This is a genomic window from Paenibacillus sp. XY044, assembly GCF_002257645.1.
Taxonomy (GTDB): Bacteria; Bacillota; Bacilli; order Paenibacillales; family Paenibacillaceae; genus Paenibacillus_AQ.
Genome location: NZ_NQMO01000010.1, coordinates 1 through 57,671, shown reverse-complemented (window position 1 = coordinate 57,671; position 57,671 = coordinate 1). Strand labels below are relative to the sequence as shown.

Sequence of the window (57,671 nt, the reverse complement as noted above, 5' to 3'; positions counted from 1 at the left end):
TCCATAAAATTCAGCGGCTTTCCCGTCGTGTTCGAAATCGGCAAGGTGAGCAGTATGGCTCCGATCAGAATAATGGCGGCAAATCCTAGGGAAAAGACTTGAGGAGGCGCCAACCGGAACCACTTCCATTGACCAATCAATACATTCACCTCTTTAAAAAAGTCAAAAGAAAAAAAGCATCGGAAATCCAATGCCTTTCGGTTTGGCTCCTGCATGCACGACGCCTACGAGGTTAGCTGACGGATTCGGGCATGCACAGGTTGCCCTATTCGCGGTGCGGTGCTACGTCGCTCGCGAAATTCACCCCAAAAAAATGGTTCCCCCGTTTTCTAATGAGAAATTCGGCGTTCTTATTCATTTGCATCAAAATTATAATCTTTATTGTGGGACATCACAAAGGCCTTTTTCTCATGAATTGGATGGAAAACAGCCTGATTCGCAATGCACGTGGACATGGCCTGCGGTTATCTTCTCTTTTCGGTGGCTTTCCTTGATTTTCATCGTTTTTTCACTACTATTTTCAGGGTATACTGGTTTTGAGCGAATCTTCTATGTTATGTTTACCGTACTGTATTGGGGGATATCTTATCTTTATCACTATTCAAGGGGGGATTTCATGGACCGGTTAAACCAGCCGCTGGAAATCAGGGCCAATTATAAATGGCTGGGCATTCTGGGGGTCATCGGCCTTGTTTTATTCTTTATCGTACAAGTGTTTCCCCAGACGAGCTCGGAAACGCTTGAAGGACAAACGACCAAGGTCATCAGCAAATCGAAAGCGGAAGCTGCCGCCACAGCGTTTGCATCGGACCGGTTGAATATCCAAACAGGCATTGCGGACAAACCGCTTGTCACGTATCAATCGGAATCGGACCTGTACGGTTATTTATCCAAAGAGAAGCTTCTCGACGATTATAACAAGAAATACGAGCAGAAATATCCTTACGACGTGTTCCGGGTTCGCCTTCCCGAGTCGGACGGCCAGGGATATGTCAACATAGACGTACATATGAACACAGGCAACGTAGTGGGTTTTTCCATCACACCACCGTATTCCAAGTATGCGGCCGCCATGGCCGAATCGAGCGAGACCCTGCGCAAGCAGAAGCTGCGGATCGTTGAAGGCAACATGACGGTCGATGACAAAGAAGAAATAGCGCAATCCTGGCTGCAGAAGCTCGGTTACAACACCAGCCAATTAAAAGTAGCAAGCGGCAAGGATGAGCCCGGCTTGATTTATACCGACCCGTCCTCACACATCGGGGAGTCGCAGCTGGAGTTCAGGTTCGCCTTTGAGGATGGCCAGCTTCATTCCTTCCTGCCGGGATTTTCGGTTCCTTCCTCCCATACGGCTTATGTGGAAAAGCAGACGAGCAGCGCCACCATGCTGACGATGCTGGGCTATGGACTGTTTACGATCGTGCTCGGCATACTCGCCATCATTTACAGCGCGCTGACGCGGCGGTACACTTCCTTTGCCCGCGGGCTGTTTCTGTCCTTGTTTTATTTTATCGTTTCAATGCTGACGACGTATAACATGCTGCCGGTGCTGGAAGCGGAAGGCTTCTCGCAATTTGGGCTGGTCGTAGCCATGGTCGTGCAGGTCATTCTCAGCATTGCGATGACGGTGCTCCTGTACTTCTCCCTGGTCGGCGGTGACGGGCTGTGGCGCAAAGCCGGTTACAACGCCTGGGCCCGCGCCAAAGAGCCCGGATACGGGCGCTACGTGCTCCACAGCATGTTCACCGGGTATTTGTGGGCGTTTATTCTGATGGGGGTTCAGTCGGTGATCTATCTCGTGCTGGACCGGACGATCCACAGCTGGTCCACGACGGACGCCTCGCAGTCTCCGTATAACATGCTGTACCCGTGGATGCTGCCGATCATGGCCTGGATGGCTGGCATTTCCGAAGAAGCGGTGTACCGGCTGTTCGGCATTTCGATGCTGAAGAAAATCGTTAGAAACACGTTTGTCGCCTGCGTCATTCCGACGCTGATTTGGGCCTTCGGCCATACACTGTACCCGATTTACCCGATTTACACCCGGCCGATCGAGCTCCTGTTCATCGGTCTCCTGTTCAGCTTGATCTTCCTGCGTCACGGCTATATCGCGGTCATGTTCGCTCACGTCGTGTTCGACAGCATTCTGATGAGTTTCAGCTTGTTCAGCATGGGGGATTTGACGAACATCCTGGCCGGGGTGATCACCTGCATCATGCCGTTTATCGTCGCCTGGGTCATTTACCTGTTTTACGGCAAAAAGAAGGAGAAGCCGTATGCTACGACTCCTCCTCCTGAAGGGCTGCTATAATTTGGCCGGCGAGCTTGTCGCCGATCGAGAGAGGCCGGAAGTCTTCAATCCGGGCCTCTTTTATTTTTTTGAGCGAGCCAAAATGCTTCAGCAGCAGCTTGCGCCGCTTCTCGCCGATGCCCGGGATGGCATCGAGCTTGGACGCCACCATCGACTTGCCGCGCTGCTCGCGGTGGAAGGTGATGGCGAACCGGTGCACCTCATCCTGGATGCGCTGGAGCAGGTAGAACTCCTGGCTGTCACGCGGCAGCGAAATCGGTTCGGGCGGATCGCCCACCATCAGCTGCGCAGTCCGGTGCTTGACGTCCTTGACCAGTCCGCAGACCGGAATGAACAGGCCCAGCTCGTTCTGCAGCACGTCGATCGCGGCGGAAATTTGCCCTTTGCCGCCGTCCACGACGATCAGGTCGGGCAGCTCCAGATTTTCCTTTAGCGCCCGCTCATAACGTCTGCGAACGACCTCCCGCATCGTATCGTAATCGTCTGGTCCCTGAACCGAACGGATCTTGTATTTCCGGTATTCCTTCTTGTCGGGTTTACCATCGATAAAGACGACCATCGCCGATACCGGATTCGTGCCCTGGATGTTGGAGTTGTCGAACGCCTCGATCCGGTGCAGCGATTCAATGCCGATATATTGGCCGAGGTTGGCGGCGGCCTTAGACGTCCGCTCCTCATCCCGTTCGATCAGGCGGAACTTCTCGTCCAGCGAGACCTTGGCGTTCTCTTCCGCCATAGCCACAAGCTGGCGCTTCGTCCCACGCTGGGGCACCAGCACCTTGATGCCGAGCCATTCCTGCAGGGAAGAGGCACCTCCACCGGCATCGCCGGACTCTCCCGCATCAGCAGCCTGACCGTCCTCCGGCTCTTCCCCTTTCGGCATGTCAGGCAGCAAAATCTCCTTCGGCAGCGCCGGATTGTCGCTGTAATACTGCGTCACGAAGGACATAAAATCGTTGTACGCCTCGCCATAGAATGGAAACACTGACGCGTGGCGCTGAATCATTTTCCCCTGCCGCATATACAAAATCTGCACGCACATCCAGCCTTTATCCACGGCAAAGCCCAATACGTCGCGGTCCTTCGTGTCCGTCGTCGTAATCTTCTGCTTCTCCATGATCGCTTCAATGTTGAGGATCTGATCGCGCAGCTCCTTGGCCCGTTCAAAATACAAATCCTCCGCCGCTTCCTGCATCTTGCGCTGGAGCTCCTTCTTAATCTCCTCATGTCCGCCGCTCAGAAAAGAAGTAATTTCCTGGGTAATACGGTCATACTCCTCCTGGGGAACTTCCTTCTCGCACGGTGCCAGGCATTGGCCCATGTGGTAGTACAGGCACACTTCTTTCGGCATGACCCCGCATTTGCGCAGCGGGTACATCCGATCCAGCAGCTTTTTCGTTTGCTGGGCGGCGTAAGCATTCGGATAAGGGCCGAAATATTTGGCCTTGTCCTTGAGCACGCGTCTGGTCACCTCAAGGCGGGGATGCGGCTCATTGGTAATTTTAATATAAGGAAACGTCTTATCGTCCTTCAGCAGGACGTTATATCGCGGCTGATGCGTTTTAATCAAATTACATTCAAGAATGAGTGCTTCAATGTTGCTTCCGGTCACGATATATTCAAAATCCCGGATATCCGCCACCAGACGCTGCGTCTTGCCGTCATGACTGCCGGTAAAATAGGAACGGACCCGGTTCTTCAACACCTTGGCTTTCCCCACGTAAATGATCTTGCCATCGGCATTCTTCATTAAGTAACAACCGGGCAGATCGGGCAGCAAAGCCAGCTTGTTGCGGATCTTCTCCAATGCTTTTTCCTGTTCCTGTAATTGCTTTGCAAAATCGTCCATGCCTTATCGGCTCACCTCCCGGTACTTATATTATAGGAGAAGACGGCGGAATTCAGCAATATCACCCGGCAAAGTCGGGTTGCTCCGACGCCTGCTTTAGATACTTTGCGGTGATCCCTGTATACTGTATATATTTCATATAAGAAAAACGTCTAACGACGTACCCTCTAAAAGAAGCCAGACCGCATTTAGCGGTAGTTTTTCTTGCGGCATAAGGAAAGGAAGCCCAGTCACCGAAGCTTATACTTCCTTATATCTAATGAAAAAATCCCCGCGGTGGGGATCCCTGCCTTGTTCAAGAATAAAGGCGCCCCCGGAATCATCCGGAGGCGCCCGTCATCTGCCACGCACCGATTATTGGTGTTTAGCGATGATGTTTTTCAGGTTTTCTTTGGAGTTCAGGCCGACCACTTTATCAACAGGTTGACCGTCCTTGAAGAAAATCAGAGTCGGGATGCTCATTACGCCGAAACGGGAAGCCGTTTCCGGATTGTCATCCACGTTCAATTTGGCAATTTTCACGGAGTCTCCGAGCTCGTTAGCCAGGTCTTCCAGAATTGGAGCGATCATTTTGCAAGGGCCGCACCATGGTGCCCAAAAATCTACCAGAACCGTACCTTGACCTTCGATTTCAGCGTTAAAGGATTGGTCGGATACATTCACAATTGCCATAATAGGTTTCCTCCTTATAAGAAAAAAATTCGGTTTATTCTGCTTCACAGAAGACAGACCATGTTTAGCGGCTGTACGCAGGAGACAAAAAAACGGCCGTGCCGCCTGGAATCCCCTGTTATCGCAAGAGCGCAAATGGACGTCTAAACTGATATGTCTTTGTGGACAGTTTAAGTATAACACATTCCGTCAAGAAATGTGAAACCCTTAATTACAGATTAAACGAAATTCAGGCCCGTTAACCGCTCGGCCGCGTTTCCTGCCCCTATAAGTATTCACCATATATTCTTTACAAATTCTTTGAAGTTTGGGTATACTAATGTTAACTCGGGTTTCTCTGTTCTGAGAAGGCTCATTGACATCAGGCTGAAACCATGATGAGGAGGCATTTGTTCAAATGGATGCAAACGTGCACGCTAACGATCCGCGGAAACACGTGAACGAAGAGCCGCGCAATGATTTAATGGATCTGATGAATGGCTTTGGTGGAATGGCGCTGTTTATGACCGTTCTGTTCGCAGTCATGGTGATCATTAAATTTGTTATTTCCGGCTAATTGGCCCGCAGGGCTTACAAGAAAACCTGGCTCAGCCTGTCTTTTGGACAGGTTGGCCAGGTTTTTTTGGTTTCACGTATGATGAATGTTCGTATGCAAAATGCCGTTTGGCAACTGGCCCGTTGGCAGGGTGATTTTCTATTCCTGTTTACGGCGCTGGTTCTCACCGTGCAGATGCACGACATCGACGAACGGCGCGATCCGGTCCATCAGCCGCTGCCCCTTATGCCCCTCTTCGCCGTCTTTATTCGTGAAGCTCAGATGCTTCTCGAGGCCGTCCAAGGCATAATTCGACGTATAGAAGGTCGGCTTGCGGTTCATCCGGTAATTCAAGATGGAGCCCAGCACGTGGTCGCGCACCCAGGGACTCAAGTTTTCCGCGCCGATATCGTCAAATATGAGCAGATCACATTCCTTCATCAGCTCCACGGTTTCCTTCAGCTTCACGTTATCGGTCAGCATCCCTTTCAGGTCCTCCACAAAATCAGGCATGAACACGATAACCCCCGTATGACCGGTAATCGCCAGCTCATGGAGCAGATAGCTCATCAGAAACGTTTTGCCGGTGCCGAAAGAGCCGTAAAGATACAGCCCCTTGTTCGGCAGACCATTCTCGCGTACGTCCCGGATATACCGGAACACCTGGTTCACCGCTGGAGCCCGGCTGCGGTCCTTGCCCATAATCTCGACTTCGTTATATCCCTCGCTCAATGCACGCTCGTCCACGTAAAAGCTGCGGATCCGCTTCTTGATCTGGTCCTCTTGCTGCTTGGCCGTATGCAGGGAGCAGGGAACCTTGCGTTCCACCAGCTCCGTGACCCCATTGACGACCTCCACCCCCAGCTTGCTGTAATGGCCCGAAAAATCGTTCGGGCACCGCTCCAGCCCCGGGCAGCGTTCACAGTGCCGCCGGTCGGCGGCATACTGGTACAGCCGGGTCACATTTAACCGCAGCAGCGACTCGTCCAGCTCCGGATGCTCCTGCCGGAGCTCCCGCACCGCCGGATCCCTCAACAATTCGTCCGCGATCTCCTGCGACCGCTGTATAAAGGAAGGCCCTCTCATCTGCTTAAGCAGCTGCCCCAAAGAATCCATGCCGATGTCCTCCTCTCCCTTCAGGCGGTTCTATATGCCGCCCTTTTTCTTGCTCGCCTGCATTTCAGCCGCCATGCGCAGCATTTCCTCGAACTCTTCCTCGCTGACATCGCCGCCCTGCCCGTCTTCCTGGGCCACCGGGATATCCGGCTTGATCTTCACCGTTTTGCCGCCGTATGTACGGGTTCTCGTGCCGCCGGCCGCTGCGGCCTGCTTTCCTTTGACCTTGGACTGGTCGCGGATGTACTCCACGGCTTTCTCATAGGAATTAACCTGCTTCAACAGCATGTTGGAGGCGATGGCCTCGACAAAATTGCGGTTGATCCGCTGGTCGTTTCCGCCTTCGGTCAACAGGGACATCAAGTAGTGGATCAACACATTGATGACTTCACCCGGCAGCTTATAGCTGAGGTCGATCTTCTCGAATATATCGATAAAATTATCCGGCACCGAGCCCGGAAAATACGTTCTGAGCAGCTTCGTATACGGCTCATTCCGAAGCATCATATTATACTGGTGAATGTCGCATTTGGATTGGAACTGGACCGGAACGTCGACGTAATACTCCATCTGGACGGCGTGCTCCAGCGGAGCCTGCTCTTCTTCACTTTCCGCCTGACGGAAGGAAATAACCTTTCCCGCATATACTTCCCGCTGTTCCTGACGCCGCTTGTCCTGGCGGAATTGCAGGCTGGCCTTATGTTGCAGCTCATCGAGCAGAATGTCGCCGTCGGATCCGAAGATACCGTCCTCATCCAGCAGGCGGCAAATGTCCTGAACGCTGAGATCGTATTTGCGCCCGACAAAATTGATCACGCCCATCTGCTCGTGGTTGAAGCGCAGCCCCTCCACATGCCGGCGGTTAGCGGAATCCCGCGGGAAGCGCAGGATGATATCCGAATAATTCAGCGCCCCCTCCTCCTCCAGCACCCGAAGGCCAGGCTGCCTTGACGTGGATACCTCGGACAACGCCTGCTCCAGCTCGTAATCGATCACATGGGTGTTTAGTTCAAAAATATCGTAAAAAGCCAGTGAAATATTTTCTTTATGAACCGAGGATGTTCCGGCATACTCTTCCGGTTCCTTCGACCACAGCTCCTCGCGCAGCGACAGGACGGCAAATTTGCCGATCTTGTCACGCAGGAGCAGTGTCAGATGCTGCGTATTAAAAAACTCCGATGGCGAAAGCGGGGCCTGGAGCTCGTATTCATACATGTAATCTTCCTGCTCGGGTACGTAAATCCGGCAGGTTTGCAGCAGTCCCACCGCTTCCAGACGGGAAGCCTGCTCAATCAGATATTTGCGCCCCTTCTCGCTGGGCTCGAGCCCGAGCGACAGAAAAATGCGCCGCTGCTGTTCGGCCCGGGAGTAGCCCAGCTTCTCTGCCGGGATATGCTGAAACAGCAAGTGGTATAAGCTGACGGCAAATGCCCCGACCATGGGCTGGTATACGGAGCTGAGCATTCGGTTGTCCAGGCTGCTTAGACCAAAATCGCGGTACACGCAGTACCGGTGGTTCTCGGTAAAATGCAGCAGACTCTTCATATGCATAATCTATGCTCCCTCCCATCGATTCGTAGACTTTCTCTATTCTATCACAAAAGGGTCCGCTTCTTCTCCGTTTTTCGACAAGTCTTTCATCCCCAAATGAATCCAGTTTGCCACATCGGTGATGACCTCCCCGGGCACATTGCCGGGCAGCTTGTACTCATCGCCGGTCGAGTTCTTACTATAATATATATACATGTGATTAAGTCCCGGATATGACTTAAAGGCCACATCTTTTCGTGCGCTCAGCGCGCTTCTCCACACCTTCAGGCTGGACGGGGGGACCTGCACGTCATTGTCCCCCTGGAGTATGTACATCGGGACGTTCTGATCTCTGGCGAGCATCGGCCCGCTGTAGTTTCTGAAATCGAACCACCAATACGCATTCGGCAGCGGAAAGCTGTCCGGCAAATGCTCCTTCGAATAACCGGGGTCCTTGAGCAGCGCGGCTGCCTTCTCCCATGTGTCTACCTGTTTCTGCAGACGGGTCAGCTTCTCCGGCGAGGCCCCTTCTTCTTCAGCCCGCTTCAAAATGCCCCGGTACTGCATGAGCATCAGATCTTCCAGCGCTCCGGAAGGAGCGGACATCAGGACCGCACCCGCGAAATGCTTGCCCGTATCCGAAGCGATGATGCGTGGAACGAGCATTCCGCCTTGGCTGTGGCCGAGCACATAAATCTGCCGCGGATCGATCCTCGGATCGGCGGCCAGCAGGGCAGCGGCGCTAACGGCATCGTCAACCGTCTCCTCCTGAACGGTAAAGAACGGGGAAGCGGAACGAAGCGGGTATTCCCGCGTCCGCTTCTCATAGCGAAGCACTGCAATCCCTTCGCCGGCCAGTCCTACCGCCAAGTCCCTGAACAGCTTGCCTCCGCCTGAAGACTCGTCCCGGTCGTTTGGACCGGAACCGTGAACGAGTACGATCGCAGGAACCTTCCCCTGAACGCCCAGGGGGAGCGTCAGCGTCCCCGGAAGAAGCAGAGGGCTCTGACCGACCTGCACGTCTTCCTCCGTGTAATTTTCCGGATGATCATAGGCGGGCGCCCGATAGCTGCTTGCCACATTTTCAATCCAGGCGACATCATCCAGCAGCCCATCCGCGCTGAACCGGAGCTCCATGCCGAACGTCTCTCCTTTTGGCGTCTGATAGATCAGGCGGGCGTTGCTGCGGACGGAATCCGTATAGGCTTCAGCATGCAGCAGGCTCCAGTCGAGGCCGTACAGCTTTTCCAGCCGTTCTTCATACTTTTGAAGCGACGAAGGCGGAAACGCCGCCGAAAGGGACGCATCCATCATCATCCCCACCTCTTCCCATTTCCCCTGGCGAAGCAGGGTCATCCAGTAGATCGCCCGCCCTTTCCAGTCGCCCGAATCGAGGGACCAGCGATTCTCCGCCCATGATCCCCGGATGCCCAGCGCCCCGGTAAAAGATTGGAGCGGTACGAGCAGCGTCCCTCCGCTATCCGTCACCGCGGTACGCGCAAGCTCATACGGCGCTTGGTCCAATAAGGACTGCTTGCTGCCGGGAGTGATCTTCCAGCGGGTTTTGCCGAGCGAGACCTGGACCCGCTTGTCCGTTCCGTCCCACAGCACTTTGGCGCCTAGCGCCTCGGCCGCTGTCCGGAGCGGGATCATGGCCTGCTCTCCCGCAGACCCTGCCGCCATGACCGGCGTAGAACCGCCCGCAATCATCCCGGCGGCAAGCACCAGGCCCAACGCTTTTTTCCACATCCATCCGTCCCCCCTTCAACCCTTAAGCGCCGGGATAGCGCAAAACAGCCCCCCGGGTGGAGAGCTGTTTCGTAGTCGGCCGAAAACCGGCCTAGAACATTTTAAATCCGCTTTTGCGAAGCTTCTGGATGGACCAGCCGCTGATGACCGCTCCTGCCAGTCCGGCTACCCCCGTTAAATAGTCGACAACGCGAAAAGACTCCAAGTGACTGAGCAGCGACATTTGGCTGCGGTCCCATAAAGAGTATACGACCACTGGTAAAATAACGATGACAAACAAATAGCAGGGGAACCAGGTCGTTTTCATTAACATATTCAAAATAAAGCCGATGCCGAACATCATGACAAAAAATAACACCATCAGCACGAGAACGGGTATAAATTGCATCTCAGCCAAGTCACCTCTTCTTTTCTTTCGCCCCGCTAAAACGGATACAAACAGGCCGTTCACAGTCTTGCCACGTTTTATGGACTAGTAGTTAGTTTACTAAAAAAACGGTCACGAATCAACGAACAATCGGTGAATAGATTGTGTCTTCGTTTGCTCTTGCGCTTGCGGTTGAGCTACAATGAAGAAAAAGGTCAACGACCCTGATACCCGGGTCCAATAAGTAACCTTCGGATCCGCTTACAGGCAACTACTTATAGGAGTGATATATACATGAATGAAGCAGCATCAACCCTGGAGGGCTGGTACGCCCTTCACGATTTCCGTTCCATGAACTGGACGGCATGGAAGTCCGCCGACGACGAGGACCGCGCCATGGCGCTGGACGAGCTTCAGGCGTTCCTTAACGAATGGTCCGACGTGGAGTCCAGCAAGCAGGGCAGCACGGCGGTGTACAGCATTATCGGGCAGAAGGCCGATTTTGTGTTCATGCACCTGCGCGAAACGCTTGAAGACCTGAACGCCATCGAGACTGCGTTTAACAAAACGCTGTTTGCGCAATATACGACCAAGTCCTACTCCTACGTCAGCGTCGTCGAGCTCAGCAACTATCTCGCCGGTTCCGGCGAAGGCGACCCGATGGAGAATCCGCATGTCGTTGCCCGTCTGAAGCCGACTCTGCCGAAGACGAAATATATCTGCTTCTATCCGATGAACAAAAAGCGCGATCAGGCCGACAACTGGTACATGCTCGACATGGACGATCGCCGCAACATGATGCGCAGCCACGGGCTGATCGGCCGCAGCTATGCAGGCAAAGTGAAGCAGATCATTACCGGTTCCATCGGATTCGACGATTGGGAATGGGGGGTTACCCTGTTCGCCGAGGACGCGCTTCAATTCAAGAAGCTGGTCTATGAAATGCGCTTTGATGAAGTCAGCGCCCGTTATGCCGAATTCGGCGGTTTCTTCGTCGGAGCGATTCTGACGCCGGAGTCGTTTGAGGACATGCTGAAAATTTAACGGATGGACCGGCGTTTTGCGGAAGTTTTCCTTGCGATAAATGGAAGCCGGGTCTCCGAGGCTTATATTCTTCTTATCAAAAAAAGGTTTGCCCCGAATTATCGGGGCAAACCTTTTTATCATTCCGTTAATCCTCTTCCCGTTCTTCTTCCTGCTGCGCTTTTATCGACTCTAAAAATTCGGCGGTCGCCCGGTCGCGGTCCCTGCCCTTTTCCTTCAGCCTTTCAATCGCCGGCAGGATGAGAATGTCCACTTCCCTTTGGACCGTGTACGACAGATCGTACCGGTTCTGGTCCTCGAGGAAGGATCCCACTTCCATCAAGGCGTTATAGCGGTCCAGTTCGTCCCGGGTCAACAATGCGCGGACTTGAACACTGCAGTGCCTCATTACAGGAATTTTCCTTTCTTCAATACCAGCGGAATGCCGCCGATAATAAATAGGTAGCGCATATCCACGATCTTCTTCAATTGGGCTGCTCTCCAGCCCTTCATATGCTTGTCGCCTACCACGGCGATGCCTTCGCCCTTACCCAGGGAAGCGACCGTTCCTTTGTTGCTGAACTCGAACTTCTTCGGCTGCTGGCCGCGGATCGCCGTGACGATGTTATGGGCGCAGCACACGCCCTGCTGCATCGCGATCTGCGCCGTAGGCGGATAAGGCCGCCCTTCCGGATTCATCATCAAGGCGTTGTCCCCGATGACATAAATATGGTCGCTTCCCGGCGCCCGCAAATACTCGTCAACCTTCACCCGGCCCCTTGCCGTTTCAAAGCCGGCCGCCTCAATCATATGGTTGCCGCGGATGCCTCCGGTCCACACCACGGTGGCCGCCTTGATCTCTTCACCGGTCGCAAGCACTACGCCGTCAGGCTTGCACTCTTTGATGGCCACGCCGATTTTGAAGGTGACACCCTTCTTGCGGAGCACATCCATGGCATATTCCACAAGCTCCGGAGCAAAACCTGGAAGCGCCGTCGGAGCCGCCTCCACATTGTAGACATTCACAAGATTCGGATCGACATCATATTCCTTGCACAGCGCCGGAATGCGGTCAGCCAGCTCCGCTACAAACTCAATGCCGCTGAAGCCCGCTCCGCCTACGACGAAATTGATTTTATCCTGCGGACTCCGTTCATTTTTATATAATGCAAACTGATATTCGATATGCTTGCGGATCAACCGCACCGAGTTGATGCTGCGGATCGTCATCGCGTACTCGGCCATTCCCGGAATGCCGAAAGTTTCGGACTCCCCGCCGAGGGCAATGACCAGGTAATCATAGGAGAGCGTCCCGTCCTCCAGGATGACCTTCTTCTCATGCGGCCGAATTTCCTGAACGGAGGACTTGACGAGATCGATTTTGAACTCGTCGATCAGTTTCGAAATCGGTACCCGTGTATTCTCAACGCTGTCCGTGCCGGCAGCGGGCATATGCAAATGGGTCGTAATATAGTGATAATCGTGACGGTTAACGAGTGTCACGTCCGCTTCATTATAATTCAATTCCTTTTGAAGGCGCTGTGCAGTCAGGATGCCGCCGTAACCCGCACCAAGGATTACTATCTTGGGAATGTTGCTCATCATCTTGCTCCTTCCAAAATGTCGGTCTCTATATATATTTGTGAACCATTACAAATGTTATTGTGAAATATTACACATTAGTTTGAACTTCAACGAGCCCTTTTATCACAGACCCTGTCGTGTAAGAAAAAAAACAGCGGGAATGTTCACAAAACCTGCCCGCACATAACTAAAATGATAGCCACTTTCCCATAAAAGATCAAGTATTATTTGGCATTCCGAGAGGCCGGCCAAGCCGTTTTCATCATCCATTTCATTCCAGTTTTCATTTGGTTTCTTCCTATCTTTTTGCACTGAATTTGCAAAATAGGATGTAAACTTTTCAGCCGGAGCCCGGATGTATTATAATGAGATGGAATTTGAACAATATACAGCGTGCTTATTTCGCTAGCGTTCTTATCTATATTTGTTGGAGGTGCTTACACTAATGACATCGCAGCCGGCTGACATAACCGACCTGCTCATTATCGGAGGAGGTCCTGCAGGCATGTTCGCTTCATTCTATTGCGGGATGCGCCAGGCATCGGTCACACTCATTGAAAGTATGCCCCAGCTTGGCGGGCAGCTTGCAGCCTTGTATCCCGAGAAATACATTTATGACGTTGCCGGATTCCCCAAGGTAACGGCACAGGAGCTCGTCGACAATCTGCAAAAGCAGATGGACCTGTTCCAACCGAACGTCCGGCTCGAGGAGAAGGTCATTTCCCTCGTTAAACAGGACGAACGCCATTTTGTCGTTAAGACTGATAAAGGCGAATACCATTCCAAAGCCGTCATCATCACGGCCGGGGTTGGTGCATTTGAACCCCGAAGACTCGAAATCGAAGACGCTAAGAAATTCGAGAAAACCAATCTGCACTATTTCGTGAATGACCTTAGCCGTTTCAAGGGGAAAAAGGTGCTGATCAGCGGCGGCGGCGATTCCGCTGTAGACTGGGCGCTCATGTTGGAGCCGATTGCCGAGCAGGTGACGCTGATCCACCGTCGCGACAAGTTCCGCGCGCATGAACACAGCGTCGAGAATTTGATGGCTTCCAAGGTACAAATCGTGACGCCGACGGAAATCACCGCCCTGCACGGAGAGGATACGATTACCAAGGTGACCTTGTCCCATGTGAAGACCAAAGAAACGCAGGAGATCGAAGTTGACGACGTCATCGTGAACTTTGGCTTCGTATCGTCCCTCGGGCCGATCTCCGACTGGGGCATTCAGATCGAGACCAACTCCATCGTTGTGGATTCCCGCATGGAGACGAATATCCCCGGAGTATTCGCCGCCGGAGACATTACCACATATCCGGGCAAACTGAAGCTGATCGCCGTAGGGTTTGGCGAAGCACCGACCGCGGTCAACAACGCGAAGGTATACATTGATCCGGAAGCCAAGCTGTCCCCTGGACACAGCAGCAACATGAAGCTCTAGCTCGAATAAACGCATATTTTATTACAAAAAGAAGGGTATCCTAATCTGATGGTCATGAATTCATGATTCAGATAGGATACCCTTATTTTGTTGCGATACTGCTATTCTGGAAAATAGATGCTACACCTCCACACCTTCCATTACTTCCACATCATATGCGGCTATTTATACAACAGCATTTGTGGATGTGTACCGGGATGTGTCCTAATGAACTAGACTCTCTGATGAAGTCTCTAGATTCCTCTTATGGATCTCGGCCAGGAGTAAAGCAATGAAATCATGATCAAGCATGAGTTCCACGGCCATATGATAAGAATCAAGCAGCAATTCATCCGACAACATAGCCATTATCTTCACATCCTTTCCTAAATTTTCCTCAAAACTATCATATCAAACATCGCATAAGAGAACAAGCGTTCGCTTTATCCACAGCCTGTTGTGGAAATCCTGTGTATAATTTGTTAGCAAGTGTCGGAATACCAACAAAATTGCAGTGGATTTTGGGGATAAATGTTATACACAGGTGCTGTGCATACGATAGACGTCAAAAATATTTTTCCAATTTTCATAGTCTCTTATATCTTGATATTACCCCACCCTAGATCTCCTAAACATTCCCATTTCAGTTTATTGAGGGCGCGTATTGACCTCAAATATCCAGATATTCCCACCGCTGTCCAAGCCATAATCGAAGCCGAGCTCCCCGATACCGGGAAAGCGCCGCTCCAGAATCGCCGTACAGCGCCGGGTAAGGGAACGCATCTCTTTAATCTTGGCTTTGGAAGAAATATTCGGCAGGGACCGGCGTAATCCATCGCGTCCTTTTAGCAAATTTCCGCCCTTGCACAGGTTGGTCACGAACAGTCCGCTTCGCGCCAACCGGCCTACCATGGCCGTGGTGACCCACTGCTGGTCCGTCTTGACGTATTTGACGCGGTAATCGATGGGGCGCCCGTTGATTTGGGCCAAATGAATTCCCTGCTGAATTAAATAAGTCCTTCTCACCTTCAGCTTCCGAAAACCGCTGAACATGCTGGAAAAGCTGTCAAAATGATAGGTTTGAGAAGAGCGGGTTATACTATAACCGCCCCCGGTTCGGGATATTTTCAGGACGCCGTAACCGCCTCCGCCGACGACCGGTTTTACGACGACAAAGTCATACATCCCCAGCATGCTCTGGAGATTACCCTGGCTCATGGACCGGGTCTGCGGAATATACGGGGCAACTTTCGGATCCGTCAGCAGCGCTTCGGTCTTCAGCCATTTGCTTGCCAGCTGTCTTCCCCCCATGTTGTCGCCTCCTTTCTATGCTCCTATGTTATTAACATACTCGTATCTCCAGGTTCTCTCCTGTATGTTTGTGCATAGAAAAGGGTAAGCGCGCGAAAAACGGGGGATTGCGGAGCCTTGGCGTGCCTGTCTAAATCGGATATAATAAAATGAAGTGTGTAAAATTGGAATATCCTGCGAAGGAGGATAATTGCTGTGGCTCAATTTTTCGGGGTATTATACTGGGTCGGCATGATCGGCATGTCACTCGCTCTGATCGTGACAACCGTTTTAATCTTTGCTTTGGGTTTTAAGTTTCTGAAAGACAGACGCAAAGGGCTCGGCACCTGCTGCATCGCCTTTTCGATCGTGGCGGCGGCCATGCTCGTCATGATGGTAAACAAAACGTTTATCGTTCCCGGGCTCTCCTAACGAACAAAAGCTCACACCCTGCTTCTAGACGAAGAGGTGTGAGCTTTTGTCTTGTTCATCTGAAATGGCGTGCGTGTTAGCACTCCTCAGGAGCCGGTTTGCCCGCGTCCGTTGCCGTACGGAACGATGCGCCGCATCCACAGGTCGCCGTAGCATTCGGGTTATTCATGGTGAATCCGCCGCTCATGCCGGACTCCTCAAAGTCGATTTCCAGCCCGTCAATCAGGCGGAGGCTATCTTTATCCACGACAACCTTCAGGTCGCTAACGTCCATGTATACATCATCTTCGGTTTCGGCATCGTCGAAGCCCATCGCGTAGGAAAAGCCGCTGCATCCGCCGGACTGTACCCCAAGACGGAGGAACATCCCCGGAATTTCCTGTTCGGAAAGCATTTCTTTCAGCTTATCGGAAGCGGAATCGCTAATGTTGATCATAAGTCACCCTCCTTGGTTAACTGGTGTGATTTATTCATTGCAGGGCTCCGGCAGTGCACCTCAAAAGGCTGCAGAGCTAAAGCCCCACGGTGTGGGGTTATTTACACTTACCTTTAGTATACTCCACAACGGTGTTCCCCTCAAGAGAAGTTCCGCCCGTCGGGAGTACCTCTTCCTTATCATCATGTTCCATCAAATGCGAACGGATCCGTGTACGCCTTGATGTTCCAAAACCTGAATTCAAACCTGATCCCGATGTTTACGCCCTCAATAGACCACTTCTCAGAGCAGCCAAAAACGGTATGTATTCCGGTCCTTCGTATGACGATTCTGTATATCTGTATTGCGGACCCCGGATAGGCGGTTTATAATAGGTGGGTAATGAGGGAGCAAGTGTCGGTATTTTGTCATCAAAAAGACAACGGTCTGTCACTCTGGGTTGTAACTTTTTTCACATAAGAAAAACGTCTGTCGTCGTACATTCGCAGAAGACAGACCGCGCTTAGCGGAAGTTTTTCTTGCGATTATAGAATCATTCAGCTTCGCTGAAAATTATAAATTCTATAATCTAAAGAAAAACGTCTGTCGTCGTACATTCGCAGAAGACAGACCGCGCTTAGCGGAAGTTTTTCTTGCGATTGTAGAATCATTCAGCTACGCTGAAAATTATAAATTCTATAATCTAAAAAAGGCAGACCTCTTCTTTTTCTTTACCGGCCAAAGACTCTCCGGAGCGCTTACCAAAGCGTCTGACATTGCGGCTTGGATGATCCGCTGACTCCATATCCTTTGCGGTACATGGTAAGACGCTGACCGATAAAATTGGCAAATCGACTGGATGGGTTACCGAACTCCTTCCAGACGCTGCGGGTAGACACTCGCGTCCTTCAAGGGGCGCGTCTTCCGCACGACCAAAATGTGAACAGGAGGAATGGAAAATGTCCACTATTGTAACACCGAACACCGAAAAACGCATGCAGGAAATCATCGAGAAAGTCCGCCACGGTGAGCGGCTGAACCTGGAGGACGGAGTATTTTTGTACGAAACCGATGATCTGCTGACGCTGGGGCAGCTGGCGAACGAAGCCAACCTGCGCAAGAACGGCAAAAAAGTATATTTCATCGAAAACATGAGCCTTTACTTTACCAATGTCTGCGAGGCGCACTGCGCGTTCTGCAACTTCCGCAAAGACCTTGGCGATGAAGGCTCCTATACGTATTCCGGTCCTGAAATGGTCGAGTATATTGAGCAGCACATCCACCCGGGTGTCCGGGAATTCCATATCGTCGGCGGCCACAACCCGCATGTGCCTTTCCAATACTACGTGGATTCCCTGCAGGCTTTGACCGACCGTTTCCCAGACGTAACTCTGAAAGCCTACACGGCGGCCGAAATTGACTTCTTCACCCGCATCAGCGGCCTCAGCATCAAGGAAGTGCTGCAGGAGCTGCAAAAAGCGGGACTGAAATCGCTCACCGGCGGCGGCGCGGAAATTTTGTCCGACCAATACCGCAAAAAAATGCGGGTGGAAAAAGCAAACGTCGAGGAATACCTGGAGGTGCACCGGACGGCGCATAACCTGGGCATGAAGACGCATACTACCATGCTGTACGGGTCCATCGAGTCCCATGAAGACCGGATCCGCCACATGATGCAGATTCGGGATCTTCAAGACGAAACAAACGGATTTATGGTATTTATTCCTCTTTCCATGCAGCCTAGAAACAAAAATGCCGGCATTATGCGCCGCAACTCCGCCTACGAGGATTTGAAGACCATCGCCATCAGCCGCCTGATGCTGGATAACATCGACCATGTGAAGGCTTACTTCATTAATATCGGTCCGCAGTTGACCCAGGTAGCGCTGAGCTTCGGTGCATCCGACGTCCACGGCACCATCCTCAAGGAACGCATCAGTCACGCTGCAGGTGCGCTCACGCCGGAAGGCCTCACCCGCGATGAGCTGATCTGGCTCGTCAAAGGCGCCGGCCGCATTCCGGTGGAACGCGACACGTTTTATAATGAAATAAAAGTTTATGAATAAGTAAGAGGAATTTTATACCTTTCCTCAAAGCCGACTTATGAGAAAGGAAAGACGGACATATGAGAAAATTCGTCATCCTGGGTGGAGGTTACGGAGGCCTTGCTATTATTCAAGGTCTCCTCAACAACCACTTCCCCCAAGATATGGAGCTGATTTTGGTTGACCGCATGCCTTTCCAAGGCATTAAAACCGAGTATTACGCTCTTGCGGCAGGGACGGCAAGCGACTATGACCTGCGCATCCAGTTTCCGAACCATCCCCAGCTCACGAAAAAATATGGCGAAGTCACGTCCATCGATCTGGAGGGCAAACGGATTCACCTCGAAGGCGACGACCCGATCGATTACGACTACCTGACGATCGCCTTGGGCTGTACCGACCGTTATCACGGCATTCCGGGCGCGGATCAATTCACGAACAGCATCCAGACGTTCTCAAGCACGCGCCAAACCTATCAGTGCCTGAACGATGTCAAGCCGTACGGTAACGTACATATTATCGGCGGCGGCCTCAGCGGGGTTGAAACCGCAGCGGAACTGCGGGAGAGCCGTCCGGACCTCAACATCACGATTCTGGACCGCGGCAGCCGGGTGCTCTCCTCCTTCCCGCAGACGGTTTCCTTGTACGTGGAGCAGTGGTTCATGGATCATGAGGTGAATACGCGCTCCCATATTTCCGTGTGCCGGGTGGAAGACGGTATCATCTATAACGGAGATGAAGCGATTTATACCGACGCTGCGGTATGGACCGGTGGCATTCAGCCGGTGAAGGTCGTTCAAGATTTGAACGTGCCGAAGGATCCGGGAGGCCGGATCGTAGTCAACACGTATTCCCAAATTCCGGACTACCCGGATGTGTATGTCGTCGGGGACTGCGCCAGCATCCCGTTCGCCCCCAGCGCGCAAGCGGCAGGAGCTCAGGCCAAGCAAGTGGCCGACGTGATTCATGCGCTCTGGAAAGGTGAGACGCCGAAGATCCACAAAATCCACCTTCGTGGAACCCTGGGATCGCTTGGCAGCAAGGCAGGCTTTGGCCTAATGGGGAAAACTTCGGTAAAAGGAAGAGTACCCCGCCTGTTGAAAAGCGGGGTACTCTGGAAGTCCAGACGCCATTTCGGCTAATCCAGCTCGAGGCTGTCCCAAGCCTCGAGTTCTTTTATTTTGGCCATAATGGCCTCATACAGCTCATCCGCGCTGTCAGCATCTATAATCTCACCGTTCACCATGGCGAAGGGCATCATGGCGCATTGGCCGCAGTTGCTCAGGCATCCGTATTCGATCACGTCGTAATCCGGATTCTCTTCCAGCTTCTCCATGACTTCATCGGTTCCAAAATGCATGTTGTTGGTGCAAAACTCGATGATGGGTCTCAATGATATCACCTGCTTTAGGTATTGATTCTTAGGTAGGCCTTATCTTAGTTTACCGGGTGAGGCGGATAATATCAACGGCCTTGTCCATTACAGCATATATAGCCATTTTAATTTGTCTCCGTTTGTAATATAATAATGATTACAGGAAAGGAGTTGAAATCAATGAGCGAAAACGCACAGAGCACCATGTATGATGATGTAGCAGAAGTGCTTGATAAGCTTCGCCCGTTCCTTCAACGCGATGGCGGCGACGTCGAATTGGTTGACGTGGAAGACGGCATCGTGAAGTTGAAACTGATGGGTGCCTGCGGCAGCTGCCCAAGCTCCACCATTACATTGAAAGCCGGGATCGAACGCGCCCTCGTTGAGGAAGTTGAAGGAATCAACGACGTTATTCAAGTATTCTAATCCCATTCAATAGCAAGAAGAGACCTGACTTCATAGAAGACGGGTCTCTTTTTTTGCATTGGTACAGCAGGTAACGAAGGTTAATTCACGTAGATGTCATAACGGAGGTGGGTCATGAGGATTTTAGTGGTTGAAGACGAAATGTCTTTGCGAAAAGCTCTGTGCAATGGCTTGAAAAAATACGGCTATGGCGTTGATCCGGCAAATGATGGCGAGCATGCTTTGGAGCTTATCGAAATTTATGCATACGATCTGGTTATACTCGACCTGAATCTTCCTAAAATGAACGGGATGGATGTTCTCAGAGAAGTTCGGAAGACGAATAAGCAGCTTCGGGTCTTGATTTTATCCGCAAGAACGGAAGTCGAAGACAAAATTTCCGGTCTTGATGCCGGTGCGAATGACTATCTGTCAAAACCCTTTCATTTTAAAGAGCTTGAAGCCCGTATCCGTGCTTTGCTTCGCCGGGAGTTTATTCAAAAGGATGCTGTCCATACACATGGCAATGTGACAATGGATACCGCTCTGAAGTATGTCACTGTGAATGGTCAAAGGATCGAGTTAACCAAAAAGGAATATTCCATACTGGAATACTTTTTCATGAACAAGGGCCGGATCATGAGCGCCGAGGAGCTGATCGAGCATATTTGGGACGGCGAGGCGAATCTGTTCTCCAACTCTTTCAAGGTACATATCAATTCCTTAAAAAAGAAACTTGCAAAATACACCGGGGATAAGGTACTTATTAAAAACACAAGAGGGCTTGGATATTTCATCTCAAAGGAGTATGCTGATGAAACCGCTGAATAAGATACCGTTACGGCTAAGGTTAACCATGCTGACAGCCCTTGTCCTTACAGGCATCTGTATGCTGTTGACGATTTCTTCTATATTTAACGCACACCAAATTTATGCGGTGCCGGCGGAAGGGCAGATCTCCTCTTCCCCATTGAATCCATCTATGAGTAACTCGCCAGGTCCCACTTCGATTCGTCCATCCCATGCAGATACACCAAGTAATGATTTCACTTCCACCAGCATTGTTTACATGTTCATTATGATCTTATTAGGTACGGTCAGCTCCTACATGGTTGCCGGGAAAGCGTTACGGCCGGTCGCCGATCTGAGCAAACGCATAGAATCGATTGACGAAAATAAATTGTTTCAACAGCTTGAAGGTTTTGATACGAATGACGAAATTGCCAGGCTCGCCGCTTCATTCAACCAAATGATTGTAAAATTGGAGAAGTCATTCAATCATCAAAAGCGGTTTGCTGCCAATGCCGCCCACGAGCTGCGAACGCCTCTTTCCGGTATGATTGCGAATATTGAGGTTTTGCAGTTGGATGAAAAACCTACCGTGCAAGAATATAAAGAAGTACTGGAAGATGCATACGCAAACGCCCAGCGAATGATTACCTTAGTTAATGATCTGCTCAAGCTGAACAGCGCGTTTCATGCCGATCGTTGTGTTCACTTTAATGTAAAAGAAATGTTTAATAGCATGATCTCGGCTTTGTCGGAAAGCTGCACAGTACATAACATCCGTATAGATAACAACATCCCTGACATCATGGCCTTCGGTGAACAGGCGCTTTTGCAAAGGGCCTTTTTTAATTTGATTGAGAATGCCGTAAAATACAATAAGAGAAATGGAGAAGTCGTGGTGACCTCAGCCCAGCATGACGATTTTGATGTCATTATAATCAGGGATACGGGCATAGGCATCCCGGAGGATGAATTGGAAAATATTTTCGAACCGCTTTATCGAGTGGATACCTCTCGTTCAAGAGAACTGGGAGGCAGTGGGCTGGGGCTTTCGATCGTCAAGACGATCATAGAAAAGCACAACGGGAACGTTTTTATCCAGAGCGAAATTGGAAGTTTTTCAGAAGTAACCGTCATGCTCCCGAAAAATTAACCGTCATTTAACCTTGACTACCTTATAGTGAGTATCGAGATACATCGATATAAGATACTTAGGAGGCAAGGGAGATGACGATAAAACCGACTATACAAGGGGAAGCCGAGGGCTTCACGAAATTGCTGCTGGCAGAATGGGCCAAATTCCGCTCCGTCCGCGGCTGGATCATCGGGATCGCGGTCACGGCACTGCTTACCATCCTGCCCGGGCTGTTCCTCGCTGCAAATTCAAACGAAGGACCCCCTAGTCTATTAGGGCCGGACGGCAAAGCTGTAACCGATAAGTTCTACTTCGTGCACAAAACGTTAACCGGAGACGGCAGCATTACCGTACGCGTAACTTCACTGACTGGCAAAATTACTTATCCCCCGCCGGACAATGACCTCATCGTACCAGGCGTTGTGCCATGGGCGAAGGCCGGGATCATGATCAAAGACAGTACGAAACAGGGATCCCCTTACGCAGCGATAATGGTTACGGGCAGCCATGGGGTTCGCATGCAGTCCAACTTTTTCGAGGACATTCCGGGTCACCCGGGCAGCGTCCCGCGTTGGTTGCGGCTTACTCGCTCCGATCAAACGATCACTGGCTATGAATCTGTGGATGGACAGCGGTGGACCAAGATTGGCGCGGCTCACCTAGCCGATTCGCCTGGTTCCGTGCAGATCGGACTCTTCGTCACGTCCCCCGGAGATGTATCGGTCTCCGAAGCCAAAATTCGCTTTGCCAATGCGACCGCTGTGTTTGATCATCTTAAGCTGCAGGGTGGTGCCTTTGACGAGAAATGGAGCCATGACGATATTGGAATAGGAACCGGCGAACCGGCTCACCATTATGGGGGGGTTAAGGAGTCCGGCGATACATTCACGGTAACCGGATCCGGAGATATCGCGCCACTCGGAGTTGAGGGCAGCTGGACCGTTGAGCGACCCCTGATCGGCATGCTGACAGGGTTGGTCGCAGTGATCGTTGTGTCCGTACTGTTCGTCACCGCGGACTACCGGCGGAAACTCATACGCAATCCGCAAATCGCGTTCCATCGGCCGGATCGGCTGCTGGCAGCGAAAGCGATGACCATCGGTACGGCCGCTTTTGTGGCCGGGATGGTTGCCGCCACGATCACGATCCCACTCAGCAGGCAAATCCTGCTTTCCAAAGGTAGCCATATCCTTCCGGTTCCTTTGCTCACGGAGCTGCGGGTCATATTAGGTACGGCGGCCGTTCTCGCTTTAGGCGCAGTTATAGCTGCCGCTTTTGCCGCCATATTCCGGCGAAGATTTGTGGCGATCACTGCAAGCCTTACGGTACTCGTCCTTCCCTACATTTTAGCAAACGTGATACCCCTTAACGCAGCCCAGTGGCTTCTACGGCTCACCCCGGCAGCTGGATTCGCGGTCCAGCAGAGTATTCCGGAATATCCACAGGTTATCAGCCTGTACACGCCACAGTTAGGATATTATCCGCTCTTGCCTTGGGCAGGTTTTGCCGTGCTCTGCTTCTATAGCGCATTAGCTCTCGGACTAGCCTTCTACATGCTGCAACGCGAACAAATGAGGTCTCACAATTCGTGATCTGCCGGACCAATCCAAGGACGGATCGGATCCAGCCCACCGGAAATGTCCATAATGTTGCCGGTGATAAAATCGGAAGCGTCGCGGCACAGGTACTCGATCACCCGCGCGATATCCTCGCCGCTGCCGGGTCTGCCCCGCGGCGTCTCTCCGTCCTGCAATCCGGCCACCTCGGCGATGGTCTTCTCTTTGTTATCGCCGCGGATGTCTCCGGGGCACACCATATTCACCGTAATGCCGTACGGAGCCTCCTCGACCGCAAGCGTCTTCGTAAAAGAAACCAGACCGGTCTTGGCGGCGGCGTACACCGCCCGGTGCGGCCAGGCTCTTGATTCCGCCGCATGGCCGAAGCCGAAGTGGATAATCCTTCCCCAGCGCTTATTCCGCATGGCAGGCAGCACCAAATGGTCCAGCAGCATCGTGCCGACTAGATTGCCTTGAATCAGTGACAAAATTTCCGCTTGGGTGTAATCGGAAAACCGTTTTCTCTCCCGGATAAATGGGCCCGCGTTGTTCACGACGATGTCCGGACTGCCGAGCTCCGATTCGACGCGTGCAACCAGATGCTCCAATTGACTGCTGTCGGAGACGTCGGCTTGAACGGCGATGCTGCGCACGCCCAGCCCCTCGATGACCGCCCGCAGCTCTTCCGCTTCCCGGCGGCTGTGGACATAGTTAAGCGCAACGTCGCAGCCGGAGCGTGCCAGCGTAAGCGCCGTCATTTTGCCAAGTCCCTTGGCACTCCCCGTAATCAGGGCAACCTTCCCTCTCAAGCTGCCATCCTCCTTTCTGCTTGCTGAATTTCCATCCATATATCCATCATATGACACATCATTTCTATAAAAATATATATTGTATTTGTAAGTCATCCAGTACGCAACAAACATGAATCCTGTATAGTATAAAAGATTTCAAGGCCCCGCCGCAACTTGAAAGCCCCGTCCAGCCGGGCCGCGAAAGAAACGAACCAAATAAAAAAAGTCTGTCGAACTACATTGAAAGAAGATCGACGCGTTTATCGGAAGTTTTTCTTGCGATACGAAGCCGGGCCTCCGAAGCTTATACTCTCTGACATCAAAAAAAGCCGCAGGGTATGAACCCTTGCGGCTGTGCTGCGCCCTTGCGCAGGCTTTAGAATGCCGGGATAACGGCACCTTTGTACGTGTCTTCGATAAACTTCTTCACGTCGTCGGAAGTCAGGGCAGCAGCCAGCTTCTTGATGGCGTCAGAGTCCTTGTTGTCCGGACGGGCCACCAGAATGTTGACGTAAGGGCTGTCTTTGCCTTCGATGAAGAGCGCATCTTTCGTTGGATCAAGGCTGGCTTCCAGCGCGTAGTTGGTGTTGATGACAGCCAAGTCGAATTCGCCTAGCTGACGCGGCAGCATTGCAGCATCGACTTCCTTGATTTTCAGATTTTTCGGATTAGCGGTAATGTCCTTCACCGTCGCCTCCACCTTGTTTGGATCGTTCAGGGTGATTAATCCCTGCTTAGCCAGCAGGCTGAGCGCGCGTCCACCGTTTGTCGTATCGTTCGGGATGCCGACGATTGCACCGTCCGGAATTTCGTCTGCGCTTTTAACCTTTTTGGAATATGCGCCCAAAGGCTCCAGGTGAACGCCTACGACCGGAACGAGGTCCATGTTGCGCTGTTTGTTCTCATTGTCGAGGTAAGGCTCATGTTGAAAGAAGTTAGCGTCCAGCTGTTTTTGGAACGTCTGCACGTTCGGCTGCACATAGTCGGAAAACTCCTTGATGACCAGCTTCACGCCTTCTTTTTCCAAAGTAGGCTGGATATGCTTCAGAATTTCGGCATGGGGCTTGGCTGTTGCGCCAACCGTCAGTGTGACCGTTTCGTTTGCAGCCGGTTTATCCGCAGATTCACCCGCAGAGTCGCTGCTGCTGTTGTTCGTTTTGCTGCCGCAAGCGGCGAGCACGACAACCAGAGCAAGTGTCAGAAAAGAGACGAGCCATTTTTTCATTTGATAAATCCCCCTTAAATTCATAAGAATAATATGATTTATAATGGAAAGGCAGTGCTTTGATGTTACCTGCCTTGCCTTCCCAGGTCAAATCCGGTCATCCGGATGCATGACTTTCAGCTAAACTCAAATAACTTACCTTCTGGTAAAGTGTCGAACCAGCCGGTCGCCCGCCATCTGCAGCAGCTGCACCAGCACGATCATGAAGATGACGGAAATAATCATGACGGTCGTCTCATAGCGGTAGTAACCATAGCGGATGGCCAAATCGCCGAGACCGCCTCCGCCGACCATCCCGGACATCGCCGTATAGGATACGAGCGTTACGACGGTTATCGTAATCCCTGCCAGCAAGCCCGGTCTTGCTTCGGGCAGCAGCACCCGCACAATGACCTGCCAGGTCGAAGCGCCCATCGAATGCGCCGCCTCGATCACGCCGCGGTCCACTTCGCGAAGCGACGTTTCCACCAGTCTAGCGAAGAACGGCGCAGCGCCGATCACGAGCGGCGGAATCGTCCCCAGCACTCCGAAGGTGACGCCGACGATCGCTTTCGTGACGGGGATCAGGGCGACGATCAGAATGATGAACGGTACCGAACGGAGGATGTTCACAATAAAGGAAATCACCGCATAGACGGCACGCACCCAGCCCGTCGTCGATCGCGAGGCCATAAACAGCACGACGCCGATCGGAAGTCCAAGGATAAAGGTGAACAGCGCGGAAGCCCCGAGCATTTTCAGCGTATCCAGGGTGGCGACGCCGATCTCGTTCCAGTCGACCGTGGAAAAATCCAAACCCCACATCAGTTCATCACCTCCACGTCAAGCCCTTGTTCGCTCAGCCTGGCCAGCGTCGCGTCAATCTGCTCCCGCCCGCCTTCAAAGCGGACGATCAGCTGCCCGTACGGGGTATCTTTGATGGTGGAAATGGTGCCCTGCAGGATGGCAAAATCCGCCCCCGTCTCGCGTACGGTCCGGGACAAGATGGACTCGTACGTTTTGCTGCCGAGAAACGTAATTTTCACGGCCTGCGCGGAACCCGTTCCGGAAGCCTGGACAGCCAGCTCAAGCGGTTCGCCCTGGCCCTGCTCCCCTCGGACAAAATCCTTGGTCACCGGGTGCTGCGGCTTCAGGAATACGTCCGTGACCGCGCCCTCTTCCACGATGCCTCCTTGATGGATCACCGCCACCCGGTCGCAGATGCTCTGGATGACGTGCATTTCATGGGTGATCAGGACGATCGTCAGATTGAACCTTTTGTTAATATCCAGCAGAAGCTTCAGAATCGAATCCGTCGTCTGCGGATCCAGCGCCGAAGTCGCTTCGTCGCACAGCAGCACCTGTGGATCGCTGGCCAGCGCGCGGGCGATGCCCACTCTCTGCTTCTGACCGCCGGACAGCTGGGCCGGAAATTTATTGCGGTGGGCATTCAGCCCGACCAGCGCGATCAGCTCATTGACCTTGGCCTCCACTTCCGCCTTGCTCTTGCGGGCCAAACGCAGCGGAAAGGCGATGTTGTCATACACCGTAGCCGAGCTGAGCAGGTTGAAATGTTGGAAAATCATCCCCATCTTCCGCCGTTCGCCCTGCAGACGCTGCTTGTTCAGGCTCGTCAGATTGACGCCGCCTACCCACACCTCTCCGGAGGTCGGGCGTTCAAGCAGGTTCATACACCGGATCAAGGTACTCTTCCCCGCACCCGAGTGGCCGATCACGCCGAAAATTTCTCCTTTATTGATGCTGAGGTTCAGCCCGGACAAAGCTTCCGTTGCCTTATCCCCTTGGCCGTACCTTTTCGTCAGCTGCTTCAGTTCGATCAACCGAAGGGCCCCCTCTCTTTCCCCTATCCTGCCGGAATAAGGTTCGTATAATCTCTATCTGTATAGATTGAACTAAAGTTTGCATTAAATTTCCTGTTATTACGGCCCGATAGAGGCTATCTAAAATACCGATCTATCGAATCCAGGCAAAATAAAAAGCCCCTCTGACAGAATCAAAAAGGGGCTCCCTTACCTTGTAAAAGTCGCTGCCTTCTCATCTGCCAACCTGCAGCAATCTGCAGCTTGTAGGAATTAGCACCATGACATTCGAGTAACGGCGGATGCCGTGCTCAAATCGGTTGCCGGGCTTCATCGGGCCTGTCCCTCCGCCTCTCTCGATAAGAAAAGATTATGAAATTAATAATGACGTGTTTTCATTTTTACAGTATAGATATATTTGCGCGCTTTGTCAAAAGGAAATTTGTTGCATCCTTTTACGGATGCATGCCTTCCTTCTTCCACAGTTTGTTGGTGTAATGAAAGGATGCCGAGAGCGACTTGCATACCATGTCCAGCCCCTGCTTCAGTTCGCTCAAATGCTGATCCAGGTCCTCCAGTTCAACTTTATCCTTGAGACCCTGATGCCGCTGCCACAAGTCATCCTGCATCTCGGAGTTCATGTAATGAACCTCCGCATTGCGCCGTTTGCGCAGCACGTTCAGGGCGCTCTTGTATTCGTCCTTGATCTTCGACAGCTGTCCGGCCAGGTCTTCATGGGTTTTCATATAATGGAACTGACGAAGTACCGTGAAATAGGAAAAATGCGGTTTGTTCTTTTGGGTGTTCAGATCGAACAGGTCATTGAGCACTGTACCCAGCTTGTCCAGAACGGCGAACACACGGATAAACCCGTTTTTATAGAAGTATACATACCTTGCGTACTCGGCCTGCTCCTCAATCGTCATGTCATCCACATAACCGGCCTTAACCGATTGACGGAAAAAGGAAGCGGCATACCAGCTCTGTTCCAATTCATCCAGGGAAGACACCAAACCGCGTGTCCATATCTCCAGTTTGCGGTAATCATGGCTGGGATCCTCATTCTTTTCGATCTCGTTCTGGAGCAAATGGATCGTCTCCACCATCGTTTCGATGGCATCTTCGAGCAGCCCGTTATTTTGGCGGGGCATCTCTCCAAGCAGCGTTCGCAGCATCGGCATTCTCTCCCTGATCAGTATTTACGCAAAATAACTGTTCCAGCGTTCATCCACCTTTTTGACGATATCTTCCCGCGGGATCAGTTCGTCCGGATACCCGGTCTTCATGCGCGCATCCACCACAATCGGCAGGCGGTACGACAGATGGTGATTCCGCACCTCGGCACCCGCGTAGATATCCGTCGCCGGGTTGAAGCGCGTAAACACCGTCCACAGGAAGGACGTCTGGTCGGCTGCCGTCTTGCGGGCATCGTCCACCAGAATGACGAGCGGCCATTCGGTCCCCTTCTCCTGCAGCCGCTGCAGCAGGCGCTCCGGCAGTTCCGGCTCATCCTCGTACCCTGCGCCCGAAACGAGCAGGCAGCCTCCGCAGTAAGGAACAATCTGGTCGATCTCCGTGATCGGCCCCTCTTCGTAAGCACGCGGCAGCTCGCGTACCGGCTCACCGATACCCATCAGCACGGCCTTGCTGCCGTGGTTCAGCTTGCGTCCCGTGTAGTCGAGCGTATCGTGGGATGTCTTATTAAATATAAACAGATCGACGGCAGGGTTAAACCGCGCCAGCACCGTTTCCAGCAGCTCGCTGGCATTTTCGAGATCGACCGGCTGGTCCGTCAGGATGAGGAATTTGGTCAGGGACAGCTGACCCTCGCCCAGCATGCGGAAGGCTGACACGAGCGCCTCGCGCGAATAGCTGACACGAACAATCGCCGATGCCAGGGCGTGAAATCCCGTCTCGGCATACGTCCACAGCGACTTGATCGACGGCATGACGAGCGGGAAGGCCGGCGACAGCAGCCGCTGCAGGAACTCGCCCATGAAATAGTCCTCCTGCCGCGGCTTGCCCACGATCGTCGCCGGATAAATGGCATCCTTGCGGTGCCACATATGGCTGACGTGAAAGACAGGGAAGTCGTGCATCAGGGAGTAATACCCGTAATGGTCTCCGAACGGTCCCTCAGGACGCCGTTCGAACGGCGGTACGAGGCCGCTGATCGCGAACTCCGCTTCGGCCGGAATCCGGTGCCCGCCGAGCGGATTTTCCGCCATCGGCAGCTTTTCGCCGAGAATCATGGAAGTGAGCAGCAGCTCAGGCAGCATTTCCGGTCCGGGCGCAATCGCCGAAGCGATCAGGGCAGGCGGCCCGCCAAGAAACGTCGTCAAGCGCAGTGCTTCACCTCGCTCCTCGGCTTCGTGATAGTGGAAACCGCCTCCCTTATGGATTTGCCAGTGTATGCCGGTCGTCTGATTGTCATAAATCTGCATGCGGTACATGCCCAGATTGTGGTCTTTGGGCCGCGACGGACTCTCCGTATAAACAAGGGGCAGCGTAATAAACGGGCCGCCATCTTCCTGCCAGCTCGTGACCCGCGGCAGGTCTTTCAACGGCTGGTCGCTGCGGGATACGCCAAGCACGGGGGCATCGCTCATCGGAACGGTTTTCATGCCTACCTTTAGAATGTCCTTGATCAGGCTGCGTTCATTCCACAGCGCCGACAGGGTCGGCGGAAGCATCGTATCGAGCGCCCCCACCAGAGACTTCATCAGCTGCTCCGGACGCGGCCCGAAGGCCATGTCCACGCGCCGGCTGGTACCAAACAGATTCGTAGCCACCGGAAACGGGGTCCCTTGTACGTTGGTGAACAGCAACGCCGGCCCTTGTTCGTCAATGACCCGGCGGTGGATCTCCGCCAGCTCCAGGTACGGATCCACGGGAGCCTCGATCACTTTCAGGTCATTTTCCTTGCGCAAGGCTTCGAGCCATTGGCGTAAATTTTGATAGCTCACACGATCATTCCTCTCCACAATAAGCAAAAAAATAAATAGCAAGCTTACAAACAAAGCCCTCGAATCGCTTCGCGGACTTTGAATGTAGAGCGGTATTCAGTTTATCGTTTGCCGCCCTGCGGCTCAACTCCGATTCCACGGGCGTCCGCCGCCGTTTTCGGCTGCTGAAGCGACGCCCTTCCAATCTGCCAGACGCGGACGCTCAAATAACAGAGCACGCCGAACAGGGATGAAATCAGCAGGTTATGCAGCAGCGCGGAAAAGATGTAGATTTCCGGCTTGTTCAGGGTGGACACAATCGCGGCCCCGCTGAACACCTGCATCAGGCACAAAATGACGGAGGCGATGCCGAGGCTCTGCAGCTCCCGGTTCCCCCGGTTCAGCCGGTACGCACAGACGGCAAGAACGGCGATGGAGATGAAGAGCAGCAATGCGGCGATCCGGTGGATAAACGCGATGGTCACCCCTCCGGACAGCTCTGGAATGAGCTTCCCATTGCACAGCGGCCATCCCAGGCATCCTCCCGCCGAATTGGTATGGCTGACATATGCTCCGATATATACGACGATATAGGAGTAGATCGTTACGGCCCATGTATAGCCGCGGAAGGCAGCGCTGACGCGCGCTTGGCCGCTGGACGGATACGAAGCCTCGCCAAGCTTGTCCATCCTCCGGGCGCCCAAGGCGAGCATCAGCGAGCTGGCAAACGCGATCAGCGAGAAACCGAAATGGAAGGCGAGCACGGCCGAGGACTGGTCATACACGACGGCCAAAGCCCCCATCACGGCTTGAACCAACACGAAAATCAGGGTCATCACCGAATACGTGCGCAGGTCGCGCCGATTCTTAGCGAAGAGCCGGAAGGCAACCACCACCGCGACCGCTGTAAGCCCCGCCAAACCGCTGATCAGCCGGTGCGAATATTCAATTAATGAGGCGATGGTATGCGCCGGAACGAACTCACCGTGACACAGCGGCCATTCATGCCCGCATCCGAGTCCGGAATCGGTCTTGGTGACCACGGTTCCGCCGAACGTCGCAAAGAACATCACAACAAACGTTAAATAACTGAGCCATTTCAATTGTCTGGTATTCAAAATTCTCTCACCTGCTGATTATAATAAGAACTTTCAACTGATAACAGGTACCTTTTATTTTACCAATCTCATCAATTATACCTGATTCCTTGACATACATCACGGCCACTTTGTGACAAAATGTCGGATAAAAGAGAAAAGCACCGCCTCAAATGCCGATACGCGGCAAGAGCGGTGCGAGCAGCTTATTTATGAATCGTTCTGTATACGTCCAGCGCCGAATTCAGGAATCCCTCGATTTCCTCGCGCGATTTGCGAAGCTTGTTCACCAGCCGTACCAGCTCCCGGCCATCCGAAAAGGCCACGAAGCTCGGTATGCCCATAATGTTCAGCTCCTGGCTGAGATCCCCGACCTGATCCACGTCCACCTCAACGAGCGTCAAATCGTTCGAGAACTTCGTCTCTACATCCGGCATAAACGGGTCCATAAATTTGCAGTCCGAGCACCAGTCCGCTTTAAATACGGCAACGGTCAGTCTCGGAGACTGGATCGCTACTTGAAATTCGGCTTGAGAAGTTATTTTTTGCATGGATATCCGCCCTTTCTATCCCTTATATTGTCCAATTCTTGTCCAATTCTTCTCCTAGAAAGATTGAACTAAAGTTTTGCAAAAGTAACGCCTGATTACGGGGTCGTTCCCCATTATAACATGATGATCTTTAGTTCATTCTTTATAGTGAATCAAAATACCGAGTGGAAGTCAAATTTTTTAGCCATACTGAAGGTAATGAGAGGTTTACAAGGAAAGGAGGAATGGACGTGCCAGTAACATCTGCACCCCGTACGCTTGTACCTGCCTGGATCCGGATCGTGTCGACCCTGCCGAAGACGGCCGCTGAGCTTGCCCGGGGCAAAGCTGCTGGCTGGAAAGCTTCCCGGCAGCTGACCCGGCGCCGCCGGCCGCTTGACTGGAAGGAGACTTCCGCGCAGAGCATCCGCGACCAACTCGACCGGATGGCCGGCGACATCGGCCGGATGCGGGATATTCGCCACCACCTGGCCTATTCCCAGGATACGGCGGCCCGTTCCCAGGAGGAGCAGGACATTCTTCATACCATCCGGACCCGCACCCGGGAGGCGAACCGCAGCAACATTACGCGGACGAAGGCCTATTACGATTGCTACCGGGAGTACCCCGAGCTTCATTGGGCCTTGCTGGCCCACATGGTCTCCCGGAATGCCGGCTGGAATATGAGCGACCTGAAAGGCGGACTCATGTCTGATCTGATGCCCCCTTCCGTCCGGGACGATCTATACCGGATGCTGGAGCGGTGCAATGCACTCATTTTCCAGGACGCCTACCCGCAGCTGTTGCTGTACACCCACAGCCGTCGCCTTGGCCGGAGCCTGTTCCACCTGCTCCCCAGCTTTGGTGTGTCGGCGTTCATGAACCCTTTCTGGGACCGCTTCTGGATTGAACGGGACAGCGCCTTGCTTGCCGTCGGGCTGATCATCAACGAACAAAATTACATAGAGGGGCGCGTCGTGCAGAACGGGTATTACCAGAGCCGGGTTCTCCGCAATAAGGCCTTTTCCCTGCACAGCAAATTTCAGATGAACCAAGTCGTCTTCCCGATGCTGCCGCATATTCCGGAGCTCGAAGCCGATGTGTTCCATACCCCCGAGGAAAAGTCCCGAATCCGCGAGTCGGCCGGCTACTCCGCCGATGCCATGGTGGGGCTCATTCTGGAGCAGTTCTCCAGCCTGAACGAAAGGATTGCGTTCGGCAAGGCGCTGTACGCCGTCCTGTTCGGTTACGAGGACGTATTGTCCGGCGTGCACTCGTTCGCATCGGTCGTGGATCACCGCGGTTCACGCAGCGAATATTGGCCGCAGATGTTCACCCATGACAAGAAAAAAGCACTGAACTCCCGGCTCGAGAGTGTCGAGCTGATCAAGCAGGAATGGCTTCCCGCCGATCGGCGCCTGTACAGCCCGCTCCTGCACGACGTGTGGCATGACCTGTACTGCGAGCCGATACCGCGTTATGACTGGTTCAAAAACGAGGATGCCATTCATCATATAAGTCGACCCAGACGGCCCATCATGATCGAAATAACGCATGCCCACCGGTACGCACTGCAAAAAACAGCCCTCACGCACGATGCCGAGAGGGCTGTAACTTCAACGTATTAAACTGTCTAACATGGTACGGCATGAACGGGTTTAGCCGCGTCCCTGCGATTTCATCCGGGCCGGCTGCAAACGCATCAGCGGCCGCAGCACCTTTTGCAAAATGCGCGGATAGCTGGACAGCTCCTGCTGACGCAGCACGCCGAGGATGACCAGCAGCGCCAAATACAGCACCACGACCACGACGCCGACCACCAGGCAGGTGATCAGGAACGCGAGCCTGTCCGGCAAAATGTGGACGAGCTGGTCGCCCGCGGCGTTAAGCCCGTATCCAACGGCGCTGGTGACGATCACGGCGACAAGGAAACCTCGCCAACGTTCCCCCAGAATGGAGAACGGCACGATTTTTTTCATGACCCGAAGGTTCAGCCACGTAATAACGAGGAAGCAGAGTCCCGTCGCGGCAATAATGCCGTAAATGCCAAGCCATGGAGCGAGAATGAAGCTGCCGAGAAGCTTGACGATAATGCCCATCATCACACTGATGACGGTCAGGTACGCTTTGCCGACGCCCAGCAGTATCGAGTTGGTCGTCATCATCGTAATTTGGAAGATCGTGCCGAACGTCAGCAGCATGATCAGACCGCTGCCGTCCAGGCTGCTGAACAGCAGGCCGTTAATCGAATACGACGCCACGCAAAGGGCGATGACGATCGGCATGCCCGTCAGGATCGAGATGCGCAGCGCAAGCGTGATCTGCTGCTTCAGATGCGCTTCGTCCTTCCGGGCGAAGGCCGCCGAAATGACCGGAATCAGCGAAGTGCTGAGCGCGATGGCCAGAATCGGCGGAATGCCGGCCACGCTCTGCGCGCGCTGTCCGAGAATCCCGAGCAGCTGCGTCGCTTTCGCTTCGCCGATCCGGCCGATCAGGAGCGGATTGACGATCGACGAGTCGATAAAGTTGACCACCGGTACGGTCATCGACGACAGTACGATCGGTATGGAGATCGTAAAGATATCTTTGTAAATCTGGCCCATCGGCAGATGCGAATCCTGACCTGCTTCCAGCATCAGCGCTCGGTCCTGCTTGCGAATCTTAATGGTGTAATACAGCATGACGGCAAACGCGCCGATGCTGCCCAGCACGCCCCCGAAGGACGCTCCGGCCGCCACCCAGCTGTCCTCATACCCGCTCTTCAGCAGGATGTAAGCCAGCAGGATCGCGGTGCCGACCCGGGCGAACTGCTCGACGATTTGCGAAATGCCGCCCGCGGTCATGTTGCCGCGGCCCTGGAAGTATCCGCGCATCATCGCGATCGCCGGAAACAGCAGCAGCGCCGGCGCCAGCGCGCGGATGGCGAGCGACGCTTCCGGCACTTTGGAAACGTAAGTCGCATAATACGGCGCGAGCACGTACAGCAAAATGGTGATGATGACGCCCGCCGCCGCGGCGAAAATGAGCGCGGCATGGTACACGCGCTGCGCTTCCGCCGGCTTCTTCAGCGCATAGCGCTCAGAGACCATTTTGCTCAGCGTGCTCGGAATGCCGGCCGTTGCCACGGTCAGCAGCAGCAAATAGACGTTGTTCGAAATCGTAAACGAAGCCTTGCCTATGTCATTAAACAGGTGATCCAGCGGAACCCGCTGCACCAACCCGAGCACGCGCGCCACCAGCGCGGCGGCCGCCAGAATGAGCGTGCCTCTAATAAATGATTCTTTCTTCGCCAAACCTTATTCCCTTCTTTCCCCAGCAAGCACAACCCGGACGGGTGACCGCCCATGCGTTGATCTTATCATTAGAAAAACACGATCCATACGAAAAATACGATGATCATGACGATTTGCAGGATCACTTTCATCACCATGCTGCTGAACAGGCCTACAAGCGTCCCAAAGCCCACTTTCGCCGCCTTCGACGGCGACGATCCGTCGATAAGCTCTCCCACAAAGGCGCCCACAAACGGCCCGATTACAAGACCGAATGCCGGAATGACGAATGGCCCGATGATGGCCCCGATGGTGCTCAGAATGACCGACAGCCGGGAGCCGCCGAATTTCTTCGTCCCCCAGGCGCTGACGGCATAATCGGCTACGAAGAGCACGACGATGATGAGCCCTTGGATAATCCAGAACCAGACGTTGAAATGGGAAAACGTAAAAAACCAGCCATACACAAAAAAGGCAAAAAAGATAGCCAGCGCCCCCGGCAGTATCGGGTACACAGCGCCGGCCAAGCCGATTGCGAACAGCGCAATGACCAAAATCCAGCCAAGCACAGCCATGGCCAATGCTCACTCCTCGTCAAAAATGAATTTTTGAATAACCTTAGCGATTCCGTCATCGTTGTTGCTTGACGTAATATAATCGGCTACATCCTTCACCACCTGCTGCGCGTTACCCATGGCCACGCCGAGACCAGCCTCCTGGATCGCCGCCAGATCGTTCATGCTGTCTCCGACCGCAATGACCTCGGACATCGTTAGGCCGAGCAGCTTGCACACTTCCGCGATGCCGGAAGCCTTGTTCACGCCTTCCGGGTTGATCTCCAGATTAAACGGCGAAGAGTTGGTAATTTCAAGGCCGCCCATATCCTGCAGCTGCATGAGAATACGATGTCTCGCTTCGTCATCCTCCGTATGGTAGCCGAATTTGAGCCATTCTTTGCCTTCCACCTCATCCGTCCATTGATCCTTATTGTACAGCTGCTCAACGGAATAGGCCCAGTACCAGCAATCCTCTTCCACCGCGATGTCATGCATCGCCTTTATCAGCTCCACATCCATCAGAGAACGCAGGTGAAGCTCATGCGGGGCACGCCATACTTCACTGCCGTTTACCGTAATCATGGGCGTCGTCAGCCCCAGTTCTTCCCCATAAGGAAGGGCGCTCATAAAAGCCCGTCCTGTCGACAGGCACACATGCACGCCGCGCTTCGAAGCCTTGCGGATCCACTGCGCCGTCTCCTTCGAAATGTTCTGCTCGTCGGTCAGCAGCGTTCCGTCCATATCCAGTGCGAGTAACTTATATTTCGTACTCATACCGTTCCCCCCGTCCTTGTTCAAGCGCTTTTGTTTTCCGTTTTTCACACAGACATACGGACATTTTACCACAAGCACCGGAACCTCACAAAAGGATTTGCCGCGGCACCTCCCCTGCTGGACGGACCTGTCTAAAGTAAAACGTCTTATCGACCTGCATTCTAGGAAACCGGACCATAATTCAAAATCCTCAAAAAAAAGCAGGCAGCCGGGGAAAGTCCCCTGTTCACTGCCTGCTATCATCCGATGCCACTGCCTGATTGGGTTATGGGTTGCTTTGGCCGTCGCCCGTCTCCTTCTTGCCTTTCGGAACGCCGTCCAGCCCGTATACCTCATCGTACGCGTCGAAAATTTTACGCGCGATCGGCGCGGCACTTTGCGAGCCGAAGCCCCCTTCCGGGATCATAACCGCAATGGCCAGAACCGGATTCTCCTTAGGAGCAAAAGCGATAAACACCCCGTTATCGATCAGCTTGCCGCCGACACTCTGGGTCGATGTCCCTGTCTTCCGGGCAAAGCTGTAAGGAAACCCTTCAAAGGAGGAAACGTCACTCTTCATCCCGCGCTTGATCTCATCCCAATACGACTGGCTGAATTTGACGGTGTTCAGCACTTCCGGCTTGAACGTCTTGAGGACTTTACCGTTGTCGTCGGTGATCTTGCTGACGAGCTGCGGCTTCAGCCGCTTGCCTTCGTTAGCCAGCATGGCGGCGTATTGGGCGAGCTGCAGCGTCGTGTATTTCCCCTGCTGACCGAAGGAAGCATAGGCCATGGCCGCCTGGGCTGATCCGGCTGCTTTTACATCCAAATACTCCTTGCGGCCTTCCCATTCGCCAGGCAGACCGCTGCCCGTGCTTACCCCGAGGCCAAACGAGGTCATGTAGCTGTCCCAGACTCCGATGGCTTTGGAACCGTATTTCTCATACAGCTTCTTCCCGATCTCATCGACCATAAACGCGTTGGACGATTTCTCGATCGCACGAGCCGGATCCATCCCGCCGTAAACGTGGCCTTGGGAGTTCTGTACGCGGGTCTGGTGGCCTTCTTTACCGAAGTATGCCGCACCCGTATCGTTATAGTAGGTGTTTGTTCTTATCAAGCCTTCCTTCAGTCCGATCAGGACGCTAAGCGGCTTCATCGTGGAACCGAGCAGCACGACCGATTCCGGATGGCTGCCGGATTTACCCGGGTTAAAGGAACGGATCGTGCCGTTCTGGTAAATGTTCTGGATCTTATCCCAGTTCTCCGGCGAGATGCTGCCCGACTGCCACACGTTCGTATCGTAGTCCGGCATGCTGGCCATGGCGACGATGTTGCCCGTCTTCACTTCCATCGCGACGGCGAATCCCGTCGTGGCGTTCGGATGCAGCTTGCCCGAAACCGGATGCGAATGGAGCCAGCTCAACTGTTCGGTAATGGCCTGCTCGGTCTGCAGCTGAACTTCCTTGTTGATCGTGCTGTAGATATTGTTACCTTTCTCCGGAGGCACGATATCCTCCACGCCCTCCGGCATGTTGCGGGGGTCGATCGGCACCTTCTTGTACCCGTTCTTGCCGCGCAGCTCGTCCTGATACATCAGTTCCAGGCCGTCGTAACCGACGAACTCGGGCTCGGTGTAAATCAGTCCCGGGTCGGTCTGCGCATCGCCGCTGCGCTGCTGCTCGTCGATGGTTTTGTACTTGGTCAAACTTTTGGATCCTTTAAAGGTCCGGATGTACCCGATCGTCTGCGCCGCCACGGTGTCGGGATCATAATGCCGGATGCTTTCCTCTTCGATCGCGATGCCCGGAAAATCGGACTTATGCTCCGAGAAGTAAGCAATTTCCTTGTCCGACAAATCCATCTTGATCCGTCGTGGCGAATAGCCCGAATATTTTTTGTAATCCAGATCCATTGCATCTATGATATCCTGCTTGGTCATTTTCTCGCCGTTCGGATCACCGTATTTATTGAACACTTCCATCAGATCTTCCGCCATCTTTTCGGCTTCCGGACGGTTCTTTTTCCCGTTCTTCTCGCTGTAATCCTTCATCAAGGTGAGATACAGCGACTGGGTCGGCGTCGAATAGGCCAGCTTCACACCTGAAGCGTCGTAGATTGTTCCCCGGACCGGAGGCAGCGGCACATCCTTGACGATGTTGCTGGACTCCTTCTCCGTCAGCGTCGGCCCCTCCACAAACTGCAGGATGGCGAGCCGGATAATGATGACGCAGAAAATGATAAACGTGCTGAAAAAGAACAGGTTAATCCGCAGGTTAAAGCTGTTTTTCCCTTTCTTCGGACCTTCCTGCGCATGGTCCGTCGTGTAGTCGCTCACCAGCATTGCTCCTTTCTGTCTTACATATGTAAAACGACCTTTTTTATTTTAGCATAAAAGGTATGGGTTCGACATCTTTCGCCCTTTCGCTAAAATAGGGTGTGGAGGCAGTGTGTATTCAATGAACAAAACGGAAAAAGACCGCCCGGAGAATCGGGTCGGTCTTTTTCCAATATATACATATGAAAGTATCGAACGGTCTTATGGGTTCATAGCCTGCTTATTTTTCTTCGGCACCCCGTCGAGCCCGTATTCCTGATCATACGCATCGAAAATTTTGCGGGCGATGGGAGCCGCGCTGTATGCGCCGAAGCCTCCTTCCGGAATGACAACGGCGACGGCCAATTTCGGATTGTTCCGCGGGGCATAGGCGATGAATACGCCGTTATCCCGGTTTACCCCATCCGAAGATTGCTGCTGGGACGTCCCCGTCTTTCTGGCAAAATCGTAAGGGAAGCCGGCAAACGCAGATTTCACGTCCGTGTTCATTCCCCTCCGAACAAGACTCCAATACGATTTATCGAAATCGTCCGTCTTGTTCAGCACCTCGCGCTTGAACGTTTGGACGACCTTGCCGTTCTGGTCGGTGATCTTGCTGACGATCTGCGGCTTGATCCGCTCCCCTTCATTCGCCAGCGTGGCGGTATATTGGGCTAACTGAAGTGTCGTATACTTGCCTTCCTGGCCGAAGGAAGCATAGACGAGAGACCCTTGGGCGCTGCCTGTTTGCGGGAACTTGCCGTTTTTGTCAGGCATATATTCCCGATTGCCCAGGTATTCGTTAGGAAGATCGATTTCCGTTGATACCCCTAAACCGAACTGCTTCATATATTTATCCCAGACGTCGACGCCCTTGTTATAGTCACCGCCCGCGTTAATATACTTTTTAAACAACTGATCGCCGACCATATTCACCATAAAAGCGTTTGACGAATGCTCGATCGCCTCGGCCGGAGTGCGGAGGTACCCGTAGGCATGATTCTGGGAGTTCCGTACAGCCTTCTTCTCTTTCCCGAAATACGCAATGCCGACATCGTTATATGGAGTAGTCGTCGAAAACAAATGCTCCTGCAGGCCGATCAGCACGCTGAGCGGCTTCATCGTGGATCCGAGCAGCAGCGTGGACTCCATGTTGTGACCCGATTTACCTGATGAGATGGGGGTAATCGTCCCGTTTTGGTAATTCGCCTTGATCTTTTCATAATCCTTAGTGGAGATCCCCCCATCTCCCCATACATTCGTGTCATAATCAGGCATGCTGGCCATAGCCACGATCTTGCCGGTATCCACCTCCATGGCAACGGCGTAACCCGTCAACGCATTGGGATGCGTCTCACCCGATACAGGATTGGAATGCACCCAGCTCAGCTGGTCCATGATCGCCTGCTCCGCCGTCTGCTGCACCTGCTTGTTGATCGTCAGCCAGACGTCGTTTCCCTTCTCGGGCGGAACCATCTCTTCAACACCGTCGACGATGTTGCCGGGCGTTACCGAAACGACTTTATATCCGTTCTTTCCCCGCAGCTCCTGCTGGAACGACATCTCGATGCCGTCGACTCCGACCAGCTCATCCGGCGTATAGACGAGTCCGGGATCGTCCTGGTCCTTGCGCGCCTCGTCATATTCCTTGAGCGATTCCGTATGCTTGAAGCTTTTAATATAACCGACCGTTTGTACCGCAATCGTATCTTTATTATAAATCCGCTTCGATTCTTCGATGATCTCGATCCCCGGAAATTCGGATTTCCGCTCCATGAAGTAGGCGATCTCCCGCTGCGACAGATCCATCTTGATCCGCCGGGGATAATAGCCATGCTCCTTCTTGGAGTCCAGGTCCATCGCTTCAATGATGTCTTTCTTCTCGATCGGATCGCCCAATCCGTTAAATACATCCGCTATTTTCTGTGCCAGCTGCTCCGCTTCCTGGCGGTTCTTCCTGCTTTTTTCCGTCGCATTGCTGTAATCCTTCTGAAGCGTTATGTATAGCGACTGTACCGGCGTGGAAAAGGCTAGTTTGGTGCCGGTCGCATCCAAAATATTTCCTCGTGCAGGCGGGAGGGGAATATTTTTCGTGTTTTGTCCTGTTTCTTTCTCCGTCAGCGTATCCGCTTCGACGAATTGAATGACGGCCAGCCGGATAATAATGACGCAAAAAATGACGAAGGTACTGAAAAAAAACAAATTAATCCGCAGGTTCAGTCCGGACTTGGGCTCATTCTCCTTGCCGCCTGTCACATTCCTTCCAATAAGCTTGTTCACCAATCTCCCCACTTCCTTGCATTTGTATCAAACTGGAAATCATTCTTCATAATTTTAACATATCTTTACAATGAGGAGAATGATGGGAAAATGATAAATATATACGATTTCCCAGGCAATATATTGTTATGATTCAAGCTTAGTCGGCCGTTCATCGTTTCGGATTCTCGAATGTGGCGGGATATCATGGCTGAACAATCGCTGCCAAGCATGTGGAGGGGTTGAAAAGACAGGGCCAGCATCCATCGAGCAGGGGATGTCAACTGCTGGCATTTCCCTGTTGCAGGGTGAAGCGATAAAGCGCGGGTATCCTGTATCATTTGTATAAAGCAAGCCATTTGCGCAAATTCCGTTTCATCATCTCTCTATAAAATACGGGCTCCATGATTTCGGCTTCCGCCCCATATTGGGACAGCCAGCTGATGAATTCAACCACGTTGGTCACACATAATTCCACAATCAGACTGCCGTCCCGGCTCTCCGCCATTCGCATCGGGGGGATAAACGTCTCGGTTCTGAACATATTCGCCATCCGGGGGGTGATCCTGATTTTAAACTGTACTTGGTCTTGCTCGTGCTGATCATGATAAGGATCCAACAACTCTTGCTGAACATGCGTATGTACTTTGACGAAAACGTCATCTAATACTTCTACCTGCTGAAAATTGCTAAGGCGGTAAATTTGGATATTCCCTTCCGAATGGCTCCGGCCGACCAGATAAAAACGCTGCTTCCAGGGTACGAGCCAGTATGGATCGATTCTTCCGGATTTCCTCTCGCGGCTGTCTGGAAGAACGTACTCAGCCTGGATCGTATGCTGGGACAAGGTGGCCATGAGTATCGGGATGAGAAACGGCGGCTGATCCCGTATCGCTACTGCAGACTTGTCCGCCGATGTTACTGCTTCTTGCTGTTCTGTTGCCGCGGAATCTGCTCTTCGCTTATGGTTCGCCGCCATCACTTTCTCATATGCACTTTCAAATGCCGCGGGCAGGATCGGTTTAATCTGATTCATAATGGAAGGAAGCGCCGCGAATGCGGACGTTTCCTCTTCCGTCCAATCCAGCGGATACAAGGCAAAATCCCCGATAAACCGGTACCCCTTGCCATGTCCCTGATGAGTAACCGGAATATGCATGGCGCTTAGGGCATCCATATCGCGATATATCGTACGCTCACTGGTACCGCAGCGCTCCGCCAGCTCCCTCGCCAGAATGCCGGGCTTGGCCTGAACCAGGGTAATAATGCGCATTAATCGGATCAGTCTGTCTGTCATGTGGATTCTCCTAGCTCATATAGTAAATTAGACTCATATCTCAACTTTAGAAGTAGTCCATTCGACTGGTAGCAAAGTGAATCCTTCTTTCATGATCCAAAGATCATCCCCTTCGATTTTGCTATATTTCATTGGAAAATATGTACTTGATACAGCAGGGTATCCATGCGACTCCTTACCCGTTTCTGGCCAAAGAGGTGTTCCTATTCATGTAAGTTCCGACATAGTGCTCACTGAGCTGGTACAGCATGTCAGCCTCGGCCAGCAGGCGGCCGTCCGAGTTTCGGGCCGCACTGATCAGCAGCTCGTCCCCCTTACGCCGGAGCACCCATTCCCCATGCTCAATATCGCCGAATTCGAAAAGCCTGATGGCCTCCTTGACTACTCCCGGTGTTTCCAGAAGTTTCACATGCTTATGGACATGGAAGTCCTCCGGCTGACTCAGAAGCCCCATATGATACGTGTAATTCATATAGATTTCCTTGACGGGAAGCTCTTTGATGCGCTCCTTGTTACGCTCCTTATAACGCCACTGGGCCGAAATAACGCCATGCAGGCCGGGACTCTGCGGTTCTAAGGCCAGCTCGATCGCAAAGAACTGCTTGATTCCGTCCTGCAGATGCCCCAACGGCACGATCAATGAGTGATTCAGCCCTCTTCTCGCCTTTGCCCCGTAAATACGCAGCAAGGTCACATGCGGTTCCAGCCACAAGTGCAGCTCCACATCCCGGGCGATAAGTTTAGGGGAAGTTCGTCTCCGGGCAGGACGCAGCGTTCCTCCGTACCACTCCACTAGTAGAATAGCCTTATTCGTTCCGCTGGCAAAAATATGATTGCGGTTCCATGTAAAATGATCCTGTATACCTGACTGCATGGATGTTCACCCCTATCTTAGTTCATCGTCTTTATATCGTACCAACATTGGCTGACATCATCTTGTCACGGAACATACGTTCGTATTTATATATTTGTAAATAATATCACAACATTCCACTATTTTCTACCTGATTCTTCCTTTTTTTCGAGCAAATCACTCCTTACAGCATGGCTTTTTCATTTCGATGCATTTTTATGTAAAAAGTCCTATCTAACGTCCTATACTAGTATAAAAGAACGAATTTAAAATGATTGTCGAAATCTGTAGTAAAACTTTAGGCTCACTATCTTTTTTTACAGACGATGATTTTCGCCCATGCGAAAAAAGACCCAGAATTTAGAACAATTCCGGGTCTTTTGCGTTTGAAAATATGGTATTATTTAGACATTAACTGACAATCGCATTGACTTCGGTTTCGGCTTGTTTTGCCGTTTCGCGGATTTGGACCGGTGCATACGTAACTTTGTCGATCCACAGTTCCTTGCCCAATGGCTCGCCGTTAACGGTAATCATAATCTTTTTATATTGTTGTTCTGTTTCCCGCATAAATCATTGCTCCTTTTCATGACGTATATATTCGTATATTTGAGAGGGCTTCTTCTATTACAGGGACTGGCTCTACTTTCCACCATTTTGGTGCTGGTCGGCTTCCTTTTTCATTTACCCGCTTTGGCCGCCATTTGAAACCGGACCGACAAAAATGGACGAAAGTGGAACTTATCCGCCCGTTTTCGAGTATATTCTATAAACGGCCCCGGCCTGTCCTGCGAGATGGACATCTCTCTCTTCTTCTATAACTCTATGCAGGAGGTTGTTGCTTTATGAACCGGAATTTATCGCTGATCCGCCTCTTATGCGCGGTGATGATTGTTATATGCGGCATGGTGCTGTTCAAAACTTCCGCCAAAGCGAATTATTTCGACGATTTTTATAAAGGGGTGGAGACGTTCTCCGGCCTCCCCAGCGAAGTAAACCGGCTGAAAGAAAGCTACCGGGAAACCCTGGACGATCTTGACCAGGCTCAGGCCGACGCGAAGCTGTATCAGGAGCAGAACGCCCAGTTGATGGCTCAAAACCAGGAGCTGTCCGAAACCGTTCAGGCGCTGCAGGAAACCAATCAGGCTAGAGCAGCCAGGGAACATAAGCTGAAAGCCATGCTGATTACGGTCATTGCTCTTGCCTGCGGGTATTTTGTTTTTATCCGCATTATGCGTTACTTCATGCGCAGAGCGAACCGGGTATAGCGGAATCCCGGAGCCCCAAGTAGGAGGAATGACCATTGAATCTGTCGATACAGGAATATGCAAGCCCGGACAGCGGACAAGCCGTGTCCTTCCTGCTGGAACAAGGGGAAGAGATGCACTTTCTGCATCCGGAACAGATCATCGCTTACAGGGGACCATCCGACGGGCGCAGCGACCGGCTGATGAACATCAAGGGGATGTACCGGAAGAAAAAGCTGATCCAGGCGGATATGAGAGGCAGCTGCAGTTTTACCGCAGCACTTCCACCCGGCTACAGCGTTAAGCCGATTAAGCTTACAGGCGGCAGCGATTTGCTGTACGACCTGCGGCATTTATTTTTCTACAGCTCCGGCATCACCATGAAAACGCGTATCTTGAGCGCAAAGAACATGCTGATTACCCGTGACGCCGTCAAAGTGAAATTCGCCGGGACAGGCACGATCGGCGTCCTGACCGAAGGAATGGTCTTGGAGGCGGAGCTTCATCCGGCCGAGCCGCTGTATGTTGACGCGGGAAGCGTGATCGCATACCCCGAGAATGCCAAGCTCGACCTGACGGTTTACGGCAACACGCTGGCCAGCCAGCATATGAATTACCATTTTAAAATGACGGGAGTGGGGACGGTTCTGTTTCAGGCCGGACACCGGAGCAGCCACCTGGAGAAGGACCTGAACAACGACGGACTGATCAAACGGGTACTGCGGGAGATCATTCCGTTTGGGGGAGTTTTTATCAAGTAGGGGTATACGCTTTACCTGCATCTGACATATAATCTCCTTAAATATTCCGAACGAAAGAGGACTGACATGTTAAGCCGATCCATCTCGAGTTCAATCACAAGGAGGTAACATGTCCGTTCAAACGATGACCAAGACTTCGCCGCCAGGGGGACAGCAGCCGCTGACTCAGCCGGATATGTCGGCCACGGTCTATCGGATCCTCATCGCCATCAGTCTCGTGCATTTGTTTAATGACTCGATCCAATCCGTCATCCCGGCGATCTTCCCGATTCTGAAATCGTCCATGCACCTGACCTATACGCAGATCGGGATCATTTCCTTTGCAATCAACTTTACGTCCTCCATCATGCAGCCGGTGGTCGGATGGTTCGCCGACCGTAAGCCGACGCCCGCGCTGCTCCCGATCGGGATGGGTTTCACCTTTACAGGGATGCTGCTGATGGCCTTTGCCACCACCTATCCGGCCGTGCTTCTGGCTGTCGTGTTCGTGGGCCTGGGTTCGGCCGCATTCCATCCGGAAGGCTCGAGGGTGTCCCACATGGCCTCCGGAGCGCGCCGAGGTCTGGCCCAGTCGATCTTCCAGGTTGGCGGCAACGCCGGGCAGTCCCTGGCTCCCGTGCTGACGATGTGGATTTTCATTCCGCTCGGCCTGTTTGGCTCGATCTGGTTTACCGTCGTCGCCGCAGCCGGCATTGCGGTCCAAATCTTTATCGCCAGATGGTACGGCAACCGCCTGCGCAGCGGGGCATACCAGAAGAAGAAAACGCAGCCGCGCCAGCTGCGTCCGGAAGTGCGCTCCCGGATCCGCTTTGCGATCGTGCTGCTGGTGCTGCTCGTTTTCGTCCGTTCCTGGTACAGCTCGTCCATCAGCACGTTCTTTTCGTTTTATCTCATGGAGAACTTCCATCTCTCCGTGAGCGATGCGCAGGTTTACATTTTCCTGTTCCTTGCGGCTGGCGCGGTCGGTACGTTCTTCGGCGGACCGCTGGCCGACCGGTTCGGCAAACGGAACATGATTTTCTGTTCGATGATCCTGGCAGCGCCGCTGGCCATCCTTCTGCCTTATGCGAATCTGTTCTGGTCCGGCGTGCTGCTGGCGTTCATCGGGCTGATCGTCTTCTCCAGCTTCTCGGTGACGGTCGTGTACGCTCAGATGCTGTTCCCCGGCAAAATCGGAACCGTCTCCGGTCTGATTACCGGCCTGGCTTTCGGCATGGGTGGCCTTGGCGCACTCGTGCTGGGCAAGTGGACCGATATCGTGGACATTACGACCGTCATGCAGATATGCAGCTTCCTGCCGCTGCTCGGCATTCTGACCTACCTGCTGCCGTCCGACAAGCTCCTGAATCGGTGGTCCGAGGGAACGGAAGCCTGATCCAGGCTGTACGCCAAACGTATCGATTTGTCAAAAAGGACTGCTCCGGGCTTTGGGATAAGCCAGGAGGCAGTCCTTTTTTTCATGACGGCGCCTGTGTGGATCAATTGATAAACCGGACAGGACCAAAGTTAAGGCAGCCCCCTGCAAGTCCTGCCCCGCCTTACCGGTCTTATATGTCGCCATCCTTGGAATCCTGCTGCTCCGAGCGCAGCCGGGTCACAATCCGGCGCTTCTTGTACAGCATTTTTCCGGCTGCTGCCACATCCTCAATCGTGCCTTTGTTGCTGATGGATCCGAAGAGAATGCCCGCAATCGGCACAAGCTGGAACAGCTTTTTCCATCCGAAGCTGTCACGGTACGTTTGCACCACTTCCCGCCAGCCCTGGATCTGGGACATCACTTGGACCGGCGCATGGTCTCCGTCGAACTGTCCAAGCTCGTCCAGCACCGCCTTCTTGCCGACGATGTCGGCCGATGCGAACTGCAGGCACTTGACGATAAACAGGCGTTCCTTCTCATCCCTCGGATCGTAACCGTAACAGACGGCGATCTCCTGCAGCACCTTCAAGGAGAGGCCCAGCACCGCGGGGATGTCGATGGCCAGCGTCAATACGCCGCCGATGCCCGTTGTCGCCCCTTGGGCGGCGGCAAACTTGGCTCGGCTGGCGGCCAACTCGTCCGCCACACTGTCCATAACCGCAAGCGGCAAATTCGCCGCCCCGGCCAGCGTCAGGCCGCCCTCATCCCCGCCGTCACGCCCATCGCCCGGTTCAGGTACCGGGCCCTCCAGACCGCCTCCCATAAGCGAATGCGTCCGCTCAAGCTTTTTGAGAATGGATCTGCGCTGTACTAAATACTGCCCGCCAGTCTGCAGAAACCGTCCGAGCTCGCCAAGCCCTTCAGCCAGCTTGTCCTGAATCACTTTGGGCGTCAGCCGGTCCAGCAGCATAAACGGCAGCCGGCTCCATCGTTCCCAAAACCACGCGCTTTTCTGATCCTTTTCCCATTTTCCAATCCGCCTCAATTCCTGCTCCAGCTGCTCTTTGGTCTCCAATCTTCCAGGCACCTCCCTCATTATTGTTCAACGATTACTCAGCCCGTATCCGCCTTCCGTTCACCATCCGGTTAACCGGGTTGGCCGATGGGCATGATGAACAAGATGGACCGCAGAATACAACAGCATGATGCCGCGTTTAGATCTGTATGCCTTCCCGCTCCTTGAACCGGCGGATCAAAAACTCGCTGTGCACGTTGGTGATCCCCTCCACCGTTTTGAGCTTCCGCAAATAATGCTCCACATGCTCCTGGTCATCCATCAGCGCATGGACATGCAGGTGCGGGCCGCCGCTCATTTGGTATACGCTCGTGATTTCGTCATCCGCCAGCAGCGTTTCGGCAACGGTCTCAAGCAGGCTCCACTCCACTTCGATCAAGAAGTATACCGACATGCTTTTCCCGGCCTTGAGCGGGTTGACGATCACCGTAAATTTATCGATGATTCCTTGCTCCATGAGGCCGTTGACCCGTTCCCGCACGGCAGCCCGCGTCAGGTTTACAAAACGTCCGAGCTCGGCATGGCTGAGCCTGCCGTTATCGAGCAGATGATCCAGAATCATATTGTCTTTCTCGTCCAAATGTTTAAATTTCATAGCTTTCTTCCTCTCCCGACATAAACTTCATTTATTCGCGTATATACATTGTAAAAAGATTTCGCAAAAATATAGTCCGTTTGTATGTTCATTATTATACAAACGGTGTATAATGAATCCGTTCCACGGCACCCGGATGCGAAAAGCCCCGTGTTTTTAGTGTACAGGGACACAGCGGGAGAGCGCAATCCGGACTCCTATTTTCAGACACAGGCAGGTGTACTTATGTGATTACGTTATCTTTGGAAATTTTGCTCATCTCCATTCTGGCCGGCATCGTCGGATCGGTGCTGGGGCTCGGAGGCGGCATTATCGTCACGCCGGCGCTGACGCTTCTTTTCGGCGTCAGCATCGAGCATGCCATCGGCGCCAGCATCATATCCGTTATCGCCACTTCAAGCGGCTCTGCCATCGCATACATCCGCGACCGGATCACCAATATGAGGGTCGGGATGTTTCTGGAAATCGCCACGACCATCGGGGCGATCACCGGAGCGTTTATCGGCGGCATTATCGCCCCCGATCTTCTCTATATCATTTTCGGGCTGCTGCTTATCTACTCCGCGTTTAATATGATCAAGAAGAAGAGCGAAGGTGCCGCCGGTGAGGTCAGCATGAGCCCCGCCGCCAAGAAGCTCCGGCTTGAAGGAAGCTATTATGATAAAGCCATCAAGCAGGACGTCCCTTATCATGCCGGAAACGTTTATGGGGGTTTCTCCGTCATGTATGGTGCGGGAATCGTATCCGGCCTGCTCGGCATCGGCAGCGGCAGCTTCAAAGTGCTGGCCATGGACGTGTTCATGAAGCTTCCTTTGAAAGTATCGACCGCTACCAGCAACTTCATGATGGGCGTGACCGGCGCGGCCAGCGCTGGGGTTTACCTGCTGCGCGGGGATATCGACCCCCACATCGCTGGACCGGTGGCTCTCGGCGTTCTGGCCGGAGCGACCATCGGTGCGCAAATTATGCAGCGCCTGAAGAGCAAGACGATCCGCCTGCTGTTCATTCCGGTACTGGTGTACGTGGCCGTGCAGATGATTTGGGAAGGAGTGGGACTGACCAAATGAGCGAACCGAAAGAGCGACAGCAAGAGAAGGATATTTTGGAGGTGGAGCTGGCCGTCAGCCGCTGGCTCCGGGTCGGCGTCGTGCTGAGCGCGGTCGTTATCATCGCAGGACTGCTGCTCTTCTTGATTCAAGGAAGCAGCGGTTACCCAGGCAGCTCCTACCCGCACAGCCTTCCCGATATTGTGAGCGGGATCGCGTCATTCAAGCCTTACGCAGTCATCACGGCCGGATTGATCCTTCTGATTTTGACCCCCGTGCTGCGCGTCGCCATCTCGATCTGGGTATTTGTGCGCGAAGGCGACAAGCTGTATACGGGGATTACCACCCTGGTGCTCCTCATCCTGATTATCAGCTTCATCCTGGGAAAAGCTTGAGTCGCCGGCTTTCCAAAAAGCCCTGCTTCTTCGCAAAGAAGGCAGGGCTTTTGTGTTAAGTTTCCTTTTCCGGAGGGTCGTCCGGGTCTTTAGGCGGTATGATGTTGGTCGCCTCCTCAGGCCTCTGCTTCTCCTCATTGAGATGGACAACCGGGAGTGCAGGCGAGGTCAGAATCGCCTTTACCTGTTTCCGTTTCACCTTCGGGCTCAGCACATACACCGTATCTCCCGACTCGATCCTCGTGTTTCCGCGCGGAGCGATGATCTGTTCGTTTCGGATGATCGCCGTAAACAAAATGTCCTCCGGCAGGTCGAGCTCGGAAATTTCCTTGCCGGCAATCGCCATCGTATCGTTGACGTCCACATGGTTGATCTCCGACTTCGCCTTGCCCAAAGCCGTCAGTTCCAGGAGCGAAGGATTGGTTGGTTTGATTTCCCCTGCCAGCCCCAATCTCCCCGCAAACGGGGAGATCGTCGCCCCCTGAATAATGGCCGAGGTCAGCACGACGAAAAACACCACGTTAAAAAACAGCCGCCCGTGCTCCATTTCCGCCAGCATCGGATAGGTCGCCAGCACGATCGGTACGGCTCCGCGCAGGCCGGCCCAGGAAATGAGCAGCTTTTCCCGGAAGGAATACCTCATCCCGAGCGTGCTGAGAAAGACGCCGACCGGCCTTGCAATCAGCATGAGGATCAGGGAGAGCAGCAGACCTTCTCCGACGATGCCCGGCAGCTCGGTCGGAAAGACGAGCAGGCCGAGCAGCACGAACATGACGATCTGCATCATCCAGCCGAACCCCTGGTTAAAATGCATGATCGAGCGCCCATAGGCCAAATCGGAATTGCCCATTACGATAGCCGTCACATAGACGGCGAGGAGCCCGCTGCCGTGGATCACGGAGGTGGCACTGTACGCCAGAATGGCGAAACCGAGCGCCATGACGGGATACAGGCCGGACGAATCGAAATTGATTTTGTTGATGACGTAGACGGCCAGCCTGCCGATGAGCAGACCCATGATCAGGCCGATTCCCATTTCCCAGAAAAACGACAGGATCATTTGGAAAATTTCCGCCTCGGGATGCTGATAGTATTCGATCAGGGAGACGGTAAGAAAGACGGCCATCGGGTCGTTGCTGCCGGATTCGGCTTCCAGGGTGGAGGTCAGGCGCTTTTTTATATTTTTCCCTCCAAGCACGGAAAACACCGCGGCCGCATCCGTCGATCCGACGATGGCACCGAAGAGAAAGGCTTCCACCCAGGACACGCCCAAAATATACTTGGCGCAGACGCCCACAATAAAGGTCGTGAGAAGTACCCCCACCGTCGCCAGCGACAGGGCCGGCTTGATGACCGGCTTAATGTCCTCAAACTTCGTCTGCATCCCCCCTTCGAACAAAATGACGATCAGGGCTAAAATCCCGACGATCTGGGTAATGAGGACGTTGTCGAAATAAACGAACCGCGTAATCATCATGCCGACGACAATAAACAGCACAAGGGCCGGCATGCCGAATCTCGATGAAAATTTGGTGGTCAGAACGCCGACGAGCAGCAGACCAGCCATTAAAAGCACAAGTGAATTAACCAGTGTTGTGGAATCCAAGCAGCCTCGCCTCTTTAACATGGAATGTAAATAAACCTTAATTCGGTTGTGAACAAGGAAAATTGTCCTAGTTATATATAAACCATGTGCATATCGTTACAAACAAAAGAGGTTTCTCCATCCGTCATTTGCCGTCACTTCGGCGATTAGTAGAGCACAGAGGAAACGGTGAATCATGGGTCTACAATTTCCAAATTAAGGCGGATTTATGCGGGCTATTCTATTCGAAGCTTCTGTGGCAACTGTAAAAAGGGGGCGCCGCTTCTGCCCGCGGTGCCCCCTGCTTTGTTTAAACATCTCCATCCGTTACGGCTCCTTTGGAAGCCGAGGATACGAGCCGCGCATACTTCCGCAGCACGGCGGCGGAATGCTTCCGCTGCGGCTGGAGCCATTGCTTCGCCCTGTTCTCTAGTTCCTCAGGGCTGACCTTCATATTGATTTCTTGGGTTTCGCTGTCGATCGTAATGATGTCCCCCTCCCGGAGAAGGGCGATCGGGCCGCCGACCTGAGCTTCCGGAGCCACGTGTCCGACCACAAAACCGTGCGAGCCGCCGGAAAACCGGCCGTCGGTCAGAAGCGCCACGTCGCCGCCCAGTCCTTTGCCCACAATCATGGCGGTGACGGACAGCATTTCCGGCATGCCCGGACCACCCTTCGGTCCGCAATAGCGGATGACGACGACATCCCCTTTCCGGATACGGTCGTTCACGATCGCGTCCGTAGCTTCCTCTTCACTGTCAAATACGCGGGCAGGCCCGGTAAATGACAGGTTGCTCAGGCCGGACATTTTGGCTACGGCCCCTTCCGGCGCCAAATTGCCTTTCAGCAGGACGAGCGGCCCGGTAGGCTTCAGCGGCTGATCCAGCGGTCTGACGACATCCTGGCCGCTCCGCAGCGGCTGCACCGCTGCCAAATTTTCCGCGATCGTATGCCCGGTTACGGTGATGCAATCACCGTGAAGAAGGCCCGCTTCGAGCAGCAGCTTCATGACCGCAGGGACACCCCCGGCATCGCTCAGATCCTGCATCATGTACCGGCCGCTCGGTTTCAAGTCGGCAAGATGCGGCACCTTCTTGCGAATCCGCTCGAAATCGTCGATGGTCAGATCGACCTGAACCGAATGGGCGATGGCCAGCAGATGCAGAAAGGCGTTGGTCGATCCTCCCAAGGCCATGACGACGGTAATAGCGTTCTCGAATGCTTTTTTCGTCATAATGTCTCTCGGATAAATGCCTTTGTCGAGGAGCTGGATGACCGTCTCCCCCGCCCTCGCGCACTCGTCGGCTTTACCGCTTGCTACAGCCGCCGTCGACGAGGAACCGGGCAGGCTCATGCCCATCGCCTCCGCAGCCGCAGCCATGGTATTGGCCGTGTACATCCCTCCGCAGGCTCCGGCACCCGGACAAACATGGCGCTCGATTTGATGGAGCTCCTCGGGGCTCATTTTGCCGTCATGGTATTGTCCGACTGCTTCGAAGGCCGTCACGATATTTACGTCCCGGCCGTTCAGCGATCCAGGCTGGATGGTGCCTCCGTATACGTATACAGCCGGAAGATTCATGCGGCCGATGGCCATCAGGCAGGCCGGCGTATTCTTGTCGCACCCGCCGATTGCTACCAGGCCGTCAAAACGCTCGGCGTTCACGACGGTTTCAATCGAGTCGGCAATAATTTCGCGGCTGGGCAGCGAAAACAGCATGCCTTCATGCCCCATCGAAATGCCGTCGGAAACGGTGATCGTATTGAAAATGAGCGGAGCCCCGCCGCCGGCCGAGGCGCCCTTCTTGGCTTCCCTGGCCAATTCATCAATATGCATATTGCAGGGCGTCACTTCGCTCCAGGTGCTGGCTACTCCGATCATCGGTTTCTTGAAATCCTCGTCCTTAAATCCGACCGCCCGGAGCATGGCCCGGTTCGGTACACGGTTTACGCCCTCACTGATAACTTTGCTGCGGATACGCAGATCACGTGGATCTTGACTCGTCATTTCTGCATGTCTCCTTCCGACTGGTTTTGAATGAATGCATAAAGCTCCTTCATCGGTCTCAGCAGGTTTTGTTTCATCACCGACGCAGCCAACACCGCATCCTTTTTCTCGAACGACTTAATGATTTGGGCATGCTCTTCTACCGAAGCAGCGGTTGCCGATACCGGCTGGGCCAAAAAAACATACTTGAACCTCCGAATGTGGATTTGCAGCGAAGCGCTGAAGGATGCGACATAAGCATTATCCGAAGCGTCCACAATCAGATTATGAAACTGCTCGTCGAGCTCCATCGCCTGGTACGGCTGCCCCTGCTCGATCGCGGCGGCGAAATCGGCGTTAAGCCCCTTCAGCTGTTCGATTTGCTCGGCCGAAATATGGGTTGCCGCCGTTTCAGCCGCCAGGGAATGCAGCGCCGCCAAGGTAGCGTACATTTTCAGAATGTCATCCTTCTCGACGGTCTGGACGCGCGTGTCCCTTCCCGGATGCATTTCCACCAGTCCCTGAACTTCCAGCAGCTGCAGCGCCTCGCGCACGGGGGTTCGGGAAACCCCCAGAGCCTCCGCCAACTCGGAGTCCACCAGCTTTTCTCCAGGATGCAGGGTGCCGTCAATGATCCATCTCTGAATTTGGCTGAGGGCCCGCTCCTTGGCGGTCATCCGCATGGGTGAGGAATAACTTTGGGGAATCGGCATGATCGTTCACTCCTTTATCTTATGTATGCAATATATCGCATACATATATTAAATTCAAGAACAAAAATGAAATGCCCTCCTATTCCCCGTCGCTTGTTACGCGGATCGTAGCAAACATGCTATATTTGAAGTAATTAAACGGAGGTGCGAACGTATGGATCAACCGGTGAAAATATACAATACGGCGGTGGAAGTAACCCTGGAGGTGATCGGTGGGAAGTGGAAGCCGGTCATCTTGTTTCATCTGACCTTCGGCAAAAAGCGGAACAATGAGCTCCTACACCTCATTCCTTCCATTACCCAGAAAATGCTGACCCAGCATTTGCGCGAACTGGAAGACGAGGGCATCATTCACCGCATTATCTACAATGAGGTTCCTCCCAAGGTCGAGTATGAACTGACCGAATACGGCTGGAGCATGAAGGAGCTATTGCATATGATGTGCCGATGGGGAGAAATGCATATCGATAAAAAGTACCAGGGAAATGCGGCTATCAGAGAAAACTCCCGCTTGGAGTCTGCGCCGTAACAAGCAGGTTGTCCGGCTGCAAGGGCAGGCCCAAGCCTGGCCATCGGCAGATCCGTGGTTTGAAGACACCGGCGGCGGCGCACTCTGGGCATTTCTCTGAAGAATCAGAAGCATGCATAAACAAAGAGGCTGCATTCCTGCAAGATCAGGAGCAGCCTCTCTTTTTTAAACAATAGGATATTATAGGTCTGGGGACCAAACAAACACATTACGGAATGACCTTACGCCGGCGCAAATCATCGAAAATGCTCATGAACATCTCTTCCGTATCCACGTACTCATGGAAGCCAAAGCGGCGCGCTTTGGTCCCGTCGGCGAAGAAATCGTAATCCCAGGAGAAGACGAAGTCGCCGAAGCCCCAGGAGGAAACCTCTTGATAGGAATGAGTCTCCAGCCCGTGCTTTTGGATCATGTCATTCCACAGCGGCTCCTTGTCGGCCATAACGACATCCAGGGACATCTGAAGGGGCGGCGCCGTCTCCATTCCGAAGTAAGCGGCGATTTTCGGCCACATTTCGTTCCAGCGGAACAAATCCCCGTTATTGATATTGAACGCCTGATTCGCGCACCGCGGATCGGTTGCGGCCCACACGGTGGCTTTAGCAAGAAGCCCGGCATCGGTGACCTCCATCAGCGTATGATAGGCCCCCGGTTTTCCCGGAAAACGGAGCGGAATGCCCAGTTCCTTGGAGATGGACGCGTACACGGCGATGACCATAGCCAGATTCATCGGATTGCCTAAGGCAAAGCCCGCTACCACCGAAGGCCGAATGGCCGACCAGGTCCAAGCCTTCCCCTGCTGCCGTTTCTCCAAAAACTGCTGCTGATCCACATTAAACTCGGGCGGCATATGGCCGGCGTCCGATTCCTTAGCCGGGGTTTTGAACGGGCCGAGATGCGCACCGTACACTTTGTACCCCTGCATCAGGCTGACATGCCGCAGTCCCGGCGATCCTGCTTCGACCGCCTCGACGCTGTTGACCAGCATGGCCAGGTTTGGCGCCACCAGCTCGGCCCAGGTCGGACGGTCCTGATAAGCGGCGTAGAAAAGATGCGTTACCTCGGGAAGCGCCCCCAGGCGGCGCCGGGCGTCTTCCGGGTCCAACAGATCTGCCGCGATATAGCGGACCCGCTCCCGGTCCTCCCCTCCCCTCCGGGATACCCCGATCACTTCCCAATCCGGCAGTGTCAGCAAATAGTCGATGAGATTGCGTCCAATCACCCCATTGGCCCCGACGACCAGTGCCACTTTCCGTTCTTCCTTAACCGATTTATGATCATTCATGGAATGTCAGCTCCTTTGTATATTGTGCTTCGTGATGTCTCTATTGTGCACCCGGATTGCCTCCTCGGGAAGTACGCACTTTAAAGTCATTTAAGCACTTTTTTGTAACGTTGGAGCAGACAGCGGCTTTTCGGACATCCAGGACTTTCGACAAAGGAAACTGATAATCCCATCTTCACTTTATCCGCATAGAGGACTATACTTATTCTCGACCTAGACAACAAGCATGACGGATGAGGAGGCATGTATAACTTGAAGATTCGGCTGCTCTATTCGAGTGAATTAAAACAGGCGGCAGACCTGTCGGACCTTGTATTTGGCAAGCCTGGCCAGCCTTCTATGGGCAAATCGTTTCCGGCCCTTTTTCAACCGGGCATCAGCCATTCATACGGCGCGTTTACGGACGAGGGCGAGCTGGTGGCGTTTATGGGACTGGCCCCGGACGTGATGCGGATCGGGGAAGCCAGGCTGAACGTGTTCAGCATCGGCTCGGTATGCACACACCCCGACTACCGCGGGCAAAATCTGGCCAGCACCCTTCTGGCGGAATGCATGAAACATGCACAACGCTCCGGGGCTTCCCTTGTATTCGTATCCGGAGGCCGCTCCCTGTACCGCCGGGCGGACTGTTACGATTTTGGCAGAGTCCATTATGCCATGCTGGATAACGGCAGCGCCTCAGCCCTTTTGCAACCGGATACAGACCATTGGAGCATCAGCCCCATGCAGCCGGAGGATACCTTCGGCATTTCCGGAATCATCTCCGGCACTTCTCCGGCCTATGAGCAGGGACCCGCACAGCTGCTCACGCTGCTTGGCAGCAGCGCGATTGCCGATATCACCTTGATGCGCCAAGAGACGCTTATAGCCCGCAGAAACGGCACCGTGGAAGCTTTTCTGGCTGCGGCCGTTCCGACGGTTCAACCATCTGTGCCGGCAGGCGAACCGGCCAAGGCCGTCGAGTGGGGAGGCCATCCGCAGGCGGTCGCTCGGCTGCTGGCCGAAACGCTGCAGCGCCAATCGGCTCAGCGGTTGGAGGTTCCCGTGCCTTGGCAGGAGCAAACCCTGCTAAATCTGCTGCAGCAGGCCGGCGCCGCGGTGAAATCCGGCCCGAACAGCGGCACCGTATGGATCGCAGATGCCCAAAGCCTTCTCACGCAGTGTTCCCCGCTGCTCAAGGTGGACTGGAAATCCTTTATCCGCATCGAAGAAGCTGCCGGCGGCAGATCATACACGTTAACGAACAAGGGGCAAGAACTCGTGCTGGATGACAGCGGTTTACTGTCGCTTCTGTTTGATCCCGAGTCCCCCCACCTGGCATGGGCACCGGAAGCCTTCGGTACGATACCTCTGCCTTATTTGGCCGGACTGCATTATATCTGACGGCAGCGGATACAGCGCTGATGCATACGTGTTCAGCCCAAAGAAAAGGAGCCCTCCGGGAACTGATATTATCCCCTTTGAGTAGACAAGTGCTAAGAAAGCGCACTAAAGTTTACTTGGAGGGGATTTTTCATGGGCGAAATTCGGAAGACATATTCTGTTGAGTTTAAGCAAAAGGCAGTTCAGTTGTACTTGCATAAAGGTATGGGATATAAAAGTGTGGCCAAAGAGCTAGGGATTACCCACAAATCTGTTCAGCGGTGGGTGAAGTACTTTCAAGAGGAAGGAACACATGGACTGGAAGAGAAGCGAGGAAAAGCTGGAGGTCCCTTGAAAGGAAGGCCTCGAACGCGTGAACAGAGCGTGGATGCAGAGCTCCACCGGCTACGAGCAGAGAACGAATACTTAAAAAAGCTGTGG

Annotated in this window: 55 protein-coding genes and 2 riboswitches (1 of these 57 running past the window's edge); of the genes, 20 read left to right on the top strand and 35 right to left on the bottom strand. The window is 53.3% G+C overall.

The annotated features are described in order from the left end of the window. On the bottom strand, nt 1-140 hold the beginning of the coding sequence (locus CJP46_RS29810; RefSeq protein WP_256992595.1) for a TrkH family potassium uptake protein. It extends 1,201 nt beyond the left edge of the window; only the first 140 of its 1,341 coding nucleotides appear in the window; it begins with the start codon at nt 138-140; its stop codon lies off the left edge, out of view. A gap of 67 nt (nt 141-207) precedes the next feature. Next, nucleotides 208-357, bottom strand: a riboswitch (cyclic di-AMP (ydaO/yuaA leader). Between the two features lie 259 nt (nt 358-616). Between CJP46_RS29810 and CJP46_RS29805 the strand changes: the two genes are divergently transcribed. Beyond that, nucleotides 617-2,311, top strand: coding sequence for a CPBP family intramembrane glutamic endopeptidase (locus CJP46_RS29805; protein ID WP_094599272.1), 1,695 nt, complete (start codon nt 617-619; stop codon nt 2,309-2,311). Here the strand turns inward: CJP46_RS29805 and uvrC are convergent. Both uvrC and trxA read right to left on the bottom strand, forming a co-directional pair. Beyond that, nucleotides 2,280-4,160 (bottom strand): excinuclease ABC subunit UvrC, encoded by a 1,881-nt coding sequence (uvrC, locus tag CJP46_RS29800; protein ID WP_094599271.1) that lies wholly within the window; start codon nt 4,158-4,160, stop codon nt 2,280-2,282. The genes CJP46_RS29805 and uvrC overlap by 32 nt on opposite strands. Nucleotides 4,161-4,514: 354 nt before the next feature. Then, a complete protein-coding gene (trxA, locus tag CJP46_RS29795; RefSeq protein ID WP_076174051.1) occupies nt 4,515-4,832 on the bottom strand; it encodes a thioredoxin in 318 nt (105 codons plus the stop codon). A gap of 397 nt (nt 4,833-5,229) precedes the next feature. Here trxA and CJP46_RS29790 point away from each other — a divergent pair, with 397 nt between their 5' ends. Beyond that, on the top strand, nt 5,230-5,388 hold the full coding sequence (locus tag CJP46_RS29790) for a YqzM family protein (RefSeq protein ID WP_089548459.1): 159 nt from the start codon (nt 5,230-5,232) through the stop codon (nt 5,386-5,388). Between the two features lie 138 nt (nt 5,389-5,526). Here the strand turns inward: CJP46_RS29790 and dnaI are convergent, their stop codons facing one another. The 4 genes from dnaI to CJP46_RS29770 form a co-directional block, all read right to left on the bottom strand. Further along, nucleotides 5,527-6,483, bottom strand: a complete 957-nt coding sequence (dnaI, locus tag CJP46_RS29785; protein ID WP_094599270.1) for a primosomal protein DnaI — start codon at nt 6,481-6,483, stop codon at nt 5,527-5,529. 30 nt (nt 6,484-6,513) lie between these two features. Next, nucleotides 6,514-8,034, bottom strand: a complete 1,521-nt coding sequence (locus CJP46_RS29780) for a replication initiation and membrane attachment family protein (RefSeq protein WP_094599269.1) — start codon at nt 8,032-8,034, stop codon at nt 6,514-6,516. Nucleotides 8,035-8,070: 36 nt separating this feature from the next. Continuing rightward, entirely contained in the window at nt 8,071-9,762 is a 1,692-nt protein-coding gene (locus tag CJP46_RS29775) for an alpha/beta hydrolase family protein (RefSeq protein WP_094599268.1), read from the bottom strand. A gap of 91 nt (nt 9,763-9,853) precedes the next feature. Further along, nucleotides 9,854-10,150, bottom strand: coding sequence for a YuiB family protein (locus tag CJP46_RS29770; protein ID WP_094599267.1), 297 nt, complete (start codon nt 10,148-10,150; stop codon nt 9,854-9,856). Nucleotides 10,151-10,423: 273 nt separating this feature from the next. Here CJP46_RS29770 and hemQ point away from each other — a divergent pair, with 273 nt between their 5' ends. Continuing rightward, entirely contained in the window at nt 10,424-11,173 is a 750-nt protein-coding gene (gene hemQ / locus CJP46_RS29765) for a hydrogen peroxide-dependent heme synthase (protein WP_094599266.1), read from the top strand. 127 nt (nt 11,174-11,300) lie between these two features. Here hemQ and CJP46_RS29760 read toward each other — a convergent pair whose 3' ends face one another. Together CJP46_RS29760 and CJP46_RS29755 are read right to left on the bottom strand one after the other, a co-directional pair. Further along, complete coding sequence (locus CJP46_RS29760) at nt 11,301-11,561, bottom strand: hypothetical protein (protein ID WP_094599265.1); 261 nt, start codon at nt 11,559-11,561, stop codon at nt 11,301-11,303. Continuing rightward, nucleotides 11,561-12,754: an NAD(P)/FAD-dependent oxidoreductase gene (locus tag CJP46_RS29755; protein WP_094599264.1), complete on the bottom strand. Its 1,194-nt coding sequence runs from the start codon at nt 12,752-12,754 to the stop codon at nt 11,561-11,563. Before CJP46_RS29755 ends, CJP46_RS29760 begins: the two co-directional genes overlap by 1 nt. 427 nt (nt 12,755-13,181) lie before the next feature. On the opposite strand from CJP46_RS29755, the gene CJP46_RS29750 reads away from it, so the two are divergent. Further along, a complete protein-coding gene (locus CJP46_RS29750) occupies nt 13,182-14,177 on the top strand; it encodes an NAD(P)/FAD-dependent oxidoreductase (protein ID WP_094599263.1) in 996 nt (331 codons plus the stop codon). Between the two features lie 204 nt (nt 14,178-14,381). Here CJP46_RS29750 and sda read toward each other — a convergent pair whose 3' ends face one another. Both sda and CJP46_RS29740 read right to left on the bottom strand, forming a co-directional pair. After that, nucleotides 14,382-14,525, bottom strand: a complete 144-nt coding sequence (gene sda / locus CJP46_RS29745; protein WP_089548462.1) for a sporulation histidine kinase inhibitor Sda — start codon at nt 14,523-14,525, stop codon at nt 14,382-14,384. Between the two features lie 279 nt (nt 14,526-14,804). After that, nucleotides 14,805-15,467 carry a YheC/YheD family protein gene (locus CJP46_RS29740; RefSeq protein WP_094599262.1) on the bottom strand — a complete coding sequence of 221 codons (663 nt, stop codon included), beginning with the start codon at nt 15,465-15,467 and terminating at the stop codon, nt 14,805-14,807. A gap of 195 nt (nt 15,468-15,662) precedes the next feature. On the opposite strand from CJP46_RS29740, the gene CJP46_RS29735 reads away from it, so the two are divergent. After that, nucleotides 15,663-15,878 carry a hypothetical protein gene (locus CJP46_RS29735; protein ID WP_094599261.1) on the top strand — a complete coding sequence of 72 codons (216 nt, stop codon included), beginning with the start codon at nt 15,663-15,665 and terminating at the stop codon, nt 15,876-15,878. Nucleotides 15,879-15,954: 76 nt separating this feature from the next. Here the strand turns inward: CJP46_RS29735 and CJP46_RS29730 are convergent, their stop codons facing one another. Then, nucleotides 15,955-16,314: a HesB/IscA family protein gene (locus tag CJP46_RS29730; protein ID WP_094599260.1), complete on the bottom strand. Its 360-nt coding sequence runs from the start codon at nt 16,312-16,314 to the stop codon at nt 15,955-15,957. 938 nt (nt 16,315-17,252) lie between these two features. On the opposite strand from CJP46_RS29730, the gene mqnE reads away from it, so the two are divergent. Continuing rightward, nucleotides 17,253-18,359 carry an aminofutalosine synthase MqnE gene (gene mqnE, locus CJP46_RS29725; RefSeq protein WP_094599259.1) on the top strand — a complete coding sequence of 369 codons (1,107 nt, stop codon included), beginning with the start codon at nt 17,253-17,255 and terminating at the stop codon, nt 18,357-18,359. 59 nt (nt 18,360-18,418) lie between these two features. Continuing rightward, the gene (locus CJP46_RS29720) at nt 18,419-19,480 is read left to right on the top strand and encodes an NAD(P)/FAD-dependent oxidoreductase (protein WP_094599258.1); all 1,062 of its coding nucleotides are present in this window, start codon (nt 18,419-18,421) and stop codon (nt 19,478-19,480) included. On the opposite strand, the gene CJP46_RS29715 is transcribed toward CJP46_RS29720, so the two are convergent. Further along, the gene (locus CJP46_RS29715) at nt 19,477-19,731 is read right to left on the bottom strand and encodes a YuzB family protein (RefSeq protein WP_076173719.1); all 255 of its coding nucleotides are present in this window, start codon (nt 19,729-19,731) and stop codon (nt 19,477-19,479) included. The two genes, CJP46_RS29720 and CJP46_RS29715, sit on opposite strands and share 4 nt — an antisense overlap. Before the next feature lie 162 nt (nt 19,732-19,893). On the opposite strand from CJP46_RS29715, the gene CJP46_RS29710 reads away from it, so the two are divergent. The 4 genes from CJP46_RS29710 (at nt 19,894) to CJP46_RS29695 (ending at nt 23,634) form a co-directional block, all read left to right on the top strand. Then, nucleotides 19,894-20,139, top strand: coding sequence for a NifU family protein (locus CJP46_RS29710; RefSeq protein ID WP_094599257.1), 246 nt, complete (start codon nt 19,894-19,896; stop codon nt 20,137-20,139). Nucleotides 20,140-20,253: 114 nt separating this feature from the next. Beyond that, complete coding sequence (locus tag CJP46_RS29705) at nt 20,254-20,949, top strand: response regulator transcription factor (RefSeq protein ID WP_094599256.1); 696 nt, start codon at nt 20,254-20,256, stop codon at nt 20,947-20,949. After that, complete coding sequence (locus tag CJP46_RS29700; protein ID WP_179281385.1) at nt 20,933-22,060, top strand: sensor histidine kinase; 1,128 nt, start codon at nt 20,933-20,935, stop codon at nt 22,058-22,060. The genes CJP46_RS29705 and CJP46_RS29700 overlap by 17 nt, the downstream gene beginning before the upstream one ends. A gap of 74 nt (nt 22,061-22,134) precedes the next feature. Continuing rightward, nucleotides 22,135-23,634, top strand: coding sequence for a DUF1349 domain-containing protein (locus CJP46_RS29695; protein WP_094599254.1), 1,500 nt, complete (start codon nt 22,135-22,137; stop codon nt 23,632-23,634). On the opposite strand, the gene CJP46_RS29690 is transcribed toward CJP46_RS29695, so the two are convergent. The 8 genes from CJP46_RS29690 to CJP46_RS29655 form a co-directional block, all read right to left on the bottom strand. Next, complete coding sequence (locus CJP46_RS29690; protein ID WP_094599253.1) at nt 23,622-24,407, bottom strand: SDR family oxidoreductase; 786 nt, start codon at nt 24,405-24,407, stop codon at nt 23,622-23,624. The genes CJP46_RS29695 and CJP46_RS29690 overlap by 13 nt on opposite strands. Nucleotides 24,408-24,765: 358 nt before the next feature. Next, complete coding sequence (locus tag CJP46_RS29685; protein WP_094599252.1) at nt 24,766-25,614, bottom strand: MetQ/NlpA family ABC transporter substrate-binding protein; 849 nt, start codon at nt 25,612-25,614, stop codon at nt 24,766-24,768. A 135-nt stretch (nt 25,615-25,749) separates the two neighbouring features. Next, nucleotides 25,750-26,418, bottom strand: a complete 669-nt coding sequence (locus CJP46_RS29680; RefSeq protein ID WP_094599251.1) for a methionine ABC transporter permease — start codon at nt 26,416-26,418, stop codon at nt 25,750-25,752. After that, entirely contained in the window at nt 26,418-27,434 is a 1,017-nt protein-coding gene (locus CJP46_RS29675; RefSeq protein WP_094599250.1) for a methionine ABC transporter ATP-binding protein, read from the bottom strand. The genes CJP46_RS29680 and CJP46_RS29675 overlap by 1 nt, the downstream gene beginning before the upstream one ends. 211 nt (nt 27,435-27,645) lie before the next feature. Beyond that, a riboswitch (SAM riboswitch) is annotated at nt 27,646-27,779 on the bottom strand. 89 nt (nt 27,780-27,868) lie between these two features. Continuing rightward, entirely contained in the window at nt 27,869-28,588 is a 720-nt protein-coding gene (locus CJP46_RS29670; protein ID WP_094599249.1) for a Cthe_2314 family HEPN domain-containing protein, read from the bottom strand. 24 nt (nt 28,589-28,612) lie between these two features. Further along, entirely contained in the window at nt 28,613-30,379 is a 1,767-nt protein-coding gene (locus CJP46_RS29665; RefSeq protein ID WP_094599248.1) for a UbiD family decarboxylase, read from the bottom strand. A gap of 101 nt (nt 30,380-30,480) precedes the next feature. Further along, on the bottom strand, nt 30,481-31,476 hold the full coding sequence (locus CJP46_RS29660; protein WP_094599247.1) for a COX15/CtaA family protein: 996 nt from the start codon (nt 31,474-31,476) through the stop codon (nt 30,481-30,483). 185 nt (nt 31,477-31,661) lie between these two features. Next, complete coding sequence (locus CJP46_RS29655; RefSeq protein ID WP_094599246.1) at nt 31,662-32,006, bottom strand: thioredoxin family protein; 345 nt, start codon at nt 32,004-32,006, stop codon at nt 31,662-31,664. 230 nt (nt 32,007-32,236) lie between these two features. Between CJP46_RS29655 and CJP46_RS29650 the strand changes: the two genes are divergently transcribed. Then, entirely contained in the window at nt 32,237-33,613 is a 1,377-nt protein-coding gene (locus CJP46_RS29650) for a DUF2515 family protein (protein ID WP_256992594.1), read from the top strand. Between the two features lie 30 nt (nt 33,614-33,643). Here CJP46_RS29650 and CJP46_RS29645 read toward each other — a convergent pair whose 3' ends face one another. The 8 genes from CJP46_RS29645 to CJP46_RS36715 form a co-directional block, all read right to left on the bottom strand. Beyond that, entirely contained in the window at nt 33,644-35,278 is a 1,635-nt protein-coding gene (locus CJP46_RS29645) for a putative polysaccharide biosynthesis protein (protein WP_094599244.1), read from the bottom strand. 68 nt (nt 35,279-35,346) lie between these two features. Further along, entirely contained in the window at nt 35,347-35,832 is a 486-nt protein-coding gene (locus CJP46_RS29640; RefSeq protein ID WP_094599243.1) for a DUF456 domain-containing protein, read from the bottom strand. Between the two features lie 9 nt (nt 35,833-35,841). Next, nucleotides 35,842-36,588 carry a Cof-type HAD-IIB family hydrolase gene (locus CJP46_RS29635; protein WP_094599242.1) on the bottom strand — a complete coding sequence of 249 codons (747 nt, stop codon included), beginning with the start codon at nt 36,586-36,588 and terminating at the stop codon, nt 35,842-35,844. Between the two features lie 265 nt (nt 36,589-36,853). After that, the gene (locus CJP46_RS29630; RefSeq protein WP_256992593.1) at nt 36,854-38,905 is read right to left on the bottom strand and encodes a peptidoglycan D,D-transpeptidase FtsI family protein; all 2,052 of its coding nucleotides are present in this window, start codon (nt 38,903-38,905) and stop codon (nt 36,854-36,856) included. 201 nt (nt 38,906-39,106) lie between these two features. Then, the gene (locus CJP46_RS29625; protein WP_373558054.1) at nt 39,107-41,164 is read right to left on the bottom strand and encodes a peptidoglycan D,D-transpeptidase FtsI family protein; all 2,058 of its coding nucleotides are present in this window, start codon (nt 41,162-41,164) and stop codon (nt 39,107-39,109) included. A gap of 316 nt (nt 41,165-41,480) precedes the next feature. Further along, entirely contained in the window at nt 41,481-42,440 is a 960-nt protein-coding gene (locus CJP46_RS29620) for a helix-turn-helix transcriptional regulator (protein WP_094599240.1), read from the bottom strand. A gap of 175 nt (nt 42,441-42,615) precedes the next feature. After that, nucleotides 42,616-43,314, bottom strand: a complete 699-nt coding sequence (locus CJP46_RS29615) for a hypothetical protein (RefSeq protein WP_094599239.1) — start codon at nt 43,312-43,314, stop codon at nt 42,616-42,618. A 390-nt stretch (nt 43,315-43,704) separates the two neighbouring features. After that, nucleotides 43,705-43,863 (bottom strand): hypothetical protein, encoded by a 159-nt coding sequence (locus CJP46_RS36715; protein WP_179281384.1) that lies wholly within the window; start codon nt 43,861-43,863, stop codon nt 43,705-43,707. 275 nt (nt 43,864-44,138) lie between these two features. On the opposite strand from CJP46_RS36715, the gene CJP46_RS29610 reads away from it, so the two are divergent. The 3 genes from CJP46_RS29610 (at nt 44,139) to CJP46_RS29600 (ending at nt 46,676) form a co-directional block, all read left to right on the top strand. Continuing rightward, nucleotides 44,139-44,561, top strand: a complete 423-nt coding sequence (locus tag CJP46_RS29610; protein ID WP_094599238.1) for a hypothetical protein — start codon at nt 44,139-44,141, stop codon at nt 44,559-44,561. A 113-nt stretch (nt 44,562-44,674) separates the two neighbouring features. After that, nucleotides 44,675-45,301: an AIM24 family protein gene (locus CJP46_RS29605; protein ID WP_179281395.1), complete on the top strand. Its 627-nt coding sequence runs from the start codon at nt 44,675-44,677 to the stop codon at nt 45,299-45,301. Between the two features lie 109 nt (nt 45,302-45,410). Further along, complete coding sequence (locus CJP46_RS29600) at nt 45,411-46,676, top strand: MFS transporter (protein ID WP_094599236.1); 1,266 nt, start codon at nt 45,411-45,413, stop codon at nt 46,674-46,676. Between the two features lie 172 nt (nt 46,677-46,848). On the opposite strand, the gene CJP46_RS29595 is transcribed toward CJP46_RS29600, so the two are convergent. Together CJP46_RS29595 and CJP46_RS29590 are read right to left on the bottom strand one after the other, a co-directional pair. Beyond that, entirely contained in the window at nt 46,849-47,754 is a 906-nt protein-coding gene (locus tag CJP46_RS29595; protein WP_094599235.1) for an EcsC family protein, read from the bottom strand. Nucleotides 47,755-47,872: 118 nt separating this feature from the next. After that, nucleotides 47,873-48,328 carry an Lrp/AsnC family transcriptional regulator gene (locus tag CJP46_RS29590; protein WP_094599234.1) on the bottom strand — a complete coding sequence of 152 codons (456 nt, stop codon included), beginning with the start codon at nt 48,326-48,328 and terminating at the stop codon, nt 47,873-47,875. A gap of 227 nt (nt 48,329-48,555) precedes the next feature. On the opposite strand from CJP46_RS29590, the gene CJP46_RS29585 reads away from it, so the two are divergent. Both CJP46_RS29585 and CJP46_RS29580 read left to right on the top strand, forming a co-directional pair. Continuing rightward, on the top strand, nt 48,556-49,395 hold the full coding sequence (locus CJP46_RS29585) for a sulfite exporter TauE/SafE family protein (RefSeq protein WP_094599233.1): 840 nt from the start codon (nt 48,556-48,558) through the stop codon (nt 49,393-49,395). Next, on the top strand, nt 49,392-49,769 hold the full coding sequence (locus tag CJP46_RS29580) for a DUF1634 domain-containing protein (protein WP_094599232.1): 378 nt from the start codon (nt 49,392-49,394) through the stop codon (nt 49,767-49,769). Before CJP46_RS29585 ends, CJP46_RS29580 begins: the two co-directional genes overlap by 4 nt. 55 nt (nt 49,770-49,824) lie before the next feature. On the opposite strand, the gene CJP46_RS29575 is transcribed toward CJP46_RS29580, so the two are convergent. From CJP46_RS29575 to CJP46_RS29565, 3 genes are all read right to left on the bottom strand, one after another. Next, a complete protein-coding gene (locus CJP46_RS29575; protein ID WP_094599231.1) occupies nt 49,825-51,375 on the bottom strand; it encodes a potassium/proton antiporter in 1,551 nt (516 codons plus the stop codon). A 289-nt stretch (nt 51,376-51,664) separates the two neighbouring features. After that, nucleotides 51,665-53,362: a dihydroxy-acid dehydratase gene (ilvD, locus tag CJP46_RS29570; protein ID WP_094599230.1), complete on the bottom strand. Its 1,698-nt coding sequence runs from the start codon at nt 53,360-53,362 to the stop codon at nt 51,665-51,667. Then, complete coding sequence (locus tag CJP46_RS29565) at nt 53,359-54,054, bottom strand: GntR family transcriptional regulator (protein WP_094599229.1); 696 nt, start codon at nt 54,052-54,054, stop codon at nt 53,359-53,361. Before CJP46_RS29565 ends, ilvD begins: the two co-directional genes overlap by 4 nt. 154 nt (nt 54,055-54,208) lie before the next feature. Here CJP46_RS29565 and CJP46_RS29560 point away from each other — a divergent pair, with 154 nt between their 5' ends. Continuing rightward, the gene (locus CJP46_RS29560; protein ID WP_094599228.1) at nt 54,209-54,583 is read left to right on the top strand and encodes a winged helix-turn-helix transcriptional regulator; all 375 of its coding nucleotides are present in this window, start codon (nt 54,209-54,211) and stop codon (nt 54,581-54,583) included. Between the two features lie 208 nt (nt 54,584-54,791). Here CJP46_RS29560 and CJP46_RS29555 read toward each other — a convergent pair whose 3' ends face one another. After that, nucleotides 54,792-55,868: an SDR family oxidoreductase gene (locus tag CJP46_RS29555; protein ID WP_094599227.1), complete on the bottom strand. Its 1,077-nt coding sequence runs from the start codon at nt 55,866-55,868 to the stop codon at nt 54,792-54,794. 252 nt (nt 55,869-56,120) lie between these two features. Between CJP46_RS29555 and CJP46_RS29550 the strand changes: the two genes are divergently transcribed. Further along, nucleotides 56,121-57,251: a GNAT family N-acetyltransferase gene (locus CJP46_RS29550; protein ID WP_179281383.1), complete on the top strand. Its 1,131-nt coding sequence runs from the start codon at nt 56,121-56,123 to the stop codon at nt 57,249-57,251. A gap of 132 nt (nt 57,252-57,383) precedes the next feature. After that, on the top strand, nt 57,384-57,671 hold a 288-nt coding region (locus tag CJP46_RS29545), incomplete at its 3' end, for a helix-turn-helix domain-containing protein (RefSeq protein ID WP_094599428.1).

Bases quoted from the DNA above. Each gene is read 5' to 3' on its own strand.
- CJP46_RS29720 (WP_094599258.1), top strand. From the start codon at position 18,419: ATGAGAAAATTCGTCATCCTGGGTGGAGGTTACGGAGGCCTTGCTATT.
- CJP46_RS29740 (WP_094599262.1), bottom strand. From the start codon at position 15,467: ATGGGGGGAAGACAGCTGGCAAGCAAATGGCTGAAGACCGAAGCGCTG.
- CJP46_RS29695 (WP_094599254.1), top strand. From the start codon at position 22,135: ATGACGATAAAACCGACTATACAAGGGGAAGCCGAGGGCTTCACGAAA.
- CJP46_RS29560 (WP_094599228.1), top strand. From the start codon at position 54,209: ATGGATCAACCGGTGAAAATATACAATACGGCGGTGGAAGTAACCCTG.
- CJP46_RS29655 (WP_094599246.1), bottom strand. From the start codon at position 32,006: ATGCAAAAAATAACTTCTCAAGCCGAATTTCAAGTAGCGATCCAGTCT.
- CJP46_RS29590 (WP_094599234.1), bottom strand. From the start codon at position 48,328: ATGAAATTTAAACATTTGGACGAGAAAGACAATATGATTCTGGATCAT.
- CJP46_RS29565 (WP_094599229.1), bottom strand. From the start codon at position 54,054: ATGCCGATTCCCCAAAGTTATTCCTCACCCATGCGGATGACCGCCAAG.
- CJP46_RS29605 (WP_179281395.1), top strand. From the start codon at position 44,675: ATGCACTTTCTGCATCCGGAACAGATCATCGCTTACAGGGGACCATCC.
- CJP46_RS29710 (WP_094599257.1), top strand. From the start codon at position 19,894: ATGAGCGAAAACGCACAGAGCACCATGTATGATGATGTAGCAGAAGTG.
- ilvD (WP_094599230.1), bottom strand. From the start codon at position 53,362: ATGACGAGTCAAGATCCACGTGATCTGCGTATCCGCAGCAAAGTTATC.
- CJP46_RS29685 (WP_094599252.1), bottom strand. From the start codon at position 25,614: ATGAAAAAATGGCTCGTCTCTTTTCTGACACTTGCTCTGGTTGTCGTG.
- CJP46_RS29805 (WP_094599272.1), top strand. From the start codon at position 617: ATGGACCGGTTAAACCAGCCGCTGGAAATCAGGGCCAATTATAAATGG.
- CJP46_RS29595 (WP_094599235.1), bottom strand. From the start codon at position 47,754: ATGAGGGAGGTGCCTGGAAGATTGGAGACCAAAGAGCAGCTGGAGCAG.
- CJP46_RS29775 (WP_094599268.1), bottom strand. From the start codon at position 9,762: ATGTGGAAAAAAGCGTTGGGCCTGGTGCTTGCCGCCGGGATGATTGCG.
- CJP46_RS29790 (WP_089548459.1), top strand. From the start codon at position 5,230: ATGGATGCAAACGTGCACGCTAACGATCCGCGGAAACACGTGAACGAA.
- CJP46_RS29580 (WP_094599232.1), top strand. From the start codon at position 49,392: ATGAGCGAACCGAAAGAGCGACAGCAAGAGAAGGATATTTTGGAGGTG.
- trxA (WP_076174051.1), bottom strand. From the start codon at position 4,832: ATGGCAATTGTGAATGTATCCGACCAATCCTTTAACGCTGAAATCGAA.
- CJP46_RS29700 (WP_179281385.1), top strand. From the start codon at position 20,933: ATGAAACCGCTGAATAAGATACCGTTACGGCTAAGGTTAACCATGCTG.
- CJP46_RS29600 (WP_094599236.1), top strand. From the start codon at position 45,411: ATGTCCGTTCAAACGATGACCAAGACTTCGCCGCCAGGGGGACAGCAG.
- CJP46_RS29640 (WP_094599243.1), bottom strand. From the start codon at position 35,832: ATGGCTGTGCTTGGCTGGATTTTGGTCATTGCGCTGTTCGCAATCGGC.
- dnaI (WP_094599270.1), bottom strand. From the start codon at position 6,483: ATGGATTCTTTGGGGCAGCTGCTTAAGCAGATGAGAGGGCCTTCCTTT.
- CJP46_RS29555 (WP_094599227.1), bottom strand. From the start codon at position 55,868: ATGAATGATCATAAATCGGTTAAGGAAGAACGGAAAGTGGCACTGGTC.
- CJP46_RS29770 (WP_094599267.1), bottom strand. From the start codon at position 10,150: ATGCAATTTATACCCGTTCTCGTGCTGATGGTGTTATTTTTTGTCATG.
- CJP46_RS29750 (WP_094599263.1), top strand. From the start codon at position 13,182: ATGACATCGCAGCCGGCTGACATAACCGACCTGCTCATTATCGGAGGA.
- hemQ (WP_094599266.1), top strand. From the start codon at position 10,424: ATGAATGAAGCAGCATCAACCCTGGAGGGCTGGTACGCCCTTCACGAT.
- CJP46_RS29755 (WP_094599264.1), bottom strand. From the start codon at position 12,754: ATGAGCAACATTCCCAAGATAGTAATCCTTGGTGCGGGTTACGGCGGC.
- sda (WP_089548462.1), bottom strand. From the start codon at position 14,525: ATGGCTATGTTGTCGGATGAATTGCTGCTTGATTCTTATCATATGGCC.
- CJP46_RS29705 (WP_094599256.1), top strand. From the start codon at position 20,254: ATGAGGATTTTAGTGGTTGAAGACGAAATGTCTTTGCGAAAAGCTCTG.
- CJP46_RS29670 (WP_094599249.1), bottom strand. From the start codon at position 28,588: ATGCTGCGAACGCTGCTTGGAGAGATGCCCCGCCAAAATAACGGGCTG.
- CJP46_RS29780 (WP_094599269.1), bottom strand. From the start codon at position 8,034: ATGCATATGAAGAGTCTGCTGCATTTTACCGAGAACCACCGGTACTGC.
- CJP46_RS29730 (WP_094599260.1), bottom strand. From the start codon at position 16,314: ATGATCAACATTAGCGATTCCGCTTCCGATAAGCTGAAAGAAATGCTT.
- CJP46_RS36715 (WP_179281384.1), bottom strand. From the start codon at position 43,863: ATGCGGGAAACAGAACAACAATATAAAAAGATTATGATTACCGTTAAC.
- CJP46_RS29760 (WP_094599265.1), bottom strand. From the start codon at position 11,561: ATGAGGCACTGCAGTGTTCAAGTCCGCGCATTGTTGACCCGGGACGAA.
- CJP46_RS29615 (WP_094599239.1), bottom strand. From the start codon at position 43,314: ATGCAGTCAGGTATACAGGATCATTTTACATGGAACCGCAATCATATT.
- CJP46_RS29610 (WP_094599238.1), top strand. From the start codon at position 44,139: ATGAACCGGAATTTATCGCTGATCCGCCTCTTATGCGCGGTGATGATT.
- CJP46_RS29680 (WP_094599251.1), bottom strand. From the start codon at position 26,418: ATGTGGGGTTTGGATTTTTCCACGGTCGACTGGAACGAGATCGGCGTC.
- uvrC (WP_094599271.1), bottom strand. From the start codon at position 4,160: ATGGACGATTTTGCAAAGCAATTACAGGAACAGGAAAAAGCATTGGAG.
- CJP46_RS29620 (WP_094599240.1), bottom strand. From the start codon at position 42,440: ATGACAGACAGACTGATCCGATTAATGCGCATTATTACCCTGGTTCAG.
- mqnE (WP_094599259.1), top strand. From the start codon at position 17,253: ATGTCCACTATTGTAACACCGAACACCGAAAAACGCATGCAGGAAATC.
- CJP46_RS29635 (WP_094599242.1), bottom strand. From the start codon at position 36,588: ATGAGTACGAAATATAAGTTACTCGCACTGGATATGGACGGAACGCTG.